A 55,850-nucleotide genomic window follows, 5' to 3' on the forward strand; every position below is an offset into this window, starting at 1 on the left:
GAAGACGACGAGGTAGATAGGTTGGAGGTGGAAGTGCAGCAATGCATGGAGCTGACCAATACTAATCGGTCGAGGGCTTATCCTAACATTAAATCGCAAAGATCGTTTCGGATCCAGTTTTCAGGGAGTCAAATTCCTGAATCTAAGCTGTATGTCTTTTCTAGAGTTGGTTATTTTCCTGAAGGAATTCGGGAAGTGATACGACCGGAAAAAACCTGTCTGGTGGCGATGGCGGAGGGGTTCCACGCGTACCCATCCCGAACACGACCGTTAAGACCTCCAGCGCCGATGGTACTTGGACCGAAGGGTCCTGGGAGAGTAGGACGCCGCCAAGCANGCGTACCCATCCCGAACACGACCGTTAAGACCTCCAGCGCCGATGGTACTTGGACCGAAGGGTCCTGGGAGAGTAGGACGCCGCCAAGCACGAAGAACCACTGTTGATCACTCAGCAGTGGCTTTTTTGCGTCCACACCTGTGGAAAACTTGTGGATAGTTTGCAGAAAACTTCAGAAAACTTACTCACATGTGTACAATTTTCCGAGCTTCAAATATTCTGGGAATACTGATACAGCAAGGCTTTGTGGGGATAAAGCATGTATTTATAGAGTAGTCCACCATTAGGTGTGTATAGCTCATCAGGGATGTGGATACTTCATAAGGTTATGTTAGTAATTATCTTAAATAAGTTATCTTTTACGACTTAAATGATATTGTGGCGAAGATGCCTGTTGATAACATTTCGAGCTGATAGTCTACATAGAAATAAGCCATTACTTGCGTATTGACTACAGCATCCATACAATTAGGAATAAATAAGGCTGTTAGGAGGTTTATCATGGAGATAAGGCGACTGAAGGTCACGGAATTTGAAGAAAGTATGACGCTGTCCGAATATGCATTCCAATATAGAGTCTCCGGCGCAGACCGGGAACAGGCGCTAAGCCGGTTCAAACCTGAACGGGTATGGGGTGTTTTTGATGAGGGAGAATTAGCAGCGAAGCTGACCTTGCTTCCACTTCGTGTGTACATACAGGGGAACTCCGTCTCTATGGGAGGAATCGCGGGAGTAGCAACGTGGCCTGAGAACCGTAGACAGGGCCATGTCACCAAGTTGCTAAGTCATGCGCTGCAGACAATGAATGAGTCCGGCCAGCTGCTCTCTTTCCTGCATCCCTTTTCGATTCCTTTTTACCGGAAATATGGCTGGGAGATTTATTGTGAATACAAAAAATATACGATTCCAGTGGCTAAACTTCCGCTGAAGAAAGAAGTCTCAGGTACTGTTAAGCGGAATGTAAACGATATTGAAATTCTAAACAGTCTATATGCGGAATTTGCAGCCCAATATAACGGAACGCTTGAGCGTACCCGGGAATGGTGGGAACGTTCAGTGCTGGATGAAGAAGGTCTTCATGCGGTCTATTATTCAATAACTGGAGAACCGGAGGGGTATGCGCTGTATCGGATCGACAAAAAAGAACTAGTCATTGATGAGTTTGTGTTCCGGAATGAGCAGGCCCGTCAGGGACTATGGAGTTTCTTTTGCAATCATGATTCAATGGTTACAGGAGTAGCACTTAAGATGGTCCCTTCAGATGATATCCTTCCCTATTTACTGCCTGATCCGCGTATTCCTCAAGAGAACTACCCGTATTTCATGGCACGAATTGTGAATGTGAAAGCGTTTGTTGAGGCGTTTATTTTTGTCAGAGGCGTTTCGGGTAAGATCAACTTGGAAATTAAAGACGATCATGCACCATGGAATTCCGGATTGTGGGAATGCACAATAAATGAAGAAGGCCGTGCTTCTTTGATACAGATGCAGCCTTCTCAGATAACTGCGGATATAAATTGTGATATCGGGTCGCTAACCGTGCTTCTAATGGGATATAAGCGCCCTGAAGAGTTGTATCGCTACGGTAAACTTAGTGGTACCCCTTCAGCCGCCGAATGGCTTGAAAGAGCCGTTCCACGCGCAAATACGGCTTTGCTGGATTTCTTTTAAGGATTATTGAGGGTTCTTTTCGTTTATGCGGGAAGAACTCTTTATTTTACCTTTTATAGCGGAGTGGAAAGGGAGTAAGTTTTGGATACAATAAGTATTAGATTGAAAAAAAAATTGCAGGCTCTTGGAATTAACAAAAAATATGTTATAATATGAAAAAAGTCAAAGAAAGTCAAAGTCAACGCAAGCTGTAATTGAACGGTCAACATCTGTACCCACTGCTTTAGGATTACAAGTATGTTAAGTATTTGGATGTGGTCACACTAAGCGGAACAGGTGTCTAACCGGTGCAATTTCAAGCTTACAACACTGGAGGATGAGTGATGCGTAATATCTCTGATATTATCGAACAATATCTGAAGAATATTTTGCATGAAAGTCCTGAAGGTATGGTGGAAATTCAGCGCAATGATCTGGCGGACCAGTTCTCCTGTGTACCTTCTCAGATCAATTATGTGATCAGCACGCGCTTCACTTTGGAAAAGGGCTATTTAGTGCAAAGTAAACGTGGTGGCGGAGGTTATATCCGGATTCAACGCTTTGAACTGCCTCAGAATGTGGCACTGCATGCACATCTCAATCACACGATTGGTAGTGAAATTGATCAAAGTACAGCTGAGGGGCTAATTTATCAGTTGGAAGAGGCTTGTTTTCTCAGTGATCGGGAGGCATGTATGCTGAGGGCTGCAGTTTCCCGGGATTGCCTGACCCTGAAGCTTCCATATCGGGATGAGATCCGTGCGAATCTTATGAAGGCGATGATCATATCTTTACTCGGCAAATAATTGCCCATGACAAGGGAGGGACTCCGCACTATGCTTTGTCAGGAATGCGGTGTGAAACAGGCAACACTCCATTTCACCAAAATTGTGAATGGGGAGAAGACAGAATTTCATATTTGTGAGAGCTGTGCCCGAGAAAAGGGTGAGTTGATTCCTGGAACAGCAGGAGGTTTTTCCATACACAGCTTGTTGTCAGGTCTGCTGGATCTCGAAGGACCGGGCAAGGAGAAATCAGCGGCTTCCAGAACAGTTCAGACTCAAACCTGCGAGGATTGCGGCATGACCTACTCACAATTCAGTAAGCTTGGGCGTTTTGGCTGCAGTTCTTGTTATAAATATTTCAACAATGGCCTGGATCCTCTTTTCAAGCGGGTACATGGCAGCACTCTGCATGTTGGGAAAATTCCTAAACGTGTCGGAGCGCAAATTGCATATAAACGCCAGATTGACGAAATGAAGCAGGAGCTAGGTATCAGCATTCTGCAGGAAGAGTTCGAAAAAGCTGCAGAGCTGCGGGATCAAATACGCCGACTTGAAAAAGAAATGACACAAGAGTAAAGTCTTTGATACAGGGGGACACGTCATGCCAAATCTTCGGTTTACCGAACAAGCACTCAGTGAATGGATGCGCAGCGGTGGCAGTCATTCGGAGATTGTCATCAGCAGCCGTGTTCGGATCGCCCGTAATTTACAACACATTCCTTTTCCATTGATCGCTTCTGTGAAGCAGTCAGAGGAGGTACTGGAGCAGCTCGCTCCTGTATTTAAGGGGGAAGAGGCGACGGAATACGGAACATTTCAATTATTAAGGCTGGATGAATTGGATGAACTGGATAAAAAAGTACTGGTAGAGAAACATCTCATCAGTCCGAGTCTGGTCAATGATTCCAAAGGCGGAGCCGTAATCCTGAATGAAGATGAATCCGTCAGCATTATGATTAACGAAGAAGATCATTTGCGAATACAATGTTTATTCCCCGGTTTTCAGGTACAGTCGGCATGGGAACGTGCCACAGCCATCGACGATATTTTTGAAGCAACTGTCAATTATGCCTTTGATGACAGAAGAGGATATCTGACGAGTTGTCCCACCAATGTGGGTACAGGTCTTCGGGCTTCGGTAATGATGCATTTGCCGGCGCTGGTGATGAGCCATCAGATCAATCGGATTTTATCAGCGGTGAATCAGGTGGGCTTAACTGTAAGAGGAATCTACGGCGAAGGCAGCGAGGCGGTCGGAAATATCTTTCAGATCTCCAACCAGATTACGCTGGGGCAGACGGAAGGCGAAATCATTGATAATCTTCAAAGTGTGGTTATGCAGATTATTGAGCATGAACGCCATGCGCGCGAACGGCTCCTTGCCGAGTCCGCACTGCGTATAACGGATCGCGTGATGCGCTCTTATGGTATTTTGTCATATGCGGCCGTATTGGAGCTCAAAGAATCTGCACAACGCCTATCCGATATTCGCCTCGGTGTTGATCTTGGGATTTTGGAGGGGCCTTCCATCTCTGTATTGAATGAATTGAATGTTAAGACACAGCCAGGGTTCTTGCAGAAGATGTTCGGCGATGAAATGAACTCAACCGAAAGAGATATGTACCGGGCGAAGCTGCTTCGGGAAACTTTGGGAACCAAAAATTAATTATAGATAATTATTCATGGAGGTGCAGGAGATATGATGTTTGGGAGATTTACGGAACGCGCACAAAAAGTGCTGGCGCTGGCGCAGGAAGAAGCCGTACGTTTGGGACATAACAATATTGGTACAGAACATATTTTGCTAGGACTGATCCGTGAAGGAGACGGCATTGCCGCCAAAGCTTTGATTGGTCTGGGACTGGGTCTTGAGAAAATACAAGATGAAGTGGAACAGCTCATTGGCCGTGGCCAAGAGCAGCCTACCAATATTGCCTATACTCCTCGCGCCAAAAAAGTCATAGAGCTGTCTATGGACGAAGCCCGTAAGCTCGGTCATACTTACGTCGGTACAGAACATATTCTGCTCGGTCTGATCCGTGAAGGAGAAGGCGTTGCAGCCCGCGTGCTCAATAACCTGGGTATCAGCTTGAATAAGGCTCGCCAACAGGTTCTACAGCTTCTGGGAAGCAATGATTCCGTATCCAGCCACAGCGGTGCGCCGGTTAATGTCAGCACACCAACACTGGATGGTCTGGCAAGAGATTTGACGGCGTATGCCAAAGAAGGCCATCTGGACCCTGTCATTGGTCGCAGCAAAGAAATTGAGCGTGTTATTCAAGTGCTTAGCCGCCGTACCAAGAACAATCCGGTACTGATCGGTGAACCAGGGGTTGGTAAAACAGCCATAGCTGAAGGACTAGCACAAAGAATTATAAACAATGAAATTCCCGAAACCTTACGTGATAAACGCGTTATGACACTTGATATGGGTTCGGTAGTAGCCGGTACCAAATACCGTGGTGAGTTTGAGGATCGCCTCAAGAAGATCATGGATGAGATCCGCCAGGCGGGTAACATCGTTCTCTTCATTGATGAGCTGCATACCTTGATCGGAGCAGGCGGTGCAGAAGGTGCAATTGATGCCTCCAATATCCTTAAACCGGCTCTGGCCCGTGGAGAATTGCAGTGCATCGGGGCAACGACACTCGATGAATACCGTAAATATATTGAGAAGGATGCAGCCTTGGAACGCCGGTTCCAGCCCATCCGTGTGGATCAGCCTTCTCCAGAGGAAGCTATACAAATCCTCTTCGGGCTGCGGGACCGTTACGAAGCTCATCACCGTGTAAAAATTACTGATGATGCCATTGAACAAGCTGTGAAGCTGTCTGACCGCTATATTCCAGATCGTTTCCTGCCAGATAAAGCCATCGACCTTATTGATGAAGCCGGTTCAAAGGTAAGACTGAACTCTTACACCATTCCGCCGAATCTTAAGGAATTGGAAGCACGCCTGGATGATATCCGCAAGGAAAAGGATTCCGCTGTGCAAAGCCAGGAGTTTGAGAAAGCGGCAGCTCTTCGTGATACGGAGCAAAAAATCCGTGAAGAGCTGGACACCACTAAAAACCAGTGGAAAGAAAAACAAGGCCGGACGGATTCCGAAGTTACTCCTGAGGATATCGCGCAGGTAGTAGCCAGCTGGACTGGTATTCCTGTCAGCCAGCTGAAGCAGGAAGAGACCGACCGCCTTCTGAACATGGAAGCCTTGCTGCATGAACGTGTTATCGGGCAGGACGAAGCTGTTAAAGCTGTCAGCCGGGCACTCCGCCGGGCACGTGCCGGTCTGAAGGATCCGAAACGTCCTATGGGCTCTTTCATTTTCCTTGGACCTACGGGTGTCGGTAAGACAGAATTAGCCCGCGCGCTTGCAGAAGCCATGTTTGGAGACGAGAATGCTGTAATCCGCATCGACATGTCCGAGTACATGGAGAAACATTCGACCTCCCGTTTGGTCGGAGCGCCTCCTGGATATGTTGGTTATGAGGAAGGCGGCCAGCTGACCGAGAAGGTCCGCCGCAAACCTTATTCCGTAGTGCTGTTGGATGAAATTGAGAAGGCTCACCCTGAAGTGTTCAATATTCTGCTTCAAGTGCTTGAGGATGGACGCCTTACGGACTCCAAAGGCCGGGTAGTCGATTTCCGTAACACACTGATCATCCTGACATCCAATGTCGGAGCACAGGCTATCCGCAAGAATTCGACACTGGGCTTCACTGCAGTACAGGATGCGGGTGCTGATTACAGCAATATGAAGGGCAAGGTTATGGAAGAACTGAAGAAGAGCTTCCGTCCTGAGTTCCTGAACCGTATTGATGAAATCATTGTCTTCCATTCCCTGGAAGAGAAACATATCGCCGAAATCGTAACCTTGATGTCAGAGGAGCTCCGCAAGCGTCTACGTGAATATGATGTAGATTTTGTGCTTACGGACAAAGCGAAGGCCTTCCTGGCGAAGGAAGGTTATGATCCTGCATTTGGTGCGCGCCCGCTTCGCCGGGCCATCCAAAAGCACATCGAGGACAGACTTTCTGAAGAGCTGCTGAGAGGCAACATTGAGAAGGGCGACACGCTTAATATTGACGAAGTCAATGGTGAGCTTGCCGTGAACAAAGTGGAAGCCGTTGCTTTGGAAAAGGAAGCACTGCCTGAAACGGAATAAGCTGCTAATACCCCAATCCCCTGGTCACATGACCAGGGGATTTTTAGGTGTAAACGAAGGCGATTTTTGGAATTGGAGGAGTGGAAGTCCAAAAACTCACCGTAGTTGCGAACTCGTCAAAATGGTAAAGTCTTAAGTTCAACTTACATATAAGCAAATATATGTTCTCTTTTGAAGACAATAACCTTTCGCTGCAGGTTCATAAATGGTAAACTTTGATTAAGAGAAAATGTCTGAAATTTAAAGTTTGATTTCATACAGCAACGGAATTTGTGGAATAATGTTGTAAGGAGAACCTATGGCTAAAGTAAAAACAAAATTTCAGTGTAACGAGTGCGGGTATGAATCTCCAAAATGGCTTGGGAAATGCCCGGGATGTCAGGCCTGGAATTCCATGGTAGAAGAAACGGAAAGCGTTGTTAAAACCCAAGGAATGAACGCACCTATTTTTCATAGTAAAGAAAAGGCACAATCCATCATAAACATAGAAAGCGACAAGGAACCACGCATTCTGACTGGCATCGGCGAGCTTAACCGAGTGCTCGGTGGAGGTATTGTTCCCGGATCGCTGGTTCTGGTCGGGGGAGACCCCGGGATCGGCAAATCAACACTGTTGCTTCAGACCTCGCATGCATTGACTACTCAAGGCTTGCGGGTGCTTTATATATCGGGGGAAGAATCGGTGCGGCAGACCAAGCTTCGTGCGGATCGCCTCGGAGCCCTGTCAGCAGAACTGTTCGTCTTGTGCGAGACCAATATGGAGAGCATCGAGGAGGCGATTGAGCACATTAACCCGCAGTTTCTGGTTATCGACTCCATCCAGACGGTATATATGCCGGAGGTAACGAGTGCGCCGGGCAGTGTGGCTCAGGTCCGGGAATGTACCACTAGGTTTATGCGCATTGCCAAAGTACGCGGTATTGCGACAGTCTTGGTCGGACATGTCACTAAAGAAGGAGCAATCGCCGGACCCCGGATGCTGGAGCATATGGTCGACTGTGTGCTTTATTTTGAAGGGGAACGACATCATACCTACCGGTTGCTCCGGGCTGTTAAGAACCGTTTTGGTTCAACTAATGAGATCGGAATTTTTGAAATGGGTGAAGTTGGCCTGAATGAAGTAGAGAATCCGTCGGAGCTGTTTCTCTCGGAGCGTCCGCTGGGGGTTGCTGGCTCAACGGTTGTCGCTAGTATAGAAGGAACACGGCCTGTGCTTGTAGAACTGCAGGCGCTTGTGGCTTCTACGCATTTTCCATCACCGCGCCGGATGTGTACGGGTATGGATCATCAGCGGATGGCTTTAATCATTGCTGTGCTTGAGAAACGGATGGGAATGTTTCTGCAGAATCAGGATGCTTATGTCAATGTGGCTGGGGGCGTAAAGCTGGATGAGCCGGCCATTGATCTGGCGGTAGCGATCAGCATTGCTTCCAGCTTTCGGGATATCCCAACCAAACCCTTTGATGTTTTCTTTGGAGAAGTTGGCCTTACCGGAGAGGTGCGCGGAGTCTCGCGTGCGGAAATGCGGGTTAAAGAGGCAGCAAAGCTTGGATTTAAGCGGGTCATCATGCCTGAGAAAAGCCTGAAAGGCTGGAAGCATCCGCAGGATATACAGATTATCGGAATCAGTACTGTTGCAGATGCATTATCGGTCGCGTTAGATTAGGGGGCTCAAAACAAATGAAGGAATACAACCAACTGGACAATATGAATGATCTGCTTAGGTTGGCCGCGCCGGGAACACCCTTCAGGGAAGGTCTAGAGAATGTGCTGCGTGCTAAGACTGGAGCGTTGATTGTTGTCGGATATAGTCCGGAAGTCATGGAAGTAGTCGATGGAGGATTCTCCATTAACTGCGATTTCTCGCCCAACTATTTATATGAACTGGCCAAAATGGACGGGGCCATTATTCTGAGTGAGGATCTGAAAAGAATACTGTATGCCAATACACAGCTGATTCCAGATTCCTCGATTTCATCGATTGAAACGGGAATACGCCATCGGACGGCGGAACGAGTAGCGAAACAAACGGGGAAGCTAGTCGTCTCCATCTCACAGCGCCGGAATATTATCACCCTGTATCAAGGCTCTATCCGCTACGCGCTTAAAGAAATCGGGGCGATCTTGGCAAAAGCCAATCAGGCGATTCAAACCCTGGAGAAGTATAAAGCGGTTCTTACTCAAGGGTTAACCAATTTGTCCGCTTCCGAGTACGAGGGAGCAGTAACGGTACCTGAGGTGGTTGGCGTGATCCAGCGGGTGGAAATGGTACTGCGGATTAAAATGGAAATCAAACGTTATATTAATGAACTGGGGAACGAAGGCCGGCTGATCAGCATGCAAATGGAAGAACTGGTGGGAAATACAGAGGAAGAAGCATGGCTCCTTTACAGAGACTATGCCAGAGAAGAGGAGGAAGACAGAATCCGTGAGATTATCTCCGGACTCAAAAAGACGAGTGATGATGAGCTTATGGATGATAACCATATTGCCCGTCTGCTTGGCTATTCGTCTACATCCATTGAAGCTGAGGAAGCGGTGACTCCGCGTGGTTACCGTCTACTGAACAAAATCCCAAGGCTGCCAAATGTAATTATTCACAATCTGGTCGAGCGTTTCGAAATGCTTCCTAACCTGATGACGGCGAGTATCGCAGAGCTGGATGAAGTGGATGGAATTGGAGAGTTGCGTGCACGCAGCATTCAGGATGGATTAAAACGTCTGCAGAAGCAAGTTCTTATTGACAGACAAATGTAAATAACATACAATCACGTAATGTTGGAGACGTTTAGGCCCAATGAAATTATAGAGGTGACGAAATGATAACAAAATTTATTCCGAGTCTTTTTACCATAGGTAATCTGATGCTTGGAATGTTTGGAATCATGATGGCGTTTGATGGTAAGGTCAGCATGGCCGCTATTATGGTTATTATTGCAATGCTTCTTGACGGGTTGGATGGAAGGGTTGCCCGGGCGCTTAAAGTGGAAAGTGAATTCGGGAAAGAGCTGGATTCATTATCTGATGTGATTTCTTTTGGCGCAGCACCAGCCATTATTATGTATGTAACGAGCCTGCAAGACTTGAACTCAGCACTTGCCTGGTCTGTCACTGCGATTTTCCCTGTATTCGGTGCACTGCGCTTGGCACGTTTCAATGTCCGTCCGGGAATTCCGGGATATTTCATCGGCTTGCCGATACCGGCTGCCGGCGGCGTTCTAGCCACTTTGGCGCTGTTTCATAATGATGTTTCCGCTCCATTTATGATCATAGCTACACTGCTCTTATCTTACTTAATGGTCAGCACGGTTAAATATCCAAATTTTAAAAAGATAGGCTTGCCTAAAAAGGCGGTTGTAGGCGCACCTGTTGTCATCGTTGTAGCAGTTGCGGTTGCGGTTGTTTTTCCTGAGCAGATTGCCAAGCTGATCTTTGTTCTGCTGTCGCTTTATGCGCTTTATGGGTTGAAACAGAATTTCGACAGGCTGACAGCCAGACGCCGTCACCGCCGGAGAAGACGTTCCGAAGAGTTTCATTCGAAGAATGGTTAATCATCACTTTATAACGTAAAAGGCTTTGCTTCCCTTTGTGGGATGCAAAGCCTTTTTTTCGATTTTAGCCGGGGCAGAATGGGATGAGAAGCGGGTACCCTGGATTTTACGATAGATTAAAGAGCCCGAGCGTGGCGCATTTCTGTGATTCCTTCACCACAACCTCGTCCATATTGATCTCAAGCAGATTACACAAAGCGGACATATAGAACAGTTCACGGCCAAGCTCGGAACCAATGACCTCGCGGCAATTCTCGCATAACGTGCCCTGCACATGGGTACCTGCGGATTCCTTTGCCTCTTCAAGCGTATTCCCAGGCTCAAAAACCTGTTTCGAAGCATGAAGTTCGATACAACCGCATTCAGTAACGGCTTTGACGACAGCACGGTTGACGGAAGCGCTGCTCTGTCCATTCTTAGACAGTACATCCAGAAGACTGCGGTGACGGAGCAGCAGTTCGGAAACTTGATCCTGAAAAGCCTGTAAACTCGGTGCGCTCATATCCATTCACCCCTGGGATTATAATTGAGTTCATTATATGCCACTCCACCTCCCCTTTTCAACAGGTAAAGACAGTTCTGGAATCACTTCACCCGATGTTCCGCCTTTTCACTACAGAAAAAATAAGTGTGCTGCGATTATCGTCCTAAAAATTGGAACATACTGGGGAGGAGTAGAGAATTTTGCTTTAAGATAAAGGGAGGTGCGTAAACGATGTGGAAAAAAGGGATCTTGTCTTTTACCGGCTTATGCGGGGGATGGTCCGGCTTTACGTTATACCATAGTGCAATAAAAGGATTCCCCACAGGTATGGGAAGACTGGCGGCAGGTCTGCCGGTGGATGGAAGCATTGTGTTTGCGGTGCTTGGTGCCATTATTTTTTTGTTAGTGGGAACTTTGTGCGCGGAATGGGGAGGGGCAAAGCTTCGGGAGGCTGTCTTGCTGGCATCACGCATACCGATGAATGAATTGGCTGCAGGAGCAGCTGGTCTGACGGGAGGGCTGTTGCTTTCGCTCCTTCTGTACCCGGCTATGATGTGGATGGGAAAAGTAGGACAACTGCTTCAGGTAGCGGCAACCATAGTGTTCGGATATGTGGGGTTGCGTGTCGGTTTGGAGAAGAAGGAAGAACTTGCAGCACTCTGGACGACAGGACGCTGGGGGTCATCACAGGAACCGGAAGGCCGCGGTCTCGAGGAACATAAGATATTGGATACCAGCGTCATTATCGACGGACGTATTGCCGATATTTGCAAGACAGGGTTTATAGAAGGTACGATTGTAATTCCGGAGTTTGTACTTGAGGAGCTCCAGCATATTGCCGATTCATCTGATCTGCTTAAGCGCAACCGCGGGCGGCGAGGGCTGGATATTCTAAACAAGATTCAGAAAGAACTGGACGTAAAAGTGCTAATCTATGAAGGGGACTTCGAGGAAATCTCTGAAGTGGACAGCAAGCTGGTGAAGCTCGCGAAGGTCCTGCGCGGCAAGGTCGTTACGAATGATTTCAATCTCAATAAAGTATGTGAGCTTCAGGGCGTTTCGGTACTGAATATCAACGACTTAGCCAACGCGGTGAAGCCGGTAGTTCTGCCCGGAGAAGAAATTATCGTTCAGGTGATCAAAGACGGCAAAGAACACGGACAAGGGGTTGCTTACCTGGACGACGGCACAATGATTGTAGTGGAAGGCGGCCGTGAATTTATCGGTACAACCATGGAAGTGCTTGTTACCAGTGTGCTGCAGACCTCGGCAGGCCGCATGATATTTGCTAAGCCGAAGCTGCTGGAGAAAGCTCAGTAAGTTAGGGATCATTATGTATCCTGCCCCTAAAGGGTTGGAAATGCCTGCCGAACACGTTATGATAAGGGTATAAGTGAAAGTCAGGAGCCTAAAGTCATGTCAAACAGTGTTGGTGTCGTCATAGTGGCGGCAGGCAGAGGAACGCGGATGGGAACCGCTGAAAGCAAGCAGTACCTGCTGCTTAAGGATAAGCCGATTGTGGTACATACGCTTGAAGTTTTTCAGCGGCATGAGATGATTTCTGAAGTGGTTTTGGTAACCGGGGCAGAAGATGTGCAGCGCTGCCGTGACTGGATTGAGCATTATAAGCTGGACAAGGTAACCGCTGTTGTTCCGGGGGGAACCGAGCGTCAGTATTCCGTATATCAAGGACTGCTGAGGCTAGGAACAGAATGGGTAATGGTTCATGACGGCGTACGCCCGTTTGTCCGCCCAGAGGAGATCAAGGCATGCTACGAGCGCGCTGTTCAAGTCGGGGCTTCAGTTCTGGCAGTACCCGTGAAGGATACTATTAAGCAGGTGGACGGCAATGGACAAGTAGTGTCAACGCCGGACCGGCGAAGTCTGTGGGCGATTCAAACCCCGCAGACTTTTCGTCTTTCTGAATTAAAGGATGCCTATGAATTGGCAGCGCGGGACGGCTTTGTCGGAACGGATGACTCCAGCCTGGCGGAGCGAGCCGGGATCGCAGTATCTGTAGTGGAGGGAAACTACAGTAATATTAAGATAACCACACCAGAGGATTTGGATTTTGCTGAATTTACAGGAACAATCAGGGGAGAGGGACAATCATGATCGCAGTAGGACAAGGTTTTGACGTACACCAGCTTGTAGAAGGAAGGCCGTGTATCATTGGCGGGGTTAACATTCCTTATGAAAAGGGGCTACTGGGCCATTCTGATGCAGATGTGCTACTTCACGCAATCAGTGATGCCATATTGGGTGCACTGGGGCTAGGGGATATTGGAAGACATTTTCCTGATACGGATCCGGCCTTCAAAGATGCTGATAGTCTGAAGTTACTCGAGCATGTATGGGGACTGGCCCGCGAGCGCGGATACCAGCTGGGTAATATCGATTCTACCATTATCGCTCAAAAGCCGAAAATGGCACCGTATATTCCGGCAATGACAGAGATTATCGCCCGGGCATTGGGAGCGGAAACTTCCAAGGTTAATGTTAAGGCTACAACAACAGAGCAGCTTGGCTTTGCAGGACGTGGCGAGGGCATTGCCGCTCAATCTATTGTCTGTCTCCTTCAAGATGTGATATCATCTTGAGATGGATCTATGCAAATGTATTATTTACCACATGATGCGGAGGGAATGAAATGGCGGATGAAGTCCGGGTGCGCTATGCACCAAGCCCTACAGGACATTTACATATCGGAAACGCTAGAACGGCGTTATTTAACTATCTGTTTGCCCGCAATCAAGGCGGGAAGTTTATTATCCGGATCGAGGACACTGACGTTAAACGCAATGTCGCCGGTGGAGAAGAAAGCCAGCTGAAATATTTGAAGTGGCTGGGTATGGATTGGGATGAGAGCGTGGATGTCGGCGGTGAATACGGCCCTTACCGGCAGACCGAGCGGCTTGACCTGTACCGTATCTACTGGCAGGATCTGCTGGACCGCGGCTTGGCTTACCGCTGCTACTGCACTGAAGAAGAACTCGAAGCTGAGCGGGAAGAACAGACTGCACGCGGTGAAACGCCGCGTTATTCCGGTAAGCACCGTAATTTGACGGAAGAGCAGCGTTTGGCGTACGAGAAAGAAGGCCGGGTTGCGAGCATCCGCTTCCGTGTGCCGGAAGACCGTACTTATACATTTAATGATATTGTTAAAGGCACAATCTCATTTCAGACTAAAGAAATGGGCGATTTCGTCATTGTGAAGAAAGACGGTATACCGACATATAATTATGCGGTAGCTGTTGATGATCACCTGATGAAGATTTCACATGTGCTTCGCGGGGAAGATCATATTTCCAATACGCCGCGCCAGCTCATGATCTACGAAGCACATGAATGGGAGCCGCCGCTGTTTGGGCATATGACATTGATTGTTGGTGAGAACCACAAGAAGCTGAGCAAGCGGGACGAATCCGTTATTCAATTTATTGAGCAATATGACGGACTGGGTTATCTGCCGGAGGCTATGTTTAACTTTATTTCGCTTCTTGGCTGGTCTCCTGAAGGGGAAGAAGAGATCTTCAGCAAGGATGAGCTGATTTCTATATTCACCTCCGACCGTCTATCAAAGAGCCCAGCAGTGTTTGATACGAACAAACTCGCGCACCTGAACAATCATTATATTAAGAATGCAGATCCTGCACGGGTTGCAGCACTGGCCATTCCTCATTTGCAGAAGGCGGGCAGATTGCCTGCACAGCTGAACGCAGAAGAGCAGACGTGGGCGGAGAGCCTTGTTGCACTTTATCAGGAGCAAATGACCTCTGCTTCGAATATTGTCGAACTGTCGGAATTGTTTTTCCGCAGCCATCTGGAGCTGGAAGCAGAAGCGGCTCAAATTTTGGCAGAAAGCCAGGTGCCTGAGGTGCTTTCCGCTTTCCTGGCTAAGGTTGAAGCAACGGATGAATTCACAGCAGCCAATATGGCGGTTCTGATCAAAGAAGTACAAAAAGAAACCGGGCATAAAGGAAAGGCGTTGTTTATGCCAATCCGAGTGGCTCTTACCGGTCAAACCCATGGTCGTGATCTTAACATAACGATTGCACTTTTGGGCCGCAGCCGTGTGATCGAACGATTGAAATCACAAATTAAAGGGGCTTAGATTTGCAGTTTGTGCATCGGAGACCTCTTGTCAGTACCTTAGCTTTTCGCTAAGATAGAAGAATACAGGAACAGCTGTGATCAGGAGAAGTACGTGCATTAGGATAAATACCAGAGAGAATAACCGAGAGAAGGATGTTTCTTCCTTCCAGGCTGGAAGTTATTCATTTGTCTGACACGGAAAATGCGCCTGTGAGCTGCACGGTTGAGCAGATTTTCGCTTGAAGATCCGTTAGATCGTGCCGGGCACGTTGCCGTTAAAGACGCCAAGAGGGACGAAGATATTCTGTGTTTTGCATTTACGCAGACTCAGAAGTTTATCGTTCAAGCAGAGTGGGACCGCGGTTATACGTCTCTGCAGCATTATGCTGCAGGGGCGTTTTTTATTGAACTACTCAATATCTCTAGAGAACAATGGCAGATGAACGATTGGACAACATCTTCGGTAAGGCTACGATTGGAGTTTTTCTCAGAATATAAGAATTTATATGCTTCACTCTTTAGACTCGCCTTATATTTCTACGAGAACCGGATGCCGTACCTGTAAGAACGGCGCGGCAGTTTCTTTTGAGAGAGGAGAAACTTGATGTTTAAGAATATTAGGTCGGACATTCGGGCTATCTTTGACAATGATCCCGCGGCTCGCAGCTGGTTTGAGGTTGTCTTTACCTACGCCGGGCTTCATGCAATCTGGGCTCATCGGCTGGCGCATCTTCTGTATAAACATAACTGGTTCACCCTGGCGAGAATTATTTCGCAAGTAAGCCGGTTTATGACGGGTATCGAAATCCACCCTGGAGCGACAATTGGTCAACGTCTTTTCATTGACCATGGTATGGGTGTTGTCATTGGAGAGACCTGTGAAATCGGTGATGATGTTATCATTTACCAAGGGGTTACTCTAGGGGGGACGGGGAAAGAAAAAGGCAAACGTCATCCGACAGTTGGCAATAATGTGGTTATCGGCTCCGGTGCAAAGGTGCTTGGTTCCTTCCGGATTGGTGATAATTCCAATATAGGATCCAATTCCGTGGTTCTGCGCGAAGTGCCGAATAACAGTACGGTGGTGGGTAATCCGGGACGTGTAGTTAAGCGTAACGGCGAGCGGGTATCCGATCGCCTTGATCATGCGAAGCTGCCCGATCCTTTTGTCGATTCGCTCCGCTTTCTGCAAAAGGAAATCGAGGAACTCCGCGATAAGATGGGAGCCGAAGACAAACAGAGAGCAGAACAACGGCGGCTTGAAACCCAGCAGTATATCGGAGATTATGAAATTTAATATAACATTCGGCGGAATTCCGAAAGAACAGAAAGGATTGGGAACAGCATGGCTTTACAAATCTACAATACAATGACACGAAGCAAGGAGATTTTTGAACCTCAGGAAGCCGGGAAGGTGAAAATGTACGTCTGCGGTCCGACCGTTTACGGTTATATGCATATAGGTAATGCCCGGCCTGTTATAGTCTTTGATCTGGTTCGCGCTTATTTGGAGCAGATCGGTAATGAAGTGAATTTTATTACTAACTTCACGGATGTGGATGATAAGCTGATCCGCAAAGCAGAGGAAATGAATACAACGGTTGCTGAAGTCGCGAAGACTTTTATTGCCGCTTACTATGAAGATATTGAAGGTCTGGGTGTGAAACCTGCCACCATGAATCCAAGAGTAACGGAAAGTATGGATTTGATTATCGAGTTCATTTCAGAATTGGTGGATAAAGGATATGCCTATGAAAGCGGAGGCGATGTCTTTTACCGGACGTCCCGATTTAAAGAATACGGCAAGCTTTCACGGCAGAATTTGGAGGAGCTGCAATTCGGTATTCGCGTAGAAGTGGACTCACGCAAAGAAAAGCCGGAGGACTTTGTTCTCTGGAAAGCTGCGAAGCCGGGGGAAATAAGCTGGCAAAGTCCTTGGGGAGAGGGACGTCCGGGCTGGCATATCGAATGCTCCGCGATGGCGCGTGAGTTCCTTGGAGATACCATTGATATTCATGGAGGCGGTCAGGACCTGCAGTTCCCGCACCATGAGTGCGAATGCGCTCAGACGGAAGCTTTAACCGGCAAACCGCTGTCCAATTACTGGATGCATAACGGATTTATTAATATCGGCGATGAAAAAATGTCGAAATCACTCGGCAACGGTCTTTTGGTCAAAGATATCCGCCAGCGGTTCAAGGCTGGAACTATCCGTTATTTCATGCTCTCCACTCATTACCGCAATCCGCTGAATTATACACTGGATGCTATGGCATCCGCTGAGAAAAGTGTGGAGCGCATCGTAACGGCTGCTGCTAATGTTAAACACCGTCTGGAACTTCATGGGCAAGCGTCTGTTGGAGAAGTAAGCGTTCCTGTACAGGAGAAGCTCGCAGCTATTCTGCTTCATTTTCATCAAAAAATGCAGGATGACTTCAATACTCCTGACGCTATCACTGCCGTATTTGACTGGGTGAGTGCGGCTAATCTGCTGCTTGCTGAAGAAGAAGTGAATCCTGCGGATCTGGCGGCACTGCTTGATGCTTTTGCCGAAATGAATGGTGTACTCCGGCTGACATCCGAAGAGAACGAGGAAGCGGCGGACGAGGAAGTAGAACGGCTGATCGCCGAACGGGCAGAGGCTCGCAAGAATAAGAACTGGAGCCGCTCGGATGAAATCAGGGATGAACTCGGGGCAATGGGCATTCTGCTTGAGGACACCCCGCAGGGAATGCGGTGGCGCCGTAAATGAGCGAAGAAGAATTTAAAGCCGGTGCTGAATGGTTTCCGTATGTACCATCCAAACCGGTCAAACTGATCTCTCCGATTGTGCTTGCCTATATTGGTGATGCGATTTACGAAGTAGCGGTAAGGCAATATCTGATTTCCTTACCCAATCTTCGCCCTAATCATTTGCACCGCTCGGCAACGGGTTTCGTATCCGCCAAGGCCCAAAGCGCGATTCTTCATTATCTGGAGTCTGAGCTGACAGAGGAAGAGCAAGAAGTCGCCCGCCAAGGGCGAAATGCCAAATCAGGCAGTGTCCCGAAAAATGCCAATGTCTTGGAATACCGTCATGCAACTGCTTTTGAATGCTTGATCGGTTATCTATATTATACCGGACAGCAGGAGCGGATCCGTCAACTGGTAGAGAGCGGAATACAATTTATGAATAAGGAACAGAAATAAAGCAAGAAATCAGGAGGAAAAGAAAATGGAAGAAGATATTAAGACTGAAGAAGAGACATTGGCCGGTAAACACTCCGTGCTTGAGGCACTACGTGCAGGACGCACTATCAATAAAATTTGGATTGCCGAGACGGCGCAGAAGCATTTAACTGCCCCTATTGTTGCAGAAGCAAAAAAAGCCGGAATTGTCATTCAACATGTGGACAAGCGTAAACTTGAACAATTGGCTCCTGGAGTCCAGCATCAGGGTGTAGTTGCTCAAGCAGCACCGTATGCTTACGCAGAGATCAGTGACATGCTTGAAGCTGCGGCTGCTAAAGGGGAATCTCCATTTCTTATCCTGCTGGATGAAATTGAGGATCCGCACAATCTCGGCTCCATTCTGCGGACGGCTGATTGCACCGGTGTTCACGGGGTTATTATTCCTAAACGGCGCTCCGCCCAAATCACCGCCACAGTTTCCAAAACCTCTGCCGGTGCTGTTGAATATGTTCCGGTTGCCAGAGTAACCAACCTGGGCCAGACGATTGACCGGCTTAAAGAGATGGGAATATGGGTGGTCGGCACTGATGTAGATACTAATCAGGACTTGTATGGTTCGGATATCTTCACGGGTCCGGTAGCCGTAGTCATCGGTAATGAAAATAAAGGGATGGGCCGATTGATCCGTGAAAAATGCGATATTCTGCTTAAGCTGCCGATGCAAGGCAGAATTAACTCACTGAATGCCTCCGTAGCAGCAGGTGTCATTATGTATGAAGTGCTGCGCCGCCGGCGTCAGGGCTAGGCATGTCCGACTGGCGCGACGTGCTGCTAGTGGATGGGTACAACATGATTGGGGGCTGGCCTGACCTGGCAGAGCTATCGCATTCCAGTATGAATGAAGCACGAGATCGGTTGCTTGATATGCTGGCGGATTATCAGGCATATTCTGGGCTGCGCGTTATTGCAGTCTTTGATGCCTATCGTGTTCCCGGACTGGGGCGGGCATTCGTTCAGGGGAAGGTTCAGGTATATTTCACCAAAGAGAAAGAAATTGCGGATGAGTGTATTGAACGGCTTGTCGGAGAACTGAGTCACCGCCGGAGAAAAGTGTATGTGGCAACCAGTGACTCCGTCGAACAAAATGTTATTTTTGCCCAAGGAGCACTTCGTCTTTCGGCTAGAGAGCTGCGGCTGGAGATCGATGAAAATCAGCGGGAGGTCAAGAAGGCTATCCAGCCTAAGAGCCGCAGTTCCTCTCGCCATGCGCTGGAAGATAAACTGCCGCCTGAAGTGCGAAGCAAGCTTGAGGATTGGCGCAGACAATGAAGTGATTCCTGGAAAGCCCAGGATATATTGGTAAATGACATATTCTGTTATTGATGATTGTTTTTGGTCAAACTTCGGTTGACGGTTTAAGGTAACATAATATATACTGTTCGTATATTTCGCGAAGTAACGATGTGTCTTGCGTTGCAGCCGGGGGGATTCTTGGTGAGTGTCGACCTCAAGGAATTAATGCTATCCGAATATGATTGCATAAGCGATGAAGATATTGTCGAGGTATTCCGTGGTGGCGACAGTGGAGCATTGGAGTACTTGATTAACAAGTACCGGAATTTCGTCCGTGCCAAAGCCCGCTCTTACTTTCTGATTGGTGCGGATCGTGAAGATATCGTGCAAGAAGGCATGATAGGTCTTTATAAGGCCATTCGCGATTTCAAAGGTGACAAGCTCTCTTCATTTAAGGCTTTTGCCGAGCTGTGCATTACCAGGCAGATTATTACCGCGATCAAGACTGCGACGCGCCAGAAGCATATTCCTCTTAATTCCTACGTTTCATTGGACAAGCCTATATATGATGAAGACTCTGACCGGACACTCATGGATGTCATTTGCGGCACTCAGGTGTTGGATCCGGAAGAACTGATTATTAATCAGGAAGAATTCACCGGACTTGAAGATAAAATGGCGGAAATTTTGAGCGATCTGGAGCGTAAGGTTCTGATGCTCTATCTTGACGGAAGATCCTATCAGGAAATTGCCGAAGATTTGAAGCGGCATGTGAAGTCGATCGACAACGCACTGCAAAGGGTCAAACGGAAGTTGGAAAGATATCTGGAAGTGCGTGACAATTAATGCTATAATAACGGGAAAGGCTCGGACATCGAGTCTTTTTTTAGTTTGATGAAGTAGACCATAGTTTTAACTACAGTGTGAATGTCCATAATGGATAGAAGAACAGCAGAGTGCTAAGGGAATGACTTGTACACAAGTTTGAGAGAGACAGATGCTTCAATCTCCCGGAAATAACCAGAATCCACGGCAATTCTTTCGTTGACACAGGCCTTGACATTATGCTAAAGTGTTTTAGGTAGGCCTAAATTCGCGGCTTTTTTTAAAATATCGAGAAGTTTGAACTTTGCTTCAGGCTTTTTGGTGTTTATCCGGGAAAAGGATGCCGTCCCAGTAAGGACGGAAACGCCCTTTTTCTTGGGATCAATTTTGCGTCTTCTAATGTCATAGTTGGAAGAACGTCTCGGGAGGTGCACATCATGCGGGTAATTATCACTTTGGCTTGTACAAGTTGCAAACAAAGAAACTATGCAACGACCAAAAACAAGCGAAATCACCCCGACCGCATGGAGATGAAGAAATTTTGCAAGTTCTGTAACGAGCAAACTCCTCATCGCGAAACCAGATAGTCTGTGGAGGTGTAGTCGGCGTGAAGCGTAGTTTCAAGTCTTTGATTTCCTTTTTCACTGAAAGCTGGAGTGAACTCAAAAAAGTTCGCTGGCCTAGCCGTAAAGAACTGACAAACTATACATTGATCGTTCTCGGTACAATTGTAGCTGTCGCTATTTACTTCTGGGTTCTGGACATCGGTATTTCCGCTGTGATTGAAGCGATTATTTAGAGAGGTTCCAGGTGGCTTGATATGGAAAAAAGATGGTACGTCGTTCATACCTATTCTGGGTATGAGAACAAGGTCAAAGCCAATTTAGAAAAACGCGTTGAGTCTATGGGCATGGAAGACAAAATTTTCCGCGTTCTTGTTCCTATGGAAGAAGAAATTGTAAACAAGGATGGCAAGAAAAAAACTGTCATGCGTAAAGTTTATCCCGGTTATGTTTTGGTGGAAATGATCCAGACTGATGATTCTTGGTATGTTGTCCGCAATACGCCGGGCGTTACTGGATTTGTTGGTTCGACAGGCTCGGGTTCGAAGCCTACGGCGCTGCTTCCGGAAGAAGTAGAACAAATTCTGAAGCATATGGGTATGGTTGAACCTAAAGCTGTGATTGATTTCGAAATCAAGGAATCGGTACGTATTATGGTTGGTCCCTTTGCGAATTTTGTGGGCTCCGTGGAAGAGATTTTGGCAGACAAGAGCAAGATCAAGGTACATGTTAACATGTTTGGACGGGAAACCCCGCTGGAGTTGGATTTCACTCAAGTGGAGAAAATATAACTATCAATAAGGGTTTCTTGTGGGAGGGCGCGATAAGCGTACCGAAGACCACTATTTTTGCAAGGAGGTGTCACTCATGGCTAAAAAAGTAATCAAAATGGTGAAACTGCAGATCCCTGCAGGGAAAGCGAATCCTGCGCCTCCGGTTGGTCCGGCGCTCGGACAAGCGGGTGTCAACATCATGGCATTCTGTAAGGAATTCAATGCTCGTACAGCTGACCAGGCTGGCCTGATCATCCCGGTTGAAATTACAGTATTTGAAGACCGTTCTTTCACTTTCATCACTAAAACTCCTCCGGCTGCTGTTTTGCTTCGCATCGCTGCGAAAGTAGAAAAAGGATCCGGTGAACCGAACAAGAAAAAGGTTGCGAAACTCGGCCGCGCTGCGGTTCGTGAAATCGCTGAGCAAAAAATGCCCGATCTGAACGCTGCATCTGTTGAAGCTGCAATGCTGATGATTGAAGGTACTGCTCGCAGTATGGGCATCACTATCGAAGACTAATCGTCTTTCGATATCCGGTCATTCTGACCGCAATATGTGGGAGGATATTCCGCTAAAACCACAAAGGAGGAACATTTTTCATGGCTAAACATGGTAAGAAGTACCAAGAAGCTGCTAAGCTGATCAACAGCGAAGCAACATACGAGCCTGCTGAAGCTGTAGAGCTTGTTAAAAAGGCTGCGACTGCTAAATTCGACGAAACCGTTGAAGCTGCAGTTCGTTTGGGCGTAGATCCCCGTAAACAAGATCAAGCCGTTCGCGGTGTAGTTGTCCTGCCTCACGGCACAGGCAAAACCCAACGCGTGCTTGTATTTGCAAAAGGTGAAAAAGCGAAGGAAGCGGAAGCTGCCGGTGCTGATTTTGTTGGCGATCTGGACATGATCAACAAAATTCAACAAGGCTGGTTTGAATTCGATGTCTGCGTAGCTACACCTGATATGATGAGTGAAGTCGGTAAACTGGGTCGTCTGCTTGGTGGTAAAGGTCTTATGCCTAACCCTAAAGCCGGCACGGTTACATTCGATGTTACCAAGGCTGTACAAGAAATCAAAGCTGGTAAAATCGAATACCGTCTCGATAAAGCAGGTCAAATTCACGCGCCAATCGGCAAAGTGTCCTTTGATGCTGAGAAATTGAACGAGAACCTTAAATCTTTGATCGACGCTTTGAACCGTGCGAAACCGGCTGCTGCTAAAGGTGTATACCTTAAAGGCATCTCGATTTCCTCGACTATGGGACCAAGCGCTCGTGTGAACACTTCTGTTTACAGATAATTAGGGGTTGACTCTTGCAGTCGACTTTGATAATCTATAACAGTTGTGAAGATTAAGAGTAATCATTCTTAACTTGAATATGCTTACCGTAGACAGTAGGTGCCGAAAGGCTTAATCTCCTACCGAGGTGTTGTGATAGAAACAAGATGCGCCGGGTTCGCCCGTGTGAGTAACGTTTTATCAAGCCTTCGTGATTCTGCGGAGGCTTTTCTAATGCCTGCGTAGGAACGACTGTGGTTCTTCGGAAGAGTAGTCGTCACATAAATTTTCAGGAGGTGTATACATTGGCAAATGCAAAAGTAATCCAAGCTAAACAGGATGCAGTTGATGTTGTTGTTGGTAAATTGCAAAACAGTATTACTACTGTTGTTGCAGACTACCGTGGATTGAACGTTGCTCAAGTAACCGAACTGCGTAAGCAACTTCGTGAAGCTGGAGTTGATTTTCAAGTCCTGAAGAACACATTGCTGCGTCGTGCAACTGCAGCAGCTGAACTAACTGAACTTGATTCCGTTCTGACTGGTCCTACTGCGATCGCATTCAGTGCAACTGACGCGGTGGTAGCAGCGAAAATTCTGAACGATTTCGCCAAGAAGAACGACGCTTTGAAACTTAAAGGCGGCGTTGTGGAAGGCCGTGTTATCGGTGCGGATCAAATCAAAGCATTGGCGGAACTTCCGTCCCGCGATGGTTTGCTCTCTATGTTGCTTAGCGTGCTTCAAGCTCCAATGCGCAACTTCGCGCTTGCAGTTAAAGCTGTGGCTGAGAAAGAAGAACAAAGCGCGTAAGTCATTGTGCTTCGCAGCTTAATCAACACAAACCCAAAAAATACGAATATAAAAATGGAGGTTCAATCATGAGTAAAGAAGCAATCTTGGAAGCAATTAAAGGCATGAGCGTATTGGAACTGAACGACCTGGTTAAAGCAATCGAAGAAGAGTTCGGCGTAACTGCTGCAGCTCCAATGGTAATGGGCGGCGGCGCTGCTGTTGCTGTTGAAGAAGAGCAAACTGAATTTGACGTAATTTTGACAAGCGCTGGCGCTTCCAAAATCAACGTAATCAAAATCGTTCGCGAAATCACAGGTCTTGGCTTGAAAGAAGCTAAAGACGTTGTAGACAACGCACCAAAAGCAATCAAAGAAAAAGTAAGCAAAGAAGAAGCTGACGCTACTAAAGCCAAATTGGAAGAAGCAGGCGCAGTTGTAGAAGTGAAGTAATTTCACTGAATAGTTAAGCCCCGGTCTTGAATTCATTCGTTGCCGGAGCTCGCAACCCCCTTGAACTTGTTCAAGGGGGTTGCTCTATAAAATACAACTTATTGCGTGTGAGTACTAGTGAAAGGAAGGATAATATGTCGCAGCATTATTATTCTAAAACACCGGAAGTTCGTCACGACCGACGGACAATTGACACGGTTCTCAGAGGGAAAAACCTTCGCTTTACGAGCGACGCAGGCGTTTTTTCCAAAGGGGATATTGATTATGGCAGCCGGGTTTTGATTGAAACGATGGAGATTCAGGATGGTGCGGCGGTTCTTGATGTGGGCTGTGGTTATGGGCCGATCGGAATTTCAGCAGCTAAACTTGTTCCAGCGGGTCACGTGACCATGGTTGACATTAATAGCCGGGCAGTTGAACTGGCCAAAGAAAATGCGCTTCATAACGGAGCTGTGAATGTAACGGTGATGGAGAGCGATATGCTTGGGGCGCTGGAGGGTCGAAAGTTTGATGTGATTTTAACCAATCCGCCCATCCGGGCTGGCAAGGCGGTGGTTCATGGGATTTTCGAACAAGCCTATGATCATCTTAACGAGGATGGTACTCTCTGGATTGTGATACAGAAGAAACAAGGGGCGCCATCGGCAGTCGCCAAGCTGGAAGAGCTGTTTGGAAACGCCGAAGAAGTAGGGAAAGACAAAGGCTATCGGATTATTAAGGCAACAAAAGAAAATAAAGTTTAAGGGACCGTTGACATCTACTATTGATAGTGTTATTATTATAAAATGTCAGTATTAAGATAGGCTCCATTTCTTTAGTTTCCTAAAATGTCAAGTGCTATATTGTCGCCCGGTAAGCGCATGCCGTACGGCAAGTTTTTGCGAAGTTTGTTCTCTGTGCTTTCCCTTTAGGCGGAAACGCCGCGGGTCATGAGAGCCGTGCATAAACTGTAGCTTGGTGACGTATAATATGTACGTTTTGGGCAAATCTACTGGATATGGGTTATGTGGCCATGGATAAAAGTGCGCTCTTTTTTCGAAGAATTCGATAAGGGCTTTTCTTTATTTATGGAAGAATCACTTGTTCTTGGTTCCATTATAATGGTCCAAACAGGGGTTCGCAATCAATTTTTAAGTGAGTAGACATGAGGGGTGAGTAAAGTTGGCAGGACATCTTGTTCAGTATGGTCGACGCACTCGGCGAAGCTATGCGAGAATTAACGAGGTACTCGAGGTCCCAAACCTGATTGAGATCCAACAAAAATCTTATGATTGGTTTTTGGAGGAAGGTTTGCGGGAAATGTTCCAGGACATCTCGCCAATCCAGGATTTTACGGGTAATTTGGTGCTTGAGTTCATTGATTACAGCCTGGGTGAGCCGAAATACACGGTTGACGACGCCAAGGAGCGGGACGTTACGTATGCAGCGCCATTACGGGTGAAAGTGCGGCTCATCAATAAGGAGACCGGAGAGGTCAAAGAGCAGGAAGTGTTCATGGGGGATTTCCCACTGATGACGGAGACCGGCACTTTTATTATCAATGGTGCGGAACGGGTTATTGTCAGCCAGTTGGTTCGCTCTCCAAGCGTCTACTTCAGCACGAAAGTGGATAAGAACGGCAAAAAAACCTATACCGCCACAGTAATCCCGAACCGCGGCGCCTGGCTCGAGCTCGAGACTGACGCTAAGGACATTATGTATGTTCGGATTGACCGGACGCGTAAAATCCCGGTAACCGTTCTACTGCGTGCTCTCGGTTTCGGCACTGATGCCGAAATTCTGGAACTGCTTGGCAATGATGAATATATTCGCAATACGTTGGATAAGGATAACACCGATTCAACGGAGAAGGCGCTTATTGAAATCTACGAGCGTCTGCGTCCGGGTGAACCGCCAACGCTTGATAACGCAAAGAGCTTGCTTGTTGCACGTTTCTTTGATCCAAAGCGTTATGATTTGGCCAATGTAGGCCGTTACAAAATCAACAAAAAGTTGCACATTAAGAATCGTTTGTTCAATCAGCGTTTGGCTCAACCTCTGGTTGATGAATCTACAGGTGAAATCCTGGCAGAAGCCGGACAAATGGTTGACCGCCGCTTGCTTGATGAGCTGCTTCCTTACTTTGAGAAACAAGTTGGCTTTAAGAACTATCGTGTAAGTGGCGTTCTTGATAGTGAGGATATTTCACTGCAAACGATAGATGTTCATTCGCCAATTGAAGAAGGCCGGGTACTTAAGCTGATTGCCAACGGCAATATCGATAAATCGATCAAGCATATTACTCAGGCTGATATTATTTCCTCGATCAGCTACTTTATCAATTTGCTTCATGGTGTCGGCAACACTGATGATATCGATCACCTGGGGAACCGCCGTCTGCGCTCTGTAGGCGAGCTTCTGCAGAACCAGTTCCGCATTGGTTTATCCCGTATGGAACGCGTTGTCCGTGAGAGAATGTCTATTCAAGATGCTAATGCGATTACACCGCAAGCTTTGATCAATATTCGTCCGGTTATTGCTTCCATTAAGGAGTTCTTCGGTAGTTCACAGTTGTCCCAGTTTATGGACCAGACGAACCCACTGGCAGAACTTACACATAAACGTCGTTTGTCCGCACTCGGACCCGGCGGTCTGACACGTGAACGCGCGGGCTTTGAGGTTCGTGACGTCCATCATAGTCACTACGGCCGTATGTGTCCAATCGAAACGCCTGAAGGTCCGAATATCGGTTTGATCAACTCCTTGTCCACGTTCGCTCGCATCAACGAATATGGCTTTATCGAAGCTCCATATCGTTGGGTCGATCCGAAGACTGGCAAAGTAACCGAACAAATCGATTACCTGACTGCGGATGAGGAAGACAACTATGTTGTTGCGCAGGCGAATGTTCAACTTGAAGAAGATGGTTCCTTCAAGGAAGACATGGTTATCGTCCGTTACAATAAAGATTCAGACAACATTACAACGATGCCAAGTAATCGCGTTGATTACATGGACGTATCGCCAAAACAGGTAGTATCTGTAGCAACGGCGCTCATTCCGTTCCTTGAGAATGATGACTCCAACCGTGCCCTCATGGGATCAAACATGCAACGTCAAGCCGTTCCGCTTCTTATCCCTAAAGCACCGCTGGTGGGTACGGGAATGGAACACAAGTCTGCTAAAGACTCCGGTGTATGTATTGTGTCTAAATACGACGGTATTATTGAGCGTTCGTCAGCTAACGAAATTTGGCTGCGCCGCGTAGAAGTTGTTGAAGGCAAGGAAGTCAAAGGCGACATCGTTAAATATAAATTACACAAATTCATGCGTTCTAACCAAGGTACCTGCATTAATCAACGTCCTCTGGCTAAAAGAGGGGACATTGTTAAGAAAGGCGATATCCTTGCAGATGGTCCTTCCACAGAAATGGGCGAATTGGCTCTTGGTCGCAACGTTGTAGTTGCGTTCATGACGTGGGAAGGTTACAACTACGAGGATGCGATCTTGCTGAGTGAGAAGCTGGTTAAAGAGGATGTATACACTTCGATCCATATCGAGGAATACGAGTCTGAAGCCCGTGACACGAAGCTGGGACCTGAAGAAATCACACGTGATATTCCTAACGTGGGCGAAGAGGCTTTGCGTAATCTCGATGAACGCGGAATTATCCGCATTGGTGCTGAGATCAGTGCAGGGGATATTCTCGTAGGTAAGGTTACACCGAAAGGTGTTACTGAACTGACGGCTGAAGAACGCTTGCTGCACGCAATCTTCGGTGAGAAGGCTCGTGAGGTTCGCGATACTTCCCTGCGGGTGCCTCACGGTAGTGATGGTATTATCGTTGACGTTAAAGTGTTCACCCGCGAGAACGGTGATGAGCTGCCTCCTGGTGTGAATCAGTTGGTTCGCGTCTACATTGCACAGAAACGTAAGATTTCTGAAGGGGATAAAATGGCTGGACGTCACGGTAACAAAGGTGTCGTTGCCCGTATCCTTCCTGAAGAAGACATGCCTTTCCTTCCGGACGGCACACCGGTGCAGGTTGTTCTCAACCCGCTGGGCGTACCTTCACGGATGAACATTGGACAGGTGCTGGAAGTCCATCTTGGTTTTGCCGCAATGCGTCTTGGTATTCACGTTGCTACTCCAGTCTTTGACGGAGCGCGCGAGAACGACGTATTCGACACTATGGAAGAAGCAGGCATGCAGCGTAATGGTAAGACCATTCTGTACGATGGCCGCACAGGTGAACGCTTCGAGCGTGAAGTTACTGTCGGCGTCATGCACATGATCAAGCTGGCGCACATGGTTGATGATAAAATCCACGCCCGTTCAACAGGTCCTTACTCGCTCGTTACTCAGCAGCCGCTGGGTGGTAAAGCGCAGTTTGGTGGACAACGTTTCGGGGAGATGGAGGTATGGGCACTTGAGGCTTACGGTGCCGCTTATACTCTGCAAGAGATCTTGACAGTCAAATCCGATGACGTGGTTGGCCGTGTGAAGACATACGAATCCATCGTCAAAGGCGAGAACGTGCCGGCTCCTGGTGTGCCTGAAGCGTTTAAAGTCTTGATTAAAGAGCTGCAGTCCCTGGGTATGGATGTTAAGATCCTCAGCGAAGACGAGCAAGAGATCGAGATGAGAGAGCTGGATGATGAGGATGAGACGTCAGGCGACAAGCTGAGCCTCAATTTGGAAGGCGCAGAAGTCGGAATCGATTAATCACTGGTATAACAGCCACATGTATAAAAGGACCATGCCCTCTCTTGAACTTAAGGCTCAAGGGAGGGTTATGGTACTAAATCAGGATATAGGTTAAGGAGGGTTGCTCCTTGTTGGACGTTAACAATTTTGAGTTTATGAAAATCGGGCTTGCTTCTCCGGAGAAAATTCGTTCTTGGTCCCGCGGAGAAGTTAAGAAACCGGAAACCATCAACTACCGTACATTGAAACCGGAAAAAGAAGGTCTCTTCTGCGAGCGTATCTTCGGACCACAAAAGGACTGGGAATGTCATTGCGGTAAATACAAACGCGTCCGTTATAAAGGCGTTGTCTGTGACCGTTGTGGCGTTGAAGTTACCCGTGCTAAAGTTCGCCGTGAACGGATGGGCCACATTGAATTGGCTGCTCCTGTATCACATATCTGGTATTTCAAAGGGATTCCAAGCCGTATGGGTTTGGCATTGGATATGTCCCCAAGATCACTTGAAGAAATTATCTATTTCGCATCTTATGTTGTAACTGACCCGGGCGAAACTCCGCTCGAGAAGAAGCAACTGCTCTCCGAGAAAGAATACCGCAGCTACCGTGAGAAATACGGCTACGGATTCCAAGCCGGCATGGGCGCAGAAGCGGTTAAGAAATTGCTTCAGGATATCGACATCGAAAAAGAGCTGGAATTCCTCAAAGAAGAGCTGCGCACAGCCCAAGGCCAGCGCCGCAACCGGGCCATCAAACGCTTGGAAGTCATTGAAGCATTCCGTAACTCCGGCAACAAACCTGATTGGATGATCATGGATGTACTCCCGGTTATTCCTCCGGAGCTTCGTCCGATGGTTCAATTGGATGGTGGCCGTTTTGCCACGTCTGACCTTAATGACCTATATCGCCGTGTAATTAACCGGAACAACCGTCTGAAAAGACTGCTTGATCTTGGTGCACCGGATATTATCGTACAGAACGAAAAACGGATGCTGCAGGAAGCTGTCGATGCACTCATTGACAACGGCCGCCGCGGTCGTCCGGTAACCGGTCCTGGTAACCGTCCGCTCAAATCTCTCAGCCACATGCTGAAAGGTAAGCAAGGACGTTTCCGCCAGAACTTGCTCGGTAAACGGGTTGACTACTCGGGACGTTCCGTTATCGTTGTAGGACCTTACCTGAAGATGTATCAATGCGGTCTGCCAAAGAAAATGGCACTAGAGTTGTTCAAACCGTTTGTTATGAAAGAACTGGTTAACAAAGGGCTTGCTCACAACATCAAGAGCGCAAAACGTAAAGTGGAACGCGTAAGTCCAGAAGTATGGGATGTCCTTGAAGAAGTGATTAGAGAGCATCCGGTTCTTCTTAACCGCGCACCAACGCTTCACCGTCTTGGTATCCAGGCATTTGAACCGATTTTGGTAGAAGGTCATGCAATTCGTCTTCACCCGCTCGTATGTACAGCGTATAACGCTGACTTTGACGGTGACCAAATGGCGGTTCACGTACCGTTGTCTGCAGAAGCGCAAGCAGAAGCCCGTATTCTCATGCTGGCATCAGGCAACATCCTGAATCCTAAAGATGGCAAACCGGTTGTTACCCCTTCCCAGGATATGGTTCTTGGTACGTTCTACCTGACCATGGACAACAAGGAAGAAAAGGGAACCGGCATGATTCTGCGTACCGTGAACGAAGCTGTATCAGCTTATCAACGGGGAACTGCAGGATTGCATGCGCGTGTGGCGATTCCAGTTAAAGCACTCGGCAAAACTTCCTTTACAGAAGCTCAGCAGAATGCACTCCTGATCACTACAGTCGGTAAAATTATCTTTAATGAGATCTACCCTAGCAGCTTCCCGTACATCAACGAAGCAACCAAAACTAATTTGCTTCAAGGTACTCCGGAGAAATACTTTATCTACGAAAAAGGCGCGGACGTTCGTGAGTTGATCATGAATGCACCAGAAGCCAGTGCTGTAGGTAAAGAGTACCTGGGTTTGATTATCGCACGCTGCTTCGAAACGTATCATACAACCAAAACATCCGTGATTTTGGATAAAATTAAACAGCTTGGCTTCACGTACTCAACACGTTCCGGTGTAACAGTTGCCGTATCCGATGTTATCGTGCCTGAAGAGAAAGTTACAATCCTTAAGGAATCTGAGGCTAAGGTCGATGTGGTTGCTAACCAATACCGCCGTGGTCTGATCACCAATGATGAAAGATATGACCGTGTTATTGAAATCTGGTCCAAGACTAAGGATGATCTTACGAACGTCCTGCTTAAATCCATGGATCGTTTCAACTCGATTATGCTTATGGTGGATTCCAAAGCACGTGGTAATAAATCGCAGATCACTCAGCTGGGCGGGATGCGCGGTCTGATGGCAACACCATCCGGTCGTATCTTCGAACTTCCGATCAAAGCGAATTTCCGTGAAGGTCTTACTGTCCTCGAGTACTTTATCTCGACTCACGGAGCGCGTAAAGGTCTGGCGGATACAGCTCTTCGTACAGCGGATTCCGGTTACCTGACTCGTCGTCTCGTCGACGTTGCCCAGGATGTTATCGTCCGTGAAGATGACTGTGGAACTGACAAAGGCTTCACCGTAAGCCGCATCCAGGACGGTAAAGAGGTTATTGAGGATCTGTACGACCGTATTGAAGGCCGTTATTCCTTTGAAACCGTTCGTCATCCGGAAACCAAAGAAATTATCGTCCGCCGCAACGATTTGATCGACTCCGATAAGGCCGAAGAGATCGTAAGCGCGGGTGTTACCAAACTACAAATCCGTTCCGTACTGAGCTGCCGTGCCCGTCACGGTGTCTGCAAGAAATGTTACGGACGCAATCTGGCAACTGGCAAGCACGTTGAGATCGGGGAAGCAGTTGGAATTATCGCTGCTCAATCGATCGGTGAGCCGGGAACCCAGCTTACCATGCGTACCTTCCATACCGGGGGGGTTGCAGGGGATGATATCACACAAGGTTTGCCGCGTATCCAGGAGTTGTTTGAAGCCCGTAACCCTAAGGGTCAGGCTACAATCAGTGAAATTGACGGGGTAATCAAAGAGATTCGTGAAACCAAGGATCGCCGCGAAATCGAGGTTCAAGGGGAAGCTGAATCGAAGACCTATTCCATCACTTTCGGCTCACGTCTTCGTGTTACCGAAGGTCAAGAAATTGAAGCTGGCGATGAGCTCACCGACGGTTCAATCGATCCGAAAGAAATGCTGCGCATCAAAGGTATTCGTGGGGTACAGAACTACATTCTGCAGGAAGTACAACGCGTATACCGTAACCAGGGTGTAGAGATCAATGACAAGCACATTGAAGTCATGATCAAACAAATGCTTCGCAAAATCCGTATTATTGATGCCGGTGACACCAGCCTGCTTCCAGGCGCATTTGCCGACATTCATGAATATGAGTTAGCGAACAAAGAAGCGATTATGTCAGGCAATGAGCCTGCTGTCGCTAAACCGGTTCTCTTGGGTATTACCAAGGCATCGCTTGAGACGGATTCATTCCTGTCTGCGGCTTCCTTCCAGGAAACTACCCGTGTCCTTACAGACGCTGCCATCAAAGGCAAAGTGGATAAACTGCTTGGTCTTAAAGAGAACGTGCTTATCGGTAAGCTGATTCCTGCCGGAACAGGTATGACCCGCTACCGTAATGTAACGTTAAGTGATCCAAATGCAGAACCTGTGAATGAGTCTCTTGAGGCTGTTCCGGCTGAGTAATATTGCAACTGCAACAGTGCATTCCACGTCATGCCCGTACGCGGGGATGACGTGGCTGTCTGTTGATTACAAAATGAAAAAAGTTATCTTTTAAATTCTTGACATACCCTTGTGATAATGCTAAAATGTCTAAGGTGCGTGAGTAGCCATGTTATCTTTGTTCATTGGAGGAATTAGTAATGACTGATGATAGAGGATTACAGGATGCTCAGGTCAAGATCGGTACCAAGCAAACCGTTAAGGCGGTGGAGATGGGCCTAGCCGCAGAAGTCTATGTGGCAGAGGACGGAGATCAACGGCTTACTTCCAGGATTGTTTCGCTTTGCAGTAAGCAAGGTGTCAAGGTTACTTATGTAGACACGATGCTGAACTTGGGCAAGGCTTGCGGAATTGAAGTGGGCGCTGCTATGGCAGCCGTCTTAAAAGAATAGCTGCAAGAACTGTTTTTGTACCGGGGGTACACTTCGGTGGCAAAGACTTTTCATTTGTCTTTTTATGAACCACCTGGGTCTGTGGACTTAACAATGAGGTTTGTAATCAGATTTATCATTTCAGGAAGGGGGTGGCACAACAAATGCCAACTATTAATCAATTGGTTCGTAAAGGCCGTCAAGCCAAAATCGAAAAATCCAAATCTCCCGCTCTTCAAAAGGGGTTTAACGCCCTGAAGCGTGAGGCTACAAATTTGAGCGCTCCGCAAAAACGCGGTGTGTGCACTCGTGTAGGTACAATGACTCCGAAGAAACCGAACTCCGCACTTCGTAAATACGCTCGTGTGCGTTTGACGAATAAGGTTGAGGTTACAGCTTACATTCCGGGTATCGGACACAACTTGCAAGAGCACAGTGTGGTACTGATTCGCGGAGGTCGGGTTAAAGACCTTCCAGGGGTTCGTTATCATATCGTTCGCGGCGCTCTGGATACTGCAGGCGTTAACAACCGTATGCAATCTCGCTCCAAGTATGGTGCGAAACGTCCTAAAGTGAAGAAGTAAGAACAATACGAAAGATAAACATTTGAGAAAGGGGGATATCCATGCCACGCAAAGGTCCAGTTACTAAGAGAGACGTATTGCCAGATCCATTGTATAATAGCAAGTTGGTTACTCGTTTGATTAACCGCATTATGCTGGGTGGTAAAAGAGGTGTCGCTCAAAGCATTTTGTACAATGCGTTCAAATTGATTCAAGAACGCACAGGTAAAGATCCGATGGAAGTTTTCGAAGCTGCCATCAAGAATATCATGCCGGTTTTGGAAGTGAAGGCTCGTCGTGTCGGCGGTGCTAACTACCAAGTGCCGATCGAGGTTAAACCTGAAAGACGTACTGCTTTGGGATTACGTTGGCTTGTAAACTACTCGCGTAACCGCGGGGAGAAGACAATGGAAGAGCGTTTGGCGGCTGAGATCATCGACGCTTCCAACAACACAGGCGCTTCCGTTAAAAAACGTGAAGATACGCACAAAATGGCTGAAGCTAACAAAGCATTCGCTCACTACCGTTGGTAGGATCAAAGTCATTCAAATAACTTCTATTTTGAAAGGAGATCCATTTCATGGCAAGAGAGTTCTCCTTAAAGAATACACGTAATATCGGGATCATGGCACATATTGACGCCGGTAAAACCACAACCACTGAGCGGATTCTTTTCTACACAGGCCGTACGCACAAAATCGGTGAAGTTCACGAGGGTGCAGCTACAATGGACTGGATGGAACAAGAACAAGAGCGCGGAATTACCATTACTTCCGCTGCTACAACCGCTTCTTGGAAAGGCTACCGCGTCAATATCATTGATACCCCGGGACACGTTGACTTCACTGTTGAAGTTGAACGCTCCCTTCGTGTATTGGATGGGGCAGTAGGCGTTTTCAGTGCGAAAGAGGGCGTTGAACCACAGTCTGAAACCGTATGGAGACAGGCTGACCGTTATGGCGTACCACGTATCGCATATGTTAACAAAATGGATATCATCGGTGCAGATTTCCTTAACGTTGTTAAGGACATGCGCGAACGTCTGCAAGCGAACGCAGTTGCTATTCAACTGCCAATCGGTGCAGAAAATGAATTCGTAGGAATTATCGACCTTGTTGAACAAAGAGCCCATATGTACAAAGATGATCTGGGCCGCGATGTTGAAGAAACCGATATTCCTGCTGAGTTCCTGGAGCAAGTTGCTGAACTGCGTCTCGAGTTGATCGAGAAAGTAGCAGAGCTTGATGAAGAACTCACAATGAAGTACCTGGAAGGCGAAGAGATTACAGTTGCCGAAATCAAAGCTGCACTGCGCAAAGGCGTAGTAGAAGTTAAGATTTTCCCTGTAATCGTTGGATCCTCCTACCGCAATAAAGGGGTTCAGCTGATGCTGGACGCTGTTATTGATTACCTGCCAGCTCCGATTGATGTACCGGCTATTCAAGGTCACTTGGAGGATGGAACTGAAGCCATCCGCCACTCTTCCGATGAAGAACCGTTCTCATCCCTGGCATTCAAAATCATGACAGACCCTTATGTTGGTAAACTTACGTTCTTCCGTGTTTATTCCGGTGTTCTGGAATCCGGTTCTTACGTATTGAATGCCACTAAGAATAAACGGGAACGTATTGGTCGTATCCTGCAAATGCACGCGAACAGCCGTCAAGAGATCTCCGTAGTTTACTCCGGTGATATCGCGGCAGCCGTGGGCCTTAAAGATACGAGCACTGGTGATACCCTGTGTGACGAGAAGCATCCAGTAATTCTGGAATCAATGAACTTCCCTGATCCGGTTATCGAAGTTGCCGTTGAACCAAAAACCAAAGCTGACCAAGATAAATTGGGTGTTGCTCTCGGTAAATTGACTGAAGAGGATCCAACTCTTCGTGCTCATACCGATGAAGAAACAGGACAAACTATCCTGGCAGGTATGGGTGAGCTTCACCTTGAGATCATTGTTGACCGTATGCGCCGTGAGTTCAACGTTGAAACTAACGTTGGTAAACCACAAGTAGCATATCGTGAGACATTTACAGCTCCAGCTCGCGTCGAAGGTAAATTCGTTCGTCAGTCCGGCGGTCGCGGTCAGTATGGTCACGTGTGGGTTGAATTTGAACCACTCGAGGCAGGTACTGGCAGTACATTCGAGAGCAAGGTTGTCGGTGGTTCCGTACCAAGAGAATACATCGGTCCTGCGCTTGCGGGTATTGAAGAGCAAATGAAAAACGGCGTTCTTGCAGGCTTCCCGCTTGTAGACGTTAAGGCCACAGTTGTGGATGGATCTTATCATGATGTTGACTCCAACGAAATGGCATTTAAAATTGCTGGTTCGATGGCGCTCAAAGCGGCTAAAGAGAAGTGTAAGCCAGTTCTCCTCGAGCCAATCATGAAAGTTGAAGTAACTGTCCCTGAGGAGTACATGGGTGACGTTATGGGTATGCTGAGTTCCCGTCGCGGAAGAATCGAAGGTATGGATTCCCGTGGTGGAGCACAAATTATCCGGGCGAAGGTGCCTCTCTCCGAAATGTTCGGTTATTCCACAACACTCCGTTCTGGTACACAAGGACGCGGCGTATTCTCAATGGAACTCTCCCACTATGAAGAAGTTCCTAAGTCCATTTCGGATGAGATCGTTGCTAAGAACAAAAGCGGAGAGTAATATTTCGTTTTGATTTGCCGTCCGGGTATAGCCGCTCAGTCATCTTAGATTAACAATGCTACGGACGGCTCCAATATAAGGAACCCCATATTAAGGAGGAACTGTTCAAATGGCAAAGGCAAAGTTTGAACGTAACAAACCGCACGTTAACATCGGTACTATTGGTCACGTTGACCATGGTAAAACGACTCTGACTGCTGCAATCACTACTGTACTGTCCAAGAAATACGGCGGTGCTGCTGTAGCATTCGACCAAATCGATAAAGCTCCAGAAGAGCGCGAACGTGGTATCACTATCTCCACAGCTCACGTTGAATATGAAACTCCTAACCGTCACTACGCACACGTAGACTGCCCTGGACATGCTGACTATGTTAAAAACATGATCACTGGTGCAGCGCAAATGGACGGAGCGATCCTGGTTGTATCCGCAGCTGACGGCCCTATGCCGCAAACTCGCGAGCACATCCTGTTGTCCCGCCAAGTAGGCGTTCCTTACATCGTTGTATTCTTGAACAAATGCGACATGGTTGAAGACGAAGAACTCTTGGAACTGGTTGAAATGGAAGTTCGCGACTTGCTTAGCGAATACGATTTCCCAGGCGATGATACTCCAATCGTTCGCGGATCCGCTCGTGAAGCTCTGCAAAACCCTGAAGGCGAATGGGCTGCTAAGATCGTTGAAATGTTCGAAACCATCGATACTTACATCCCACTGCCAGAGCGTCAAACTGACAAACCTTTCTTGATGCCTGTCGAGGACGTATTCTCCATCACTGGCCGCGGTACCGTGGCAACTGGCCGCGTAGAACGCGGAACAGTTAAAGTCGGAGAAGAAATCGAAATCGTTGGTATTCACGAAGAAAAGAAAAAATCCGTTGTTACAGGCGTTGAAATGTTCCGTAAATTGCTCGATTCCGCTCAAGCGGGCGACAACATCGGCGCATTGCTGCGTGGTGTAGACCGTAACATGATCGAGCGCGGCCAAGTATTGGCTAAGCCGAACTCCGTTAACCCACACACTGAGTTCACTGCTCAAATCTACGTTCTGACTAAAGAAGAGGGCGGACGTCACAAACCTTTCTTCACTGGTTACCGTCCACAGTTCTACTTCCGTACAACTGACGTAACTGGCATCATCAACTTGCCAGAAGGTACTGAAATGGTTATGCCTGGTGACAACATCACTGTAACTGTTTCCCTTATCTCCCCTATCGCTATCGAAGAAGGAACTAAGTTCTCTATTCGTGAAGGCGGACGTACAGTTGGAGCAGGTTCTGTAGCTTCTATCCAAAAATAATTTCACTCTATCCCTAGCGGGTAGATGTTGGAACATAAAAAAGGTGGTCTTCTCACGAAGATCACCTTTTTTTATATTTCTGTGATTTGCTGCTTAATACTAAACCTCGCGTGCGTATTCAGGACTTGGAATTTTGCATAACACAACATGAAGGCTTGCCGGTGTGTCACCTGTATTGGAGTAAGCAAACGATTCATTTCCGTCGATGTGGATAAGATCACCTTTTTCGAACGGACTATTCGCTTCATCTACAACAACTGTTCCCTTCCCCTCCAAGGCATGTATATATACATCTGTACCGGGATGTTTATGCACAGGCAACTGCTGACCGGGCATAAAGTTTAGAATGAAAACAACACTCTCTCCCTTTTGAAACAAAATTCGCTTAGTAAAACGTTCCTCTGAGTATTGTAGAGCCTCACTGATTTGTTTTTTCTCCATGTTTATATTCCTCCTAATTTATAATTCAATTTACAGCCGTATTTCATACTCACAATGCTCATGTCCCGTAACGTTGCATTTAATTTCTTTTACCGTTACAGTTCGGCCCATGATTCTACATAAAGCGCCTTCTAAGATGGCTCCTTCCAGATCGCAGACCATTTTCTCTTCTTCCAGAGTGGGTAGTCCTTTGCAGAAACAATCATCTACAGCAATGTTGATTCTGCGTTCATCCTGATAGATGATACGCGGTATGCCAATCTCCAAGCTTTGAAACAGCTCCAGAAGCTCCTCCACGGTTTGTGCCGGAAGACTGGCTCCTATTTTTCGGCCTATGGTGACAGTAGTGCTTTTCCCGCCCATAGGTAGGCCCTGGCTCATACCAATAAGACGGATGGTACGGAATAATTCCAGCGGAACAGTGTCACTAAGGGTGCTTCTGTCGATCTTTTTCATATCCTCAAACGTATATGCCTTCATAGATTAACCTCCTTGTTCTTCGTTCATCCCTACAGCTATTGTGCCACAGGAATACTGAGAACTCCTTGATATAGATCAATTTCTATGAATATTGTGATGGCAGTCACAAGTCTGGATTCAGCACATGCTAAGGTTAATGAAGAAGATTGAAAGGAGAAATCTAGATGAAATGCTCCTGCTGTGAGTTACGATCCTGCGTAAGTCGTGTACCTGTGTTTAAAGGTCTATCCGATTCAGAGCTTGCACAGATAGATGCCATAATAGATTCCGGAAATTATAGTAAAGGAGATTTGATCTTTAGAGAAGGAGAAGAGTCAGACTCATTGTTTGTGTTAAACAACGGATTGATCAAGCTGACGCGGACTAATCAGGAGGGGAAAGAGCATATTGTACGCTTCTTGTTCCCAGGAGATTATTTTGGCCAGTTCTCGTTATTTCAAAAGAAACAAAATTATGTGAATGCTGAGATGATTGAGGATGGAACGGTATGTAGGCTGCATCGCAAAGATTTCCTCCCGCTGTTGCATAGTAATGCTGCTCTTGCCTGCAATTTTCTGTCCTCCATGAGTGAGCAGCTATATCATGCAGAAGATTGGGCGGCTGCAATGCATATAATGGAAGCGGATAAACGTTTAGCGAAAATACTACTCTATTTCCATTCCAAAGCTCCTTCTGCGAAGAGGGTTATTTTGCCGGCATCCAAAAAGGAAATCGCTGCAATGATCGGTACGACAGCGGAAACGTTTAGTCGAAAGCTAGCACAGCTGGAAGAGATGAATTTGATTCTTCTAAGCAAAAGAGCTGTAAATATATTGGATTTGGAAGCGATTCGAGAAATGGCAGGGGAGAACAAATAATAGAAGAAAAAAACTTATGAAAATAAGACTTTAGATCTATTTTTTCACACGAAATCTTCCGATAATAAAACTATAATCAATATTTCGATGATATTAGTCACATTTCGACAAAGAAAATAAGGAAATAGACGCTTTATTTTGTCGAAAAAACAACGGTTTTAGTGATTGAGTAGTGTTCAATTCATAGAACCATGCTGACCGATTGCATCGAATTTATATTGGGATAAAATAGTGCAATTAAGGAGTGGTTTTTGTGGGGAAATGTCCTTTTTCTTTTCTACATGGTTCAAACGCGGGGAAGGGTTCTGGAGAATCTCCTGCCGCTCACGAATTTAATGCGATGGTTCAATCTCGTTCTAGAAATACCGACTTTCATGTTCTTGATGGCCAAGACGAGTTGAATGAGCAAATGAGAATGATCGATCTTACAGAAAGAGACTTAACTTTGCTACGCAGTATGAAACCAGCGGTTGAGCGTAATCTGGACTATATAACAGACCAGTTCTATAACACTGTACTTGGCGTCGATAAGTTAGAGAATATTATTTTAGAGTATAGTACGATTGACCGTCTGAAGAAGACTTTGCACGATCATATCCTTGAAATTTTTGATGGTGATGTGGATGAGAAATATATAGCCAAACGGCTTGTGATTGCCCGTATTCATAAGAAGGTTGGACTAGAGCCGAAATGGTACTTATCAGCCTTTCAGAATCTGCAAAATGTATTTATTCGCGTGATCTACAATGAAACTAAAGATGATTTGGAACGTTTGGATGTAGTGCAGACGGTTACCAAGCTACTTAATTTAGAACAACAGCTCGTATTGGAAGCTTATGAGAAAGAAAATATCAAGGAGAAGGAAGAACAATACCAAAACGTTAAGAATGAACTTAAATCAAAAATAGCTGAGTTCAGTGGAGAATTGATAGATTTGAGCATCGGCACAAATGCAGCTGTCGAGCAGTTGGTTGCGAGTAGTAATGAAGTGAACAACACGTTCCAGCGAACTGCATCAACGGCCATGGAATCGCAAGAGCTTGCGAAAGACGGGCAGGACCAGCTTGGTGAACTTAGCGGACATATTGAACGGATATATAATAGCACGAGTGAAATGGAGCGTTCTGTTCAAGAACTGAGCCGATTCTCTCAACAAATTCGAAAGATAGTCGGTGCAGTACAGGATATTGCAGACCAGACTAAGGTCCTCTCTCTTAATGCTACTATAGAAGCTGCGAGAGCAGGAGAACATGGCAGAGGCTTTAGTGTAGTGGCTCAGGAGGTCAGCAGATTGGCTGAAGATACGAAAAATACAGTAGTTCTTATAGGTGAGTTAACCAACAAATCTACTAAGCTTACCAGTCAGGTTGTTGATGAGATTCGAACAGTACAGGAACTCACAAAAAGCGGGAAATCCCAGTCCGTTGAGACCAGCCGGTTGTTCTCCGATATCGTTGCTTCCATGCAGGGTAGTACGCAGGAAATTGTCACTGTCGAAGAAGAAATCAAAGTGCTTATCCATACTATAGAAGGAATCGGGTCAACAACCGCTCAAACCGCAGCGTCTGCGGAGTATTTCAAGTCGGCAACAGCCGGATTGTGACCAAATGATGAATCCCGAGCAGCGCATGAAAATAATTCATGCGTTGTTTTAATTATGGCTTGCAATACTGCCCATTCTTATATATAATAATAAATGTTGTTCTGAGACGTTGCGATGATGTGAGAGGTTACTGACACACCCGGCCCCTTTGCCATGAGGTCGACGTCAGAAAATTTTCACGGAGTATGTCCGATAATAAATTGGGCGATAGAAGGAGGGACTAAAATGGCAAAGCAAAAAATTCGTATCCGCTTGAAAGCATACGACCACAGAATTCTTGATCAATCCGCTGAGAAGATCGTTGAAACAGCAAAACGTTCGGGTGCTGGTGTATCCGGGCCGATTCCGCTGCCAACTGAGAAACAAATCATTACTATTCTCCGTGCGGTGCATAAGTACAAGGATTCCCGTGAACAGTTTGAGCAACGGACTCACAAACGTTTGATCGATATTGTGAACCCAACACCACAAACTGTGGATGCCTTGATGCGCTTGGATCTACCGTCCGGTGTAGATATCGAAATCAAATTGTAATTCTTCTATTAAAGAAACAGGAAAAGAAAAGAGGTGTCAACATTGAAAGGTATCTTAGGAAAAAAACTCGGTATGACTCAAGTCTTTACTCCAGAAGGTAATGTAATCGCGGTTTCGGTTATCGAAGCTGGCCCTTGTGTCGTTCTGCAAAAGAAAGACCTGAATATCGACGGATATGAAGCAGTGCAATTGGGCTTTTCTGATAAGAAAGAAAGTCGCTCCAATAAGCCTGAACAAGGTCATGCCAAAAAGGCAAATGCAACACCTAAGCGCTACGTTCGCGAAATTCGCGGTATTGACCTCGCGTCGTTCGAGGTTGGACAAGTGCTGACGGCTGATGTCTTCACAGAAGGCGAATTTGTTGACGTAACAGGAACTTCTAAAGGTAAAGGCTTCCAAGGCGTTATCAAACGTTGGGGACAAAGCCGCGGACCAATGGCACACGGATCGCGTTACCACAGAAGACCAGGTTCCATGGGTTCCATTCAAGCTAACCGCGTTCCTAAAGGCAAACGCCTTCCAGGTCACATGGGTCATTCGACCGTAACGGTTCAAAAGCTTGAAATCATTAAAGTGGATGTAGAACGTAACGTATTGCTGGTTAAAGGTGCTATTCCAGGACCTAAAAACAGCTTCGTGAAAGTTAGACAAACCGTTAAGAAATAATTGAAGAAAGGAGGAACATGAAATGCCAAAAGTAACACTTTTTAATATCAGTGGCAATGAAGTTGGTGAAGTTGAACTGAGCGATGCGGTATTCGGTATTGAACCGAACGTGCATGTTCTGCATGAAGCAGCTCTTATGCAACGCGCTTCCCTTCGTCGCGGTACACATAAAGTAAAAGGACGCTCTGAAGTGCGTGGCGGCGGACGTAAGCCTTGGAAACAAAAAGGTACAGGTCGCGCTCGTCAAGGCTCCATTCGTTCTCCACAATGGAAAGGCGGCGGCGTAGTCTTCGGACCAACACCACGTAGCTATTCCTGGAAACTGCCTAAGAAAGTTCGTCGTCTGGCAATCAAATCCGCGTTGTCCTCGAAAGTTATTGCTAACGAGATCATCGTACTTGATGCTTTGACAATGAGCGCTCCGAAGACGAAAGAATTCGCGGCAATCCTGAACAACCTGAAGGTTGGAAGCAAGGCCCTGATCGTAGCTCCTAGTTATGATGACAATGTGGCTCTTTCCGCTCGTAACATCCCTGGGGTGAAATTCGTAGCGGCTGACGGCATCAATGTTCTTGACGTGCTGACGCACGACAAACTGATCATCACCAAGGAAGCAGTTCTGAAGGTAGAGGAGGTGTTCGCGTAATGAAAGATCCTCGTGATATAATTAAACGTCCGGTGATTACGGAACGCACATCCGACTACATGAGCGAAATGAAATATGCTTTTGAAGTGGATCTCCGTGCTAACAAGACCGAAATTAAAAAAGCTGTTGAGGCTATCTTTAAAGTTAAAGTAGTTAGTGTGAACACAATGCGTGTACCTGGCAAATTGAAACGTTACGGCAAATACTCCGGATATACTCCAGAGTGGAAGAAAGCCATCGTTAAACTTAGCCCGGACAGCAAGCCGCTCGAATTCTTTGAAGCGGTAGAATAATACTCTTAAAGTAAGGAGGGAATACAGTGCCAATCAAAAAGTACAAACCGACATCTCCGGCCAGACGTAACATGTCCGTGTCTACGTTTGAAGAAATCACCACAAATCAGCCTGAGAAATCTTTGCTTGCACCGCTGTTCAAACACGCGGGCCGCAATAACCAAGGTAAAATTACAGTTCGTCACCATGGCGGCGGACACAAACGTAAATACCGCATTATCGACTTCAAACGGACAAAAGACGGCATACCAGGTAGCGTTGCTACGATTGAGTATGACCCGAACCGTACTTCCAATATTGCTTTGATCAACTATGCTGATGGAGAGAAACGTTACATCCTCGCTCCTAAAGGCCTTAAAGTTGGGGATAAGATTGAGTCCGGCCCTGCGGCTGACATCAAAATTGGTAACAGTCTTCCACTGGCTAACATTCCAGTTGGTACAGTTATCCACAACATCGAGTTGAAACCAGGCAAAGGCGGACAATTGGTTCGTGCAGCTGGTACCGAAGCTCAATTGCTGGGTAAAGAAGAAAAATACGTATCCGTTCGTTTGACTTCCGGCGAGGTTCGTAGAATCCTCAGCGTATGTCGTGCAACAATCGGTTCCGTAGGTAACGAAGATCACGAATTGATCAAGATTGGTAAAGCTGGACGTAATCGCTGGCTTGGCAATCGCCCTCAAGTGCGCGGCGTAGTTATGAACCCGAACGATCACCCACACGGTGGTGGTGAAGGACGCGCTCCGATCGGTCGTAAATCTCCGATGTCTCCTTGGGGCAAACCAACCCTTGGTTACAAAACTCGTAAGAAAAACAAAGCTTCTGATAAATACATCGTTCGTCGCCGCACGAAATAAGACGCTTCTGGCAGTAAGTAATAGCGCGAAGCGTCGATTCGCGGCTTGAACAGTTGATGAAGGGAGGACATACACATGGGTCGCAGTTTAAAGAAGGGGCCGTTTATTGATGGCTACCTGCTGAAAAAAGTTGAGGAACTGAACGCGGCAGAGAAGAAAGTCGTTGTTAAAACCTGGTCCCGTCGCTCAACGATTTTCCCTCAGTTTATCGGACATACGTTTGGTGTATATGACGGCCGCAAACACGTGCCTGTATACGTAACGGAAGATATGGTAGGTCACAAGTTGGGCGAGTTCGCGCCAACACGTACTTACAAAGGCCATGCGGGTGACGATAAGAAAACAAGAAGATAATTAAGGTCTTCGTTCGAGAGGAGGGAAAACAATGGAAGCAAAAGCACATGCTAGATCGGTGCGGATTTCCGCTCGCAAAGCGAAACTGGTTATTGACTTGATTCGCGGCAAGCAAGTGGGGGAAGCTATCGCAATTCTTCGCCACACTCCAAAATCTGCTTCACCGGTTGTTGAGAAATTGCTTAACTCGGCGATTGCAAATGCTGAGCACAATTACTCTATGGACGTGAACAGCCTTTTCGTTAGCGAAGTTTTCGTTAACCAAGGTCCAACAATGAAACGTTTCCGTCCACGCGCGATGGGTCGCGCAAGCCGGATTAATAAACGCACCAGCCACATTACTTTGGTGGTATCTGAGAAATAAGGAGGGATAACACGTGGGTCAAAAGGTAAATCCAATCGGACTCCGGATCGGAGTCATTCGCGATTGGGAATCTAAATGGTATGCAGGCAAAGATTTCGGTACTCTTTTAATGGAAGACGTCAGAATCCGCGAATACCTTAAAGGTAAGTTGAAGGATTCCGCTGTTTCCCGCATTGAAATTGAAAGAGCAGCTAACCGCGTGAATGTAACTATTCACACTGCGAAACCAGGTATGGTTATTGGTAAAGGCGGAGCAGAAGTAGAAGTACTTCGCAGCGCAGTTACAGCAATCGCAGGCGGTAAGAAAGTTCACATCAACATCAATGAAATCAAACACCCTGAGCTGGATGCGATCTTGGTTGCTGAAAGCATTGCACAACAATTGGAGCGTCGTGTATCTTTCCGTCGTGCGCTGAAGCAAGCGATTCAAAGAACTATGCGTTCCGGTGCAAAAGGAATTAAAACACAAGTAGGCGGACGTCTTGGCGGCGCTGAGATTGCTCGTTCAGAAGGTTATAGCGAAGGAACAGTTCCACTTCATACGCTTCGTGCCGATATCGACTACGGAACGGCTGAAGCACATACAACTTACGGCATCATCGGCGTAAAAGTATGGATCTACCGTGGAGAAGTTCTTCCCCCAGCTAAGAAACAAGCTGCTCAGGAAGGAGGCAACTAATCATGTTGGTACCAAAACGCGTTAAACACCGCAAGCAACAACGCGGTCACATGAAGGGTATGGCAAAAGGCGGTACGGAACTGAACTTCGGCGAATTCGGCCTGCAAGCATTGGAACCGTCCTGGATCACTAACCGTCAGATCGAAGCTGCCCGTATTGCAATGACTCGTTACATCAAACGTGGCGGTCAAGTATGGATCAAGATTTTCCCTGACAAACCAATTACTCAAAAGCCTCTTGAGGTTCGTATGGGTAGTGGTAAAGGTAACGTTGAGAAATGGGTAGCCGTAGTTAAACCGGGCAAGATTATGTTCGAACTCGGAGGCGTGTCGGAAGAGATCGCTCGTGAAGCGATGCGTCTTGCCGCTCACAAGCTGCCAATCAAGACTAAGTTTGTGAAACGTGAAGAATTGGGTGGTGAAGCAAATGAAAGCTAATGAACTTCGCAACTTAACCACTGCCGAGATTGAACAAAAGATCGCCGGATTCAAGGAAGAGCTTTTCAATCTCCGTTTTCAATTGGCAACAGGCCAATTGGATAACCCTACTCGGATTCGTGATGTGCGTAAGGAAATAGCTCGTGCTAAAACCGTTATCCATCAAAGAGTACTTGGGATTAGTTAAGTTAGGGACGGATTAATCATCCGTATCAGGAAGGAGGCTAACTATGAGCGAAGAACGTAATGCACGTAAAGTGCAAGTCGGTAAAGTGGTCAGCGACAAAATGGATAAAACCATCGTAATTGCTGTTGAAACTTATAAAAAACATAATTTGTACCACAAACGCATCAAGTCTACGAAGAAATTCAAAGCACATGATGAAGAAAACGTTGCGAAAATTGGTGACACCGTAAAAATCATGGAAACTCGTCCACTCTCCAAGGACAAACGCTGGAGACTGGTTGAAGTTGTTGAAAAAGCGGTAATCATCTAATTTACCCGATAAACCTTTTTCCGGAAGGAGGAAATATTAATGATTCAACCATTTACACGTTTGCATGTGGCTGACAACTCTGGTGCGAAGGAACTGATGTGTATCCGCGTACTGGGTGGTACTGGACGTCGTACAGCAGCAATCGGTGATCTGATCGTTTGTTCCGTAAAACAAGCAACACCAGGCGGCGTTGTCAAAAAAGGTGATGTTGTTAGAGCGGTTGTTGTTCGTACTAAACGTTCCGTACGTCGTAAAGACGGTTCTTACATCTCTTTCGACGAAAATGCAGCTGTTGTTGTTAAAGACGACAGAAGCCCGCGTGGAACACGTATCTTCGGACCAGTTGCTCGCGAACTTCGCGATAAAGACTACATGAAGATCGTTTCCTTGGCACCGGAAGTTATCTAAATCAATGCCCCATATAGTGTCTTAGGAGGTGTAATGAATGCCTAGAGTGAAAAAAGTTCTGGAATCCCATAACAATAAACTGCATGTGAAGAAAGACGACGTGGTACTTGTGATCAGCGGGAAAGACAAAGGTAAAAAAGGCCGTGTCATCGCTGCTTATCCTCGTGAAAACCGCGTTCTGGTAGAAGGCGTAAACATGGTGAAAAAACACCAAAAGCCGAACCAGTTGAATCCACAGGGTGGAATTATTGAGCAGGAAGCTTCGATCCATGTGTCCAACGTAATGCACATCGATCCGAAGAGCGGAAAAGTAACCCGTATCGGTTACAAGGTCCTCGACAACGGTAAGAAGGTTCGGGTAGCTAAAAGATCCGGAGAGATTATCGACTAATATAGCCCTTAAGAAAGGAGGTTAAATCATCATGGCAGCAAGAATGAAAGAACGTTTTCTGAACGAAATTACACCTGCGTTGATGCAGAAGTTTAACTATACGACTGTAATGCAAGTGCCGAAAATCGAGAAGGTTGTCATCAACATGGGTGTGGGTGACGCTGTTCAAAACTCCAAGGTGCTTGACGCTGCAGTTAATGACATGCAACTGATCGCTGGTCAAAAACCAGTAATCACTAAAGCAAAGAAATCCATCGCCGGTTTCAAACTGCGCGAGAACATGCCAATCGGTGTTAAAGTAACACTGCGCGGTGAACGTATGTACTACTTCCTGGACAAATTGTTCAACGTAACGCTTCCACGCGTACGTGACTTCCGTGGTGTTTCCACTAAAGCCTTTGACGGCCGTGGTAACTACACACTTGGTCTGAAAGAACAATTGATCTTCCCCGAAATCGAGTATGATAAGGTGGATAAAGTCCGCGGTATGGACATCGTAATCGTAACTACTGCAAAGACGGATGAGGAATCCCGTGAGCTGCTCGTTCAGCTGGGAATGCCTTTCGCGAAATAAGGTAAGATTCATCCATTTCTCCGAAAATGTTTAGGAGGTGTCAGGCTAAAGTGGCAAAAACTTCGATGAAAGTTAAACAACAACGTACGCCTAAGTTTAAAGTACGTGCATATACACGTTGCGAACGTTGTGGTCGTCCACATTCGGTACTGCAAAAGTTCAGCATTTGCAGAATTTGTTTCCGTGAGTTAGCTTATAAAGGCCAGATTCCTGGCGTCAAAAAAGCAAGTTGGTAAGAAGTTTATAAACGGGAAGGAGGTTTACACACATGACTATGTCTGATCCTATTGCAGATATGCTTACTCGTATTCGTAACGCCAACACTGTGCGTCACGAGACAGTAGAAATGCCTGCTTCGACAATGAAGAAACAAATCGCCGATATTCTTAAACGCGAAGGCTTCATCCGCGACGCGGAATTCGTTGAAGATAACAAACAAGGGATTATCCGTATCTTCTTGAAATACGGCCCTAACCAAGAGCGTGTAATTACAGGCTTGAAAAGAATCAGTAAACCAGGCCTTCGCGTATACACGAAGAGCAATGAAGTGCCTCGTGTACTCGGCGGACTGGGAATCGCGATTGTCTCCACATCCAAGGGAGTTATGACCGATAAAGAAGCTCGTCAATCTAAATCCGGCGGAGAAGTTGTCTGCTACGTTTGGTAATTAACGTCACAAGATAAGGAGGTGCAACACATGTCTCGTATTGGTCGCAAACCAATCGCAGTACCTAGCGGTGTAGATGTCACTTTGGACAACACCGTGATTACAGTAAAAGGTCCTAAAGGCTCTTTGACTCGTGAGCTTCATAAAGACATGAAGGTTACGATTGAAAATAACGAAATCACCGTTGTTCGCCCGTCGGACAACAAATTGCATCGTTCACTTCACGGCACAACCCGCTCCGTTGTCAGCAACATGGTAAGTGGTGTGACTGAAGGATTCTCGAAATCTTTGGAAATGGTTGGTGTCGGTTACCGTGCCAGCAAATCCGGAGATAAGATCGTTCTGAACGTTGGTTACTCCCACCCGGTTGAAATTTCACCGGAACCGGGAATCGAGTTCGAAGTTCCTGCGAACACGAAGATCATCGTTAAAGGTATCGATAAAGAACGCGTTGGCGCTTACGCTGCTAAAATTCGTTCCGTACGTGAACCTGAACCGTACAAAGGTAAAGGTATCAAATATGAAGGCGAGCGTATCATCCGCAAGGAAGGTAAAGCCGGTAAGAAGAAATAACCGGTTTTCTCTTCATGCTAAGATTGCTCGTGCATCTTAATGAGAAGCTGCCTTTACGGCAACTGAAGGGAGTGAAAGGAAAGTCATGATTACAAAAGAGGATAAAAACAAGGCTCGCCTCAAAAGACACCTGCGTGTTCGTAAGAAAATTCAGGGTACTACTGAGCGTCCGCGTTTGAACGTGTTCCGTTCTTCGAAACACATCTACGCTCAACTTATCGATGATGTGACTGGCACTACAATCGTATCCGCTTCGACGCTTGATAAAGAGCTTACAGCTACTATCGGCAACGGCGGCAGTGTAGAAGCAGCAAGCAAAGTTGGCCAATTGGTCGCTGAGCGCGCTAAAGCAAAAGGCTACGCGGTAGTTGTATTTGACCGCGGAGGATACTTGTACCATGGACGGATTCAGGCATTGGCTGATGCAGCTCGCGAAGCAGGCCTTGAATTCTAGAATAAATCTCAAAAGGAGGTTAACGACTTGCGTGTAGATCCAAACAGTTTAGAGCTGACAGAAAGAGTTGTCCACATCAACCGCGTAGCGAAAGTTGTAAAGGGCGGACGCCGTTTCAGCTTCAGCGCTTTGGTTGTTGTCGGTGACGGCAATGGCTACGTTGGTGCTGGTATCGGTAAAGCTGGCGAAGTGCCGGATGCAATCCGTAAAGGCATTGAAGACGCCAAGAAGAATCTGATTCACATTCCTCTCGTAGGAACTACAATCCCTCACTTGATCACTGGTCATTTCGGCGCAGGACGCGTGCTGCTGAAACCAGCATCAAAAGGTACCGGGGTTATCGCTGGCGGTCCAGTTCGTGCAGTACTCGAATTGGCAGGCGTTGGCGACATTTTGACAAAATCTTTGGGTTCTTCGAATTCCATGAACATGGTCAATGCGACTTTAGAGGGACTTTCCCGTCTGAAACGTATTGAAGAAGTCGCGAAGCTTCGCGGCAAATCTGTCGAAGAATTACGCGGTTAAGGAGGGGAATGTCAATGGCAAAGTTGCAAATCACCCTCGTACGCAGTGTGATCGGACGTCCGGAAACACAACGTGTTACCGTTAAGACGCTTGGCCTGCGTAAAATCAACTCAACTGTGGTTCACAATGACAGTCCTGCGATTCGCGGAATGATCAATCAAGTGAGTCACTTGGTAGCAGTAACTGAAATCGAAGGCTAAACAGCCTCGTATAAATTAACAGACATAAGGAGGTGCAAACGATGAAGTTACATGAACTTGCTCCGGCTCCAGGATCCCGTAAAGAACGCAACCGTGTAGGTCGCGGTCCTTCCAGCGGTAATGGTAAAACTTCCGGCCGCGGTCATAAAGGTCAAAACTCCCGCTCCGGCGGTGGTGTTCGTCCGGGCTTCGAGGGTGGACAAAACCCACTCTATCGTCGTCTGCCTAAACGTGGTTTCATCAATCCTACCCGTAAAGAGTACGCGATTGTGAACCTGGAAGATCTCAACAACTTTGCAGAAGGAACTGAAGTAACTCCGGCATTGTTGCTTGAAACAGGCGTTATCAAGAATACAAAGAGCGGTATCAAAATTCTTGGAAACGGCGAAGTATCCGTTAAATTGACTGTACAGGCTAATAAGTTCTCTCAATCTGCGGTAGAGAAAATCGAGGCTGCCGGCGGTAAAACCGAGGTGATCTAATGTTCAAGACGCTTAAGAATATATGGCATGTTGAAGATTTGCGCAAAAAGATTCTGTTCACCCTGTTCGTATTGATCATCTACCGCATTGGATCGTTTGTACCAGTTCCTGGTGTAAACAAAGATGTGTTGGCTCAAGCTAATCAGACAGGGGACGCATTGTTCAGTCTTTTGAACACATTTTCGGGTGGAGCTCTCAAAAACTTCTCGATCTTCGCTATCAGCATTTACCCGTATATTACCGCTTCAATCATCGTACAGCTCTTGTCGATGGATGTGGTTCCTAAGTTTGCCGAATGGGCAAAACAAGGTGAGCATGGGAAAAAGCAGTTGGCACAGATTACCCGTTATGGTACCGTGGTATTGGGCTTAATTCAGGCGTTCGCAACATCGATCGGGTTTAACCGGATCTACAGCGCCGAAATGGTTCCAAATGCTACTTTTGCGGATTACCTCTTGATTGCTCTGGTTTTGACGGCTGGTACTTCCTTCCTGATGTGGCTTGGTGAACAAATCACCGAGAAGGGAATTGGAAACGGGATCTCGATCCTGATTTTTGCGGGAATCGTCGCCGCCATTCCAGGATATATTCAGACTACGTCTCAATCGAGTTTTATCCACCCGGATCAGGTGTTCCTGAATATTCTTAAAGTCGTTATTGTGCTGATCGTGATTGCGCTGATCATTACAGGAGTAATCTTCGTACAACAAGGTATTCGTAAGATTCCTGTGCAGTATGCCAAACGCGTTGTCGGTAACAAAATGTACGGTGGACAGAATACTCACATTCCGCTGAAAATTAATGCGGCAGGTGTTATTCCGGTGATTTTCGCTGTATCCCTGCTTCAATTCCCGATTGTGATCTCCAGCTTTTGGGCTAGTCACGATTGGGCGAAATGGATTACCACGCATCTTTATTATGACAAGCCGCTCGGTATGGTCCTTTATGTGATCATGATCATTGGATTTACGTTCTTCTATACGTTTGTCCAAATGAATCCGCAGCAAATGGCTGATAATATGAAGAAAAATGGTGGGTATATTCCAGGGATTCGTCCCGGTAAGGCTACGGAGAAGTATTTGACTCGGGTAATGTCCCGCCTGACGATGTCGGGTGCGCTTTTCCTGGCTCTCATTTCCGTATTACCTGTATTTTTCGGTAACTTGTCCGGCTTGCCGCGTTCGGTTAAAATCGGTGGTACTTCACTGCTGATCGTAATCGGGGTAGCACTGGATACAATGAAGCAGATCGAGAGCCAATTGATTAAACGCCATTACAAAGGCTTCATTAATAAATAGGCGATAGGTTCCGGCGGAGCTTTGCATTAAATGCCTTCCGGTACCTATTGTGCTGTTTCTTGCTTGGTGGCGAACTTGTGGGGGGAGAGAGAAATCGTGAACATTTTATTCATGGGCCCTCCTGGGGCAGGCAAGGGAACACAAGCAGCTGAGATCGTGAAGGAATTTGGAATTCCTCATATTTCAACAGGAGACGCTTTCCGCTTGGCGATCAAGCAGGGCACTCCGGTTGGACTAAAGGCCAAATCCTTCATTGATCAAGGTCTTCTTGTACCAGATGATGTGACCATTGGAATAGTAGAAGAGCGGCTACAGCAGTCCGATTGCGAAAAAGGTTTTTTATTGGACGGCTTTCCAAGAACTCTTTCGCAAGCGGAAGCGCTGGATGAACTTTTAGCCCGCTTGAATACTTCCCTGGGTCATGTAATCAACTTGAATGTGGACCGAGGCTTGCTGATGGCGCGTCTTACTGGACGTCGCATCTGCAGTAGTTGCGGGGCATCCTACCATTTGATCTTTAACCCGCCGAAGCAAGATGGCATCTGTGATATTGACGGCGGTGAATTGTATCAACGTCCGGATGATAATGAACAAAGCGTAGGCAAGCGACTGGATGAGTATGACAACAAGACTGCGCCTCTGCTAGCGTTTTATGAGAATAAAGGTCTTTTGCGTCAGGTTAACGGGGAAAACGAAATCAATGTCGTTTCTTCTGAAATTGCTTCTTTACTGCGAGGTTAGTGTAATGATCATTTGTAAATCCGAACAGGAACTTGCCTTTATGAGGGAAGCTGGTCGTATCGTTGCTGAAAGTCACCGTCTAATCGCTCAGGCTATAGAACCTGGGATTACGACCGGAGAACTGGACAGCATCGCCGATCAATACATTCGCAGTCAAGGTGCATCGCCGTCTTTCAAAGGCTACAACGGTTTTCCTGCCAGCATTTGCGCTTCAGTCAACGAACAATTGGTGCATGGATTCCCAGGTAAGCGCAAGTTGGTGGAAGGCGATATTGTAACGCTGGATATCGGTGCGCAGTACAAAGGATATCACGGTGATTCCGCCTGGACCTACGGGGTAGGCAGCATTTCCGAAGAGGCCCAGCGATTGCTGGACGTTACGGAAGGCTCTCTCTACGCGGGACTGGCGCTTGTTAAACCGGATGTGCGCCTGTTTACAATCTCGCATGCCATTCAGACATACATTGAAGAAGCCGGGTTCTCGGTTGTACGCGAATATGTTGGTCATGGCATTGGGACAGAACTGCATGAAGAACCGCAAATTCCTAACTATGGCATCAAGGACCGCGGACCTCGTTTGAAACCGGGCATGGTGCTCGCGATTGAACCGATGGTTAACGCCGGTAAACGTTATGTCAAAACGCTGGAAGATAACTGGACAGTCGTTACGGTAGATGGCTCGTTATGTGCTCACTTTGAGCATACAGTAGCAGTTACACCGGACGGCATGGAAATTTTCACGAAACTGAATGCGTAGGTGATCTTAGTTGAGTACTCAGAGCAGCCCGCAGGTTGGTCAATTAGTGAAAATCCTCAGAGGCAAAGATGCCGGTGAGGTTGCCGTTGTTATCGAGGTCATCGACAGCAGGTTTGTGCATATTGCGGACGGGGACAAACGTAAGTTTGACGGGCCGAAGAAGAAGAGCATTCTTCATCTGGAGCTTTCACCCATCGTCAGCAGTGAGGTTGTAGATAGTTTGGTGGAATGCGGCCGGGTGACAAACGGAAAGCTGCGTTATGCAGTGATGAAGTTTTTGAAATCCGAAAGCAAGAGCGCTGTTGAGAAAGGAGACTAACTGTGGCTAAAGAAGATGTTATTGAGGTAGAAGGCACTGTTATTGAACCGTTGCCGAATGCGACGTTTAAGGTTGAACTGGAAAACGGTCACCAAATTCTTGCCCATGTATCCGGTAAATTGCGGATGCACTTTATCCGTATTTTGACCGGTGATAAAGTAGTCGTACAGTTATCGCCTTATGATTTATCAAAAGGCCGTATAACTTACCGTAAATAGATGGGAACTACTTATGAGAGCATGGCTTGGCAAAACTGAGCGTATGTTTTCGACCCAGTTTTACTTGCGTAAAACTGAGTGAATGCTTTCGAAGTCAGTTTTACTAACGTAAAACTTTGAGGAGGTAATTAACATGAAGGTGAGACCTTCTGTAAAACCCATTTGCGAAAAATGCAAAGTCATTCGCCGCAAAGGGACTGTTATGGTAATTTGCGAAAATCCGAAGCACAAACAAAAACAAGGATAAAGAAGGGGGTGTAGCGTAAAATGGCTCGTATAGCTGGAGTGGACTTACCACGTGACAAACGCGTTGAGATCGCCTTGACTTACATTTTCGGAATCGGTAAAACGACTTCCCAGAAAATTCTTAAAGAAACAGGCATTGACGCTAATACACGTGTCCGTGATTTGACGGAAGATGAAGTCAGCAAACTGCGTGAAATGATCGACAAAACTGCCAAGGTAGAAGGCGACCTGCGTCGTGAAATTTCCTTAAATATTAAGCGTCTGATCGAGATCGGCTGCTACCGCGGTGTTCGTCACCGTCGTGGATTGCCTGTTCGTGGTCAACGTACTAAAACGAATGCCCGTACCCGGAAGGGCCCGCGTCGTACGGTAGCTAACAAGAAGAAATAATAAGGGGGGATAAGAGACAATGGCTAAACCGAAAAAAGTCGTACGTACAAAACGTCGCGACCGTAAAAATATCGAATCCGGCGTGGCACACATCCGTTCCACGTTCAACAACACCATCGTTACCATCACGGATCCACACGGTAATGCAATTTCCTGGGCAAGCTCCGGCGGCCAAGGATTTAGAGGTTCCCGTAAGTCGACTCCATTCGCAGCACAAATGGCAGCTGAATCAGCAGCTAAAGCAGCTATGGAGCACGGCATGAAATCCGTAGAAGTTATGGTTAAAGGACCGGGCGCGGGCCGTGAAGCAGCCATCCGTTCACTTCAAGCCGCAGGCCTCGAAGTTAACCTCATTAAAGACGTAACTCCGGTTCCTCACAATGGATGCCGTCCACCGAAACGTCGCCGCGTATAGTTAATCAGCGTTGTGAAGTGTGGTATATTTCCGGCACTATCTGCTAATAATGGGTGTTTAGGCATACTACATGATCCACCTGATGGGGTGACTGTTTCATATAGGAGCGACGTTTGAAGGAGGGGTACACTCGTGATAGAAATCGAAAAGCCGAAGATTGAGACCGTAGAAGCTAATGATGAAGGAACCTATGGGAAATTCGTAGTTGAACCGCTGGAACGTGGATATGGCACGACTCTGGGGAACTCGCTTCGCCGGATACTGCTGTCCTCCCTCCCGGGAGCCGCAGTAACATCGGTTCAAATTGACGGCGTTCTGCATGAGTTTTCGACCGTTCCTGGCGTAATGGAAGATGTGACTGAAATCATTTTGAACCTGAAAGCTTTGTCCTTGAAGATTCATTCAGACGAAGAAAAAGTGTTCGAGATTGATGCTGAAGGGGAAGGCGTCGTTACCGCAGGTGATATCCGTGCGGACAGCGACGTCGAGATCCTGAACCCGGATCTTCACATTGCAACGCTAGGACCTGGAGCGAGACTGCACATGCGCATTTTTGCAGGCCGTGGCCGCGGTTACGTCCAAGCGGATCGTAACAAGCGCGAAGATCAGCCAATTGGTGTAATTCCAGTTGATTCGATCTACACGCCTATTTCACGCGTTAACTATGGCATAGACAACACTCGTGTTGGTCAAGTTACAAACTATGACAAATTAACGCTGGAAATCTGGACGGATGGCAGCATTCGCCCGGAAGAGGCTGTAAGCCTCGGAGCCAAAATTTTGAACGAGCACCTCGTATTATTCGTAGGACTTACGGATGAAGCGAAAGACGCCGAAATTATGGTTGAAAAAGAAGAAGACAAAAAAGAAAAAGTGCTTGAGATGACAATCGAAGAGCTGGATCTTTCTGTTCGTTCGTACA

69 protein-coding genes, 2 rRNA genes and 1 other annotated feature (1 of these 72 running past the window's edge) are annotated in these 55,850 nt (G+C 46.9%); of the genes, 68 read left to right on the forward strand and 3 right to left on the reverse strand.

What is annotated here, in order from left to right:
• From ACAN55_RS19605 to pssA, 10 genes are all read left to right on the forward strand, one after another.
• Positions 1-85: ribosomal RNA gene (locus tag ACAN55_RS19605) — 23S ribosomal RNA — on the forward strand; the annotation flags it as partial.
• Between the two features lie 133 nt (positions 86-218).
• A 5S ribosomal RNA gene (rrf, locus tag ACAN55_RS19610) occupies positions 219-335 on the forward strand.
• 503 nt (positions 336-838) lie between these two features.
• Complete coding sequence (locus ACAN55_RS19615; protein WP_379136753.1) at positions 839-2,008, forward strand: GNAT family N-acetyltransferase; 1,170 nt, start codon at positions 839-841, stop codon at positions 2,006-2,008.
• Positions 2,009-2,331: 323 nt separating this feature from the next.
• Positions 2,332-2,793, forward strand: a complete 462-nt coding sequence (locus ACAN55_RS19620; protein ID WP_379136756.1) for a CtsR family transcriptional regulator — start codon at positions 2,332-2,334, stop codon at positions 2,791-2,793.
• Between the two features lie 30 nt (positions 2,794-2,823).
• Entirely contained in the window at positions 2,824-3,348 is a 525-nt protein-coding gene (gene mcsA, locus ACAN55_RS19625; protein ID WP_379136962.1) for a protein-arginine kinase activator protein McsA, read from the forward strand.
• 25 nt (positions 3,349-3,373) lie between these two features.
• Positions 3,374-4,438: a protein-arginine kinase McsB gene (mcsB, locus tag ACAN55_RS19630; protein ID WP_379136759.1), complete on the forward strand. Its 1,065-nt coding sequence runs from the start codon at positions 3,374-3,376 to the stop codon at positions 4,436-4,438.
• Between the two features lie 33 nt (positions 4,439-4,471).
• The gene (gene clpC, locus ACAN55_RS19635) at positions 4,472-6,937 is read left to right on the forward strand and encodes an ATP-dependent protease ATP-binding subunit ClpC (protein ID WP_379136762.1); all 2,466 of its coding nucleotides are present in this window, start codon (positions 4,472-4,474) and stop codon (positions 6,935-6,937) included.
• Positions 6,938-7,235: 298 nt separating this feature from the next.
• Positions 7,236-8,603 carry a DNA repair protein RadA gene (gene radA, locus ACAN55_RS19640; RefSeq protein WP_379136765.1) on the forward strand — a complete coding sequence of 456 codons (1,368 nt, stop codon included), beginning with the start codon at positions 7,236-7,238 and terminating at the stop codon, positions 8,601-8,603.
• A 14-nt stretch (positions 8,604-8,617) separates the two neighbouring features.
• Positions 8,618-9,694: a DNA integrity scanning diadenylate cyclase DisA gene (gene disA, locus ACAN55_RS19645; RefSeq protein ID WP_379136769.1), complete on the forward strand. Its 1,077-nt coding sequence runs from the start codon at positions 8,618-8,620 to the stop codon at positions 9,692-9,694.
• A 62-nt stretch (positions 9,695-9,756) separates the two neighbouring features.
• The gene (gene pssA, locus ACAN55_RS19650) at positions 9,757-10,488 is read left to right on the forward strand and encodes a CDP-diacylglycerol--serine O-phosphatidyltransferase (RefSeq protein ID WP_379136772.1); all 732 of its coding nucleotides are present in this window, start codon (positions 9,757-9,759) and stop codon (positions 10,486-10,488) included.
• Between the two features lie 106 nt (positions 10,489-10,594).
• Here the strand turns inward: pssA and ACAN55_RS19655 are convergent, their stop codons facing one another.
• On the reverse strand, positions 10,595-10,990 hold the full coding sequence (locus tag ACAN55_RS19655) for a nucleoside triphosphate pyrophosphohydrolase family protein (protein ID WP_379136775.1): 396 nt from the start codon (positions 10,988-10,990) through the stop codon (positions 10,595-10,597).
• A 213-nt stretch (positions 10,991-11,203) separates the two neighbouring features.
• On the opposite strand from ACAN55_RS19655, the gene ACAN55_RS19660 reads away from it, so the two are divergent.
• From ACAN55_RS19660 to tuf, 26 genes are all read left to right on the forward strand, one after another.
• On the forward strand, positions 11,204-12,292 hold the full coding sequence (locus ACAN55_RS19660; RefSeq protein ID WP_379136778.1) for a PIN/TRAM domain-containing protein: 1,089 nt from the start codon (positions 11,204-11,206) through the stop codon (positions 12,290-12,292).
• Positions 12,293-12,388: 96 nt separating this feature from the next.
• The gene (gene ispD, locus ACAN55_RS19665; protein WP_379136780.1) at positions 12,389-13,087 is read left to right on the forward strand and encodes a 2-C-methyl-D-erythritol 4-phosphate cytidylyltransferase; all 699 of its coding nucleotides are present in this window, start codon (positions 12,389-12,391) and stop codon (positions 13,085-13,087) included.
• On the forward strand, positions 13,084-13,572 hold the full coding sequence (ispF, locus tag ACAN55_RS19670; RefSeq protein ID WP_379136783.1) for a 2-C-methyl-D-erythritol 2,4-cyclodiphosphate synthase: 489 nt from the start codon (positions 13,084-13,086) through the stop codon (positions 13,570-13,572). Before ispD ends, ispF begins: the two co-directional genes overlap by 4 nt.
• Before the next feature lie 50 nt (positions 13,573-13,622).
• Positions 13,623-15,086 (forward strand): glutamate--tRNA ligase, encoded by a 1,464-nt coding sequence (gene gltX / locus ACAN55_RS19675; RefSeq protein WP_379136786.1) that lies wholly within the window; start codon positions 13,623-13,625, stop codon positions 15,084-15,086.
• A 204-nt stretch (positions 15,087-15,290) separates the two neighbouring features.
• On the forward strand, positions 15,291-15,632 hold the full coding sequence (locus ACAN55_RS19680) for a hypothetical protein (RefSeq protein ID WP_379136788.1): 342 nt from the start codon (positions 15,291-15,293) through the stop codon (positions 15,630-15,632).
• A 39-nt stretch (positions 15,633-15,671) separates the two neighbouring features.
• A complete protein-coding gene (gene cysE / locus ACAN55_RS19685; protein WP_379136791.1) occupies positions 15,672-16,364 on the forward strand; it encodes a serine O-acetyltransferase in 693 nt (230 codons plus the stop codon).
• 48 nt (positions 16,365-16,412) lie between these two features.
• Positions 16,413-17,819, forward strand: a complete 1,407-nt coding sequence (gene cysS, locus ACAN55_RS19690) for a cysteine--tRNA ligase (RefSeq protein ID WP_379136793.1) — start codon at positions 16,413-16,415, stop codon at positions 17,817-17,819.
• Complete coding sequence (locus ACAN55_RS19695) at positions 17,816-18,256, forward strand: Mini-ribonuclease 3 (RefSeq protein WP_379136795.1); 441 nt, start codon at positions 17,816-17,818, stop codon at positions 18,254-18,256. Before cysS ends, ACAN55_RS19695 begins: the two co-directional genes overlap by 4 nt.
• A 25-nt stretch (positions 18,257-18,281) precedes the next feature.
• On the forward strand, positions 18,282-19,043 hold the full coding sequence (gene rlmB, locus ACAN55_RS19700) for a 23S rRNA (guanosine(2251)-2'-O)-methyltransferase RlmB (protein WP_379136798.1): 762 nt from the start codon (positions 18,282-18,284) through the stop codon (positions 19,041-19,043).
• A 2-nt stretch (positions 19,044-19,045) separates the two neighbouring features.
• Positions 19,046-19,567, forward strand: coding sequence for an NYN domain-containing protein (locus ACAN55_RS19705; RefSeq protein ID WP_379136801.1), 522 nt, complete (start codon positions 19,046-19,048; stop codon positions 19,565-19,567).
• Between the two features lie 165 nt (positions 19,568-19,732).
• Positions 19,733-20,377 carry an RNA polymerase sporulation sigma factor SigH gene (gene sigH / locus ACAN55_RS19710; protein WP_379136804.1) on the forward strand — a complete coding sequence of 215 codons (645 nt, stop codon included), beginning with the start codon at positions 19,733-19,735 and terminating at the stop codon, positions 20,375-20,377.
• A 416-nt stretch (positions 20,378-20,793) separates the two neighbouring features.
• Positions 20,794-20,943 (forward strand): 50S ribosomal protein L33, encoded by a 150-nt coding sequence (rpmG, locus tag ACAN55_RS19715; RefSeq protein ID WP_379136807.1) that lies wholly within the window; start codon positions 20,794-20,796, stop codon positions 20,941-20,943.
• A 20-nt stretch (positions 20,944-20,963) separates the two neighbouring features.
• Positions 20,964-21,155 carry a preprotein translocase subunit SecE gene (gene secE / locus ACAN55_RS19720; RefSeq protein ID WP_379136811.1) on the forward strand — a complete coding sequence of 64 codons (192 nt, stop codon included), beginning with the start codon at positions 20,964-20,966 and terminating at the stop codon, positions 21,153-21,155.
• Between the two features lie 21 nt (positions 21,156-21,176).
• Positions 21,177-21,710: a transcription termination/antitermination protein NusG gene (gene nusG, locus ACAN55_RS19725; RefSeq protein ID WP_379136814.1), complete on the forward strand. Its 534-nt coding sequence runs from the start codon at positions 21,177-21,179 to the stop codon at positions 21,708-21,710.
• Between the two features lie 76 nt (positions 21,711-21,786).
• Positions 21,787-22,212, forward strand: a complete 426-nt coding sequence (rplK, locus tag ACAN55_RS19730; protein ID WP_379136817.1) for a 50S ribosomal protein L11 — start codon at positions 21,787-21,789, stop codon at positions 22,210-22,212.
• Between the two features lie 80 nt (positions 22,213-22,292).
• Positions 22,293-22,985 carry a 50S ribosomal protein L1 gene (gene rplA, locus ACAN55_RS19735; protein WP_379136820.1) on the forward strand — a complete coding sequence of 231 codons (693 nt, stop codon included), beginning with the start codon at positions 22,293-22,295 and terminating at the stop codon, positions 22,983-22,985.
• A 68-nt stretch (positions 22,986-23,053) separates the two neighbouring features.
• Positions 23,054-23,206 (forward strand) — a sequence feature (ribosomal protein L10 leader region).
• Positions 23,207-23,269: 63 nt separating this feature from the next.
• Complete coding sequence (gene rplJ / locus ACAN55_RS19740) at positions 23,270-23,773, forward strand: 50S ribosomal protein L10 (RefSeq protein WP_379136823.1); 504 nt, start codon at positions 23,270-23,272, stop codon at positions 23,771-23,773.
• Between the two features lie 68 nt (positions 23,774-23,841).
• Complete coding sequence (rplL, locus tag ACAN55_RS19745; RefSeq protein ID WP_379136826.1) at positions 23,842-24,204, forward strand: 50S ribosomal protein L7/L12; 363 nt, start codon at positions 23,842-23,844, stop codon at positions 24,202-24,204.
• A 134-nt stretch (positions 24,205-24,338) separates the two neighbouring features.
• Positions 24,339-24,947: a class I SAM-dependent methyltransferase gene (locus ACAN55_RS19750; protein ID WP_379136965.1), complete on the forward strand. Its 609-nt coding sequence runs from the start codon at positions 24,339-24,341 to the stop codon at positions 24,945-24,947.
• A gap of 418 nt (positions 24,948-25,365) precedes the next feature.
• Positions 25,366-28,908 carry a DNA-directed RNA polymerase subunit beta gene (rpoB, locus tag ACAN55_RS19755; RefSeq protein ID WP_379136829.1) on the forward strand — a complete coding sequence of 1,181 codons (3,543 nt, stop codon included), beginning with the start codon at positions 25,366-25,368 and terminating at the stop codon, positions 28,906-28,908.
• Between the two features lie 110 nt (positions 28,909-29,018).
• Positions 29,019-32,630 (forward strand): DNA-directed RNA polymerase subunit beta', encoded by a 3,612-nt coding sequence (gene rpoC, locus ACAN55_RS19760; protein WP_379136832.1) that lies wholly within the window; start codon positions 29,019-29,021, stop codon positions 32,628-32,630.
• Positions 32,631-32,809: 179 nt separating this feature from the next.
• Positions 32,810-33,061, forward strand: a complete 252-nt coding sequence (locus ACAN55_RS19765; RefSeq protein WP_379136834.1) for a ribosomal L7Ae/L30e/S12e/Gadd45 family protein — start codon at positions 32,810-32,812, stop codon at positions 33,059-33,061.
• A 143-nt stretch (positions 33,062-33,204) separates the two neighbouring features.
• Positions 33,205-33,624 (forward strand): 30S ribosomal protein S12, encoded by a 420-nt coding sequence (rpsL, locus tag ACAN55_RS19770; protein ID WP_379136837.1) that lies wholly within the window; start codon positions 33,205-33,207, stop codon positions 33,622-33,624.
• Between the two features lie 41 nt (positions 33,625-33,665).
• Positions 33,666-34,136, forward strand: a complete 471-nt coding sequence (rpsG, locus tag ACAN55_RS19775) for a 30S ribosomal protein S7 (protein WP_379136840.1) — start codon at positions 33,666-33,668, stop codon at positions 34,134-34,136.
• A 47-nt stretch (positions 34,137-34,183) separates the two neighbouring features.
• Positions 34,184-36,262, forward strand: coding sequence for an elongation factor G (fusA, locus tag ACAN55_RS19780; protein WP_379136843.1), 2,079 nt, complete (start codon positions 34,184-34,186; stop codon positions 36,260-36,262).
• Positions 36,263-36,371: 109 nt separating this feature from the next.
• Positions 36,372-37,562 carry an elongation factor Tu gene (gene tuf / locus ACAN55_RS19785; protein WP_379136845.1) on the forward strand — a complete coding sequence of 397 codons (1,191 nt, stop codon included), beginning with the start codon at positions 36,372-36,374 and terminating at the stop codon, positions 37,560-37,562.
• 99 nt (positions 37,563-37,661) lie between these two features.
• Here the strand turns inward: tuf and ACAN55_RS19790 are convergent, their stop codons facing one another.
• Together ACAN55_RS19790 and ACAN55_RS19795 are read right to left on the reverse strand one after the other, a co-directional pair.
• The gene (locus ACAN55_RS19790; protein WP_379136847.1) at positions 37,662-38,003 is read right to left on the reverse strand and encodes a cupin domain-containing protein; all 342 of its coding nucleotides are present in this window, start codon (positions 38,001-38,003) and stop codon (positions 37,662-37,664) included.
• A gap of 30 nt (positions 38,004-38,033) precedes the next feature.
• On the reverse strand, positions 38,034-38,483 hold the full coding sequence (locus ACAN55_RS19795; RefSeq protein WP_379136850.1) for a V4R domain-containing protein: 450 nt from the start codon (positions 38,481-38,483) through the stop codon (positions 38,034-38,036).
• Between the two features lie 164 nt (positions 38,484-38,647).
• Here ACAN55_RS19795 and ACAN55_RS19800 point away from each other — a divergent pair, with 164 nt between their 5' ends.
• The 32 genes from ACAN55_RS19800 to ACAN55_RS19955 form a co-directional block, all read left to right on the forward strand.
• Entirely contained in the window at positions 38,648-39,340 is a 693-nt protein-coding gene (locus ACAN55_RS19800) for a Crp/Fnr family transcriptional regulator (RefSeq protein ID WP_379136853.1), read from the forward strand.
• A gap of 340 nt (positions 39,341-39,680) precedes the next feature.
• The gene (locus ACAN55_RS19805; protein WP_379136855.1) at positions 39,681-40,943 is read left to right on the forward strand and encodes a protoglobin domain-containing protein; all 1,263 of its coding nucleotides are present in this window, start codon (positions 39,681-39,683) and stop codon (positions 40,941-40,943) included.
• Positions 40,944-41,168: 225 nt separating this feature from the next.
• Complete coding sequence (rpsJ, locus tag ACAN55_RS19810) at positions 41,169-41,477, forward strand: 30S ribosomal protein S10 (protein ID WP_017692074.1); 309 nt, start codon at positions 41,169-41,171, stop codon at positions 41,475-41,477.
• A gap of 42 nt (positions 41,478-41,519) precedes the next feature.
• Positions 41,520-42,143 (forward strand): 50S ribosomal protein L3, encoded by a 624-nt coding sequence (gene rplC / locus ACAN55_RS19815; RefSeq protein ID WP_379136859.1) that lies wholly within the window; start codon positions 41,520-41,522, stop codon positions 42,141-42,143.
• Between the two features lie 22 nt (positions 42,144-42,165).
• Positions 42,166-42,789, forward strand: a complete 624-nt coding sequence (gene rplD / locus ACAN55_RS19820; RefSeq protein ID WP_379136862.1) for a 50S ribosomal protein L4 — start codon at positions 42,166-42,168, stop codon at positions 42,787-42,789.
• Entirely contained in the window at positions 42,789-43,082 is a 294-nt protein-coding gene (gene rplW / locus ACAN55_RS19825; RefSeq protein ID WP_379136865.1) for a 50S ribosomal protein L23, read from the forward strand. The genes rplD and rplW overlap by 1 nt, the downstream gene beginning before the upstream one ends.
• Before the next feature lie 26 nt (positions 43,083-43,108).
• On the forward strand, positions 43,109-43,939 hold the full coding sequence (gene rplB / locus ACAN55_RS19830; protein ID WP_379136868.1) for a 50S ribosomal protein L2: 831 nt from the start codon (positions 43,109-43,111) through the stop codon (positions 43,937-43,939).
• 75 nt (positions 43,940-44,014) lie between these two features.
• Positions 44,015-44,293, forward strand: a complete 279-nt coding sequence (gene rpsS, locus ACAN55_RS19835) for a 30S ribosomal protein S19 (RefSeq protein ID WP_054943975.1) — start codon at positions 44,015-44,017, stop codon at positions 44,291-44,293.
• A gap of 31 nt (positions 44,294-44,324) precedes the next feature.
• Positions 44,325-44,657, forward strand: coding sequence for a 50S ribosomal protein L22 (gene rplV, locus ACAN55_RS19840; RefSeq protein ID WP_154970576.1), 333 nt, complete (start codon positions 44,325-44,327; stop codon positions 44,655-44,657).
• A 13-nt stretch (positions 44,658-44,670) separates the two neighbouring features.
• Positions 44,671-45,336 carry a 30S ribosomal protein S3 gene (rpsC, locus tag ACAN55_RS19845; RefSeq protein WP_379136873.1) on the forward strand — a complete coding sequence of 222 codons (666 nt, stop codon included), beginning with the start codon at positions 44,671-44,673 and terminating at the stop codon, positions 45,334-45,336.
• Positions 45,337-45,338: 2 nt separating this feature from the next.
• Entirely contained in the window at positions 45,339-45,773 is a 435-nt protein-coding gene (gene rplP / locus ACAN55_RS19850) for a 50S ribosomal protein L16 (RefSeq protein ID WP_036652954.1), read from the forward strand.
• The gene (rpmC, locus tag ACAN55_RS19855) at positions 45,763-45,960 is read left to right on the forward strand and encodes a 50S ribosomal protein L29 (RefSeq protein WP_019908232.1); all 198 of its coding nucleotides are present in this window, start codon (positions 45,763-45,765) and stop codon (positions 45,958-45,960) included. Before rplP ends, rpmC begins: the two co-directional genes overlap by 11 nt.
• A 43-nt stretch (positions 45,961-46,003) precedes the next feature.
• Entirely contained in the window at positions 46,004-46,270 is a 267-nt protein-coding gene (rpsQ, locus tag ACAN55_RS19860) for a 30S ribosomal protein S17 (RefSeq protein WP_379136878.1), read from the forward strand.
• 39 nt (positions 46,271-46,309) lie between these two features.
• Positions 46,310-46,678 (forward strand): 50S ribosomal protein L14, encoded by a 369-nt coding sequence (rplN, locus tag ACAN55_RS19865; RefSeq protein WP_066367616.1) that lies wholly within the window; start codon positions 46,310-46,312, stop codon positions 46,676-46,678.
• Between the two features lie 37 nt (positions 46,679-46,715).
• Positions 46,716-47,069 (forward strand): 50S ribosomal protein L24, encoded by a 354-nt coding sequence (gene rplX / locus ACAN55_RS19870; RefSeq protein WP_019908235.1) that lies wholly within the window; start codon positions 46,716-46,718, stop codon positions 47,067-47,069.
• Positions 47,070-47,100: 31 nt separating this feature from the next.
• Positions 47,101-47,643, forward strand: coding sequence for a 50S ribosomal protein L5 (gene rplE / locus ACAN55_RS19875; protein WP_379136882.1), 543 nt, complete (start codon positions 47,101-47,103; stop codon positions 47,641-47,643).
• Positions 47,644-47,693: 50 nt separating this feature from the next.
• Positions 47,694-47,879: a type Z 30S ribosomal protein S14 gene (locus ACAN55_RS19880; RefSeq protein ID WP_379136884.1), complete on the forward strand. Its 186-nt coding sequence runs from the start codon at positions 47,694-47,696 to the stop codon at positions 47,877-47,879.
• Between the two features lie 32 nt (positions 47,880-47,911).
• Complete coding sequence (rpsH, locus tag ACAN55_RS19885; RefSeq protein WP_379136887.1) at positions 47,912-48,310, forward strand: 30S ribosomal protein S8; 399 nt, start codon at positions 47,912-47,914, stop codon at positions 48,308-48,310.
• Positions 48,311-48,340: 30 nt separating this feature from the next.
• The gene (rplF, locus tag ACAN55_RS19890) at positions 48,341-48,883 is read left to right on the forward strand and encodes a 50S ribosomal protein L6 (RefSeq protein WP_379136889.1); all 543 of its coding nucleotides are present in this window, start codon (positions 48,341-48,343) and stop codon (positions 48,881-48,883) included.
• Positions 48,884-48,968: 85 nt separating this feature from the next.
• On the forward strand, positions 48,969-49,337 hold the full coding sequence (gene rplR, locus ACAN55_RS19895; protein WP_379136892.1) for a 50S ribosomal protein L18: 369 nt from the start codon (positions 48,969-48,971) through the stop codon (positions 49,335-49,337).
• Between the two features lie 27 nt (positions 49,338-49,364).
• The gene (rpsE, locus tag ACAN55_RS19900; RefSeq protein WP_379136895.1) at positions 49,365-49,862 is read left to right on the forward strand and encodes a 30S ribosomal protein S5; all 498 of its coding nucleotides are present in this window, start codon (positions 49,365-49,367) and stop codon (positions 49,860-49,862) included.
• A gap of 14 nt (positions 49,863-49,876) precedes the next feature.
• Positions 49,877-50,062 (forward strand): 50S ribosomal protein L30, encoded by a 186-nt coding sequence (gene rpmD / locus ACAN55_RS19905; RefSeq protein WP_379136897.1) that lies wholly within the window; start codon positions 49,877-49,879, stop codon positions 50,060-50,062.
• 41 nt (positions 50,063-50,103) lie between these two features.
• Positions 50,104-50,544 carry a 50S ribosomal protein L15 gene (rplO, locus tag ACAN55_RS19910; protein ID WP_379136900.1) on the forward strand — a complete coding sequence of 147 codons (441 nt, stop codon included), beginning with the start codon at positions 50,104-50,106 and terminating at the stop codon, positions 50,542-50,544.
• A complete protein-coding gene (gene secY, locus ACAN55_RS19915) occupies positions 50,544-51,842 on the forward strand; it encodes a preprotein translocase subunit SecY (RefSeq protein ID WP_379136902.1) in 1,299 nt (432 codons plus the stop codon). The genes rplO and secY overlap by 1 nt, the downstream gene beginning before the upstream one ends.
• 96 nt (positions 51,843-51,938) lie before the next feature.
• Positions 51,939-52,583: an adenylate kinase gene (locus tag ACAN55_RS19920; RefSeq protein ID WP_379136905.1), complete on the forward strand. Its 645-nt coding sequence runs from the start codon at positions 51,939-51,941 to the stop codon at positions 52,581-52,583.
• A gap of 4 nt (positions 52,584-52,587) precedes the next feature.
• The gene (gene map, locus ACAN55_RS19925; protein WP_379136908.1) at positions 52,588-53,340 is read left to right on the forward strand and encodes a type I methionyl aminopeptidase; all 753 of its coding nucleotides are present in this window, start codon (positions 52,588-52,590) and stop codon (positions 53,338-53,340) included.
• 10 nt (positions 53,341-53,350) lie between these two features.
• Positions 53,351-53,659, forward strand: coding sequence for a KOW motif-containing protein (locus ACAN55_RS19930; protein ID WP_379136911.1), 309 nt, complete (start codon positions 53,351-53,353; stop codon positions 53,657-53,659).
• 2 nt (positions 53,660-53,661) lie between these two features.
• The gene (infA, locus tag ACAN55_RS19935; RefSeq protein WP_018753971.1) at positions 53,662-53,877 is read left to right on the forward strand and encodes a translation initiation factor IF-1; all 216 of its coding nucleotides are present in this window, start codon (positions 53,662-53,664) and stop codon (positions 53,875-53,877) included.
• 133 nt (positions 53,878-54,010) lie between these two features.
• Positions 54,011-54,124, forward strand: coding sequence for a 50S ribosomal protein L36 (gene rpmJ / locus ACAN55_RS19940; protein ID WP_003322638.1), 114 nt, complete (start codon positions 54,011-54,013; stop codon positions 54,122-54,124).
• 20 nt (positions 54,125-54,144) lie between these two features.
• Entirely contained in the window at positions 54,145-54,513 is a 369-nt protein-coding gene (gene rpsM / locus ACAN55_RS19945) for a 30S ribosomal protein S13 (protein WP_379136917.1), read from the forward strand.
• Between the two features lie 19 nt (positions 54,514-54,532).
• Entirely contained in the window at positions 54,533-54,928 is a 396-nt protein-coding gene (gene rpsK, locus ACAN55_RS19950) for a 30S ribosomal protein S11 (protein ID WP_039877381.1), read from the forward strand.
• A gap of 132 nt (positions 54,929-55,060) precedes the next feature.
• Positions 55,061-55,850: the 5' portion of a DNA-directed RNA polymerase subunit alpha gene (locus ACAN55_RS19955; RefSeq protein ID WP_379136922.1), read on the forward strand. Its footprint extends 155 nt past the window's final position; the window shows 790 of its 945 coding nt (coding positions 1-790); it begins with the start codon at positions 55,061-55,063; its stop codon lies beyond the right edge, outside the window.

It is taken from the genome of Paenibacillus oryziterrae (genome assembly GCF_042610485.1).
GTDB lineage: Bacteria > Bacillota > Bacilli > Paenibacillales > Paenibacillaceae > Paenibacillus_AQ.

Coding starts and splice junctions, on each gene's coding strand:
- ACAN55_RS19805 (WP_379136855.1), top strand. CDS start 39,681: ATGGTTCAATCTCGTTCTAGAAATACCGACTTTCATGTTCTTGATGGC.
- cysE (WP_379136791.1), top strand. CDS start 15,672: ATGTTTAAGAATATTAGGTCGGACATTCGGGCTATCTTTGACAATGAT.
- ACAN55_RS19795 (WP_379136850.1), bottom strand. CDS start 38,483: ATGAAGGCATATACGTTTGAGGATATGAAAAAGATCGACAGAAGCACC.
- radA (WP_379136765.1), top strand. CDS start 7,236: ATGGCTAAAGTAAAAACAAAATTTCAGTGTAACGAGTGCGGGTATGAA.
- rplE (WP_379136882.1), top strand. CDS start 47,101: ATGGCAGCAAGAATGAAAGAACGTTTTCTGAACGAAATTACACCTGCG.
- rplL (WP_379136826.1), top strand. CDS start 23,842: ATGAGTAAAGAAGCAATCTTGGAAGCAATTAAAGGCATGAGCGTATTG.
- secY (WP_379136902.1), top strand. CDS start 50,544: ATGTTCAAGACGCTTAAGAATATATGGCATGTTGAAGATTTGCGCAAA.
- rpsQ (WP_379136878.1), top strand. CDS start 46,004: ATGAGCGAAGAACGTAATGCACGTAAAGTGCAAGTCGGTAAAGTGGTC.
- tuf (WP_379136845.1), top strand. CDS start 36,372: ATGGCAAAGGCAAAGTTTGAACGTAACAAACCGCACGTTAACATCGGT.
- ACAN55_RS19695 (WP_379136795.1), top strand. CDS start 17,816: ATGAGCGAAGAAGAATTTAAAGCCGGTGCTGAATGGTTTCCGTATGTA.
- rplW (WP_379136865.1), top strand. CDS start 42,789: ATGAAAGATCCTCGTGATATAATTAAACGTCCGGTGATTACGGAACGC.
- rplN (WP_066367616.1), top strand. CDS start 46,310: ATGATTCAACCATTTACACGTTTGCATGTGGCTGACAACTCTGGTGCG.
- rpsH (WP_379136887.1), top strand. CDS start 47,912: ATGACTATGTCTGATCCTATTGCAGATATGCTTACTCGTATTCGTAAC.
- pssA (WP_379136772.1), top strand. CDS start 9,757: ATGATAACAAAATTTATTCCGAGTCTTTTTACCATAGGTAATCTGATG.
- mcsB (WP_379136759.1), top strand. CDS start 3,374: ATGCCAAATCTTCGGTTTACCGAACAAGCACTCAGTGAATGGATGCGC.
- disA (WP_379136769.1), top strand. CDS start 8,618: ATGAAGGAATACAACCAACTGGACAATATGAATGATCTGCTTAGGTTG.
- rpmG (WP_379136807.1), top strand. CDS start 20,794: ATGCGGGTAATTATCACTTTGGCTTGTACAAGTTGCAAACAAAGAAAC.
- ACAN55_RS19620 (WP_379136756.1), top strand. CDS start 2,332: ATGCGTAATATCTCTGATATTATCGAACAATATCTGAAGAATATTTTG.
- ACAN55_RS19750 (WP_379136965.1), top strand. CDS start 24,339: ATGTCGCAGCATTATTATTCTAAAACACCGGAAGTTCGTCACGACCGA.
- gltX (WP_379136786.1), top strand. CDS start 13,623: ATGGCGGATGAAGTCCGGGTGCGCTATGCACCAAGCCCTACAGGACAT.
- rpsM (WP_379136917.1), top strand. CDS start 54,145: ATGGCTCGTATAGCTGGAGTGGACTTACCACGTGACAAACGCGTTGAG.
- rplR (WP_379136892.1), top strand. CDS start 48,969: ATGATTACAAAAGAGGATAAAAACAAGGCTCGCCTCAAAAGACACCTG.
- ACAN55_RS19615 (WP_379136753.1), top strand. CDS start 839: ATGGAGATAAGGCGACTGAAGGTCACGGAATTTGAAGAAAGTATGACG.
- rplV (WP_154970576.1), top strand. CDS start 44,325: ATGGAAGCAAAAGCACATGCTAGATCGGTGCGGATTTCCGCTCGCAAA.
- cysS (WP_379136793.1), top strand. CDS start 16,413: ATGGCTTTACAAATCTACAATACAATGACACGAAGCAAGGAGATTTTT.
- nusG (WP_379136814.1), top strand. CDS start 21,177: ATGGAAAAAAGATGGTACGTCGTTCATACCTATTCTGGGTATGAGAAC.
- rlmB (WP_379136798.1), top strand. CDS start 18,282: ATGGAAGAAGATATTAAGACTGAAGAAGAGACATTGGCCGGTAAACAC.
- ACAN55_RS19655 (WP_379136775.1), bottom strand. CDS start 10,990: ATGAGCGCACCGAGTTTACAGGCTTTTCAGGATCAAGTTTCCGAACTG.
- ispD (WP_379136780.1), top strand. CDS start 12,389: ATGTCAAACAGTGTTGGTGTCGTCATAGTGGCGGCAGGCAGAGGAACG.
- rpsS (WP_054943975.1), top strand. CDS start 44,015: ATGGGTCGCAGTTTAAAGAAGGGGCCGTTTATTGATGGCTACCTGCTG.
- rpsG (WP_379136840.1), top strand. CDS start 33,666: ATGCCACGCAAAGGTCCAGTTACTAAGAGAGACGTATTGCCAGATCCA.
- rpsJ (WP_017692074.1), top strand. CDS start 41,169: ATGGCAAAGCAAAAAATTCGTATCCGCTTGAAAGCATACGACCACAGA.
- map (WP_379136908.1), top strand. CDS start 52,588: ATGATCATTTGTAAATCCGAACAGGAACTTGCCTTTATGAGGGAAGCT.
- fusA (WP_379136843.1), top strand. CDS start 34,184: ATGGCAAGAGAGTTCTCCTTAAAGAATACACGTAATATCGGGATCATG.
- rplP (WP_036652954.1), top strand. CDS start 45,339: ATGTTGGTACCAAAACGCGTTAAACACCGCAAGCAACAACGCGGTCAC.
- rpsK (WP_039877381.1), top strand. CDS start 54,533: ATGGCTAAACCGAAAAAAGTCGTACGTACAAAACGTCGCGACCGTAAA.
- rpmJ (WP_003322638.1), top strand. CDS start 54,011: ATGAAGGTGAGACCTTCTGTAAAACCCATTTGCGAAAAATGCAAAGTC.
- rplD (WP_379136862.1), top strand. CDS start 42,166: ATGCCAAAAGTAACACTTTTTAATATCAGTGGCAATGAAGTTGGTGAA.
- rpmD (WP_379136897.1), top strand. CDS start 49,877: ATGGCAAAGTTGCAAATCACCCTCGTACGCAGTGTGATCGGACGTCCG.
- rplX (WP_019908235.1), top strand. CDS start 46,716: ATGCCTAGAGTGAAAAAAGTTCTGGAATCCCATAACAATAAACTGCAT.
- ACAN55_RS19790 (WP_379136847.1), bottom strand. CDS start 38,003: ATGGAGAAAAAACAAATCAGTGAGGCTCTACAATACTCAGAGGAACGT.
- rplA (WP_379136820.1), top strand. CDS start 22,293: ATGGCTAAACATGGTAAGAAGTACCAAGAAGCTGCTAAGCTGATCAAC.
- ACAN55_RS19765 (WP_379136834.1), top strand. CDS start 32,810: ATGACTGATGATAGAGGATTACAGGATGCTCAGGTCAAGATCGGTACC.
- rplO (WP_379136900.1), top strand. CDS start 50,104: ATGAAGTTACATGAACTTGCTCCGGCTCCAGGATCCCGTAAAGAACGC.
- ispF (WP_379136783.1), top strand. CDS start 13,084: ATGATCGCAGTAGGACAAGGTTTTGACGTACACCAGCTTGTAGAAGGA.
- ACAN55_RS19800 (WP_379136853.1), top strand. CDS start 38,648: ATGAAATGCTCCTGCTGTGAGTTACGATCCTGCGTAAGTCGTGTACCT.
- rpsL (WP_379136837.1), top strand. CDS start 33,205: ATGCCAACTATTAATCAATTGGTTCGTAAAGGCCGTCAAGCCAAAATC.
- ACAN55_RS19660 (WP_379136778.1), top strand. CDS start 11,204: ATGTGGAAAAAAGGGATCTTGTCTTTTACCGGCTTATGCGGGGGATGG.
- ACAN55_RS19705 (WP_379136801.1), top strand. CDS start 19,046: ATGTCCGACTGGCGCGACGTGCTGCTAGTGGATGGGTACAACATGATT.
- rplF (WP_379136889.1), top strand. CDS start 48,341: ATGTCTCGTATTGGTCGCAAACCAATCGCAGTACCTAGCGGTGTAGAT.
- rplK (WP_379136817.1), top strand. CDS start 21,787: ATGGCTAAAAAAGTAATCAAAATGGTGAAACTGCAGATCCCTGCAGGG.
- mcsA (WP_379136962.1), top strand. CDS start 2,824: ATGCTTTGTCAGGAATGCGGTGTGAAACAGGCAACACTCCATTTCACC.
- clpC (WP_379136762.1), top strand. CDS start 4,472: ATGATGTTTGGGAGATTTACGGAACGCGCACAAAAAGTGCTGGCGCTG.
- rpmC (WP_019908232.1), top strand. CDS start 45,763: ATGAAAGCTAATGAACTTCGCAACTTAACCACTGCCGAGATTGAACAA.